Raw genomic sequence first — 56,409 nt, forward strand, 5'->3', positions numbered from 1 at the left:
GAACAGCACCACGAACATGACCGGCTGGATGAGACCGAAGATGACCATCTCCGGGATGCGCATCATCCGCAGCAGGTTGCGCTTGGCGATGGTCAGCGAGTCCGACACGGACTGCCCGATGCCGCCGCCCGCGCGGGGCGCGCGGGTGGCGGGCGCGGAACCGGTGGTGGTGCTCACTTGGCGTTCTCCTTCCGGCCTGCGGCCTTCGCGGCGGACCCGGTGCCCTCGCCGTCCGGGCCGGCGCCGGCCTCCTCGGCGTCGTCCGCCGAGTGGCCGGTCAGCGAGATGAACACGTCGTCCAGGGTCGGGCGGCGCAGGCCCACGTCGTCGATCTCCACGCCGCGGGCGTCCAGCTCCCGGATGGCCTCGGCCAGGAGTTTGGCGCCGCCGACGACCGGGACGGTCAGCCTGCGGGTGTGCTCCTCCACCGCGACCGCGCCCCTGCCCAGGCCCCGCAGGACCTCCTCGGCGGTGCGGATGTCGTCGCGCTCGTGCACGACGACCTCGATGCGCTCGCCGCCGATACGGGCCTTGAGCTCGTCGGAGGTGCCGCGGGCGATGACGCGGCCGTGGTCGACCACGGCGATGTCGTGCGCGAGGCGGTCGGCCTCCTCCAGGTACTGGGTGGTCAGCAGCAGCGTGGTGCCGCCGGCGACAAGCTCCTCGATGACCTCCCACAGCGCCTGGCGGTTGCGCGGGTCCAGACCGGTGGTCGGCTCGTCCATGAACATCACGGGCGGGCTGACGACCAGCGCGGCGGCGAGGTCGAGACGGCGGCGCATGCCGCCGGAGTACGTCTTGGCGGTCCGGTCGGCGGCGTCGGCGAGGTTGAACCGCTCCAGCAGCTCGGCGGCCCGCCGCTTGGCGTCGCGCGCGGACATCTGGTAGAGGCGGGCGACCATCTGGAGGTTCTCACGGCCGGTCAGATACTCGTCGACGGCGGCGAACTGCCCGGACAGGCCGATGGAGCGGCGCACCTCCTGGGGCTGCTCGAGCACGTCGATGCCCGCCACGACCGCGCGGCCGCTGTCGGGCCGCAGCAGTGTGGTCAGCACCCGTACGGTGGTGGTCTTCCCGGCGCCGTTGGGTCCGAGCAGGCCCAGCACGGTGCCTTCGGGGACGTCGAGGTCGACACCGTCCAGAGCCCTGACGTCGCCGAAGGTCTTGACCAGCCCCTCGGCGTGGATGGCACCTGGCATGGAGGTCTCCCATGGGTGTGGGTGGTCGGAAAAGGAAGGAAAAGCCGATAACGCCGATAACGCGGGGAACGCCGAGAACGGCGAAAACCGCGGGAACCGCGCGAAAGCGGCCGCTCCGCACCGAATGCGACGGCACGCGCGGATGCGCGCGGACACACCGGGAGCGCGGCGCGGGTCAGCACTATGCAGCAACGCGATATAACGCGTCAAAAGGTTTACGGCGTGTCCCGCGGACGTGTTCCGCCGACGCGCCGGGCCGGCGTCCCCGTACGCCTCAGCCCGTCACCGTGTAACCGGCCCTGACCAGCGAGGCCTTCACCTCGGCACAGTGCTGCGGACCCTTGGTCTCCAGATGCAGGTCCACCTCCACTTCCGTCAGCCCGAGCCGGGGATCGGTCCGCACATGGCTGACGTCCAGGACGTTGGCGTCCGCCACCGACAGCTCCGCCAGGAGCGCCGCCAGCGCCCCCGGACGGTCGGTCAGCCGCAGCCGCAGCGACAGATAGCGGCCCGCCGCCGCCATGCCGTGCCGCAGCGTGCGCTGCAGCACCAGGGGGTCGACGTTGCCGCCGGAGAGCACGGCCACCACCGGCCCCTCGAAGGCGTCCGGAGCGGACAGCAGCGCCGCCACCGGGCTGGCGCCGGCCGGCTCGACGACGAGCTTGGCCCGCTCCAGGCAGAGCAGCAGCGCGCTGGAGATCGCGTCCTCGCTCACGGTGCGGACCTCGTCGACCATCCTGCCGATGATCTCGAACGGCACGTCCCCGGGCCGCCCGACCATGATCCCGTCGGCCATCGTCGAGACCGACTCCAGGGTCACCGGGCGCCCGGCGGCCAGCGAGGGCGGATAGGCGGCGGCCCCCTCGGCCTGCACCCCGACCACGCGCACGTCCGGCCGCAGCGACTTCACCGCCAGCGCCACCCCGGCCGCCAGCCCACCGCCACCGATGCCGACGACGACCGTGCGGACCTCCGGGCACTGCTCCAGGATCTCCAGCCCGACCGTGCCCTGGCCGGCGACGATGTCGGGGTGGTCGAAGGGGTGGATGAAGACAGCTCCGGTCTCGGCCGCGTACTCCTGCGCCGCCCGCAGCGTCTCGTCCACCACCTGCCCGTGCAGCCGCACCCGGGCGCCGTAGTCACGGGTCGCCGCCACCTTCGGCAGCGCCGCGCCCACCGGCATGAAGACCGTCGACCGGACCCCCAGCAGGGAGGCGGCCAGGGCGACGCCCTGGGCGTGGTTGCCCGCGGAGGCCGCGACGACCCCGTGGGCGCGCTCCTCGGCGGACATCGCGGCTATCCGCACATACGCGCCGCGGACCTTGAAGGACCCGGTGCGCTGGAGGTTCTCGCACTTGAGGTGGACGGGGGAGCCGACCAGTTCACCGAGGTGGCGGCTGCCCTCCAGCGCGGTCGTCCGGGCCACCCCGGAGAGCGTCTTCTGGGCGGCGCGTACGTCGTCGAGGGTGAGTGCCGGCGCGTCGTCGCGGCCGGTGTGCTGGACAGTGCTGGCGACCATGCCGCCAGTCTGGCAGCCCGGCCCGCGGGCGGCTCGCGGGGACTCCGGCCGCCTCCCGGGCCCCCGCGGAGCCCGGGCGGGGGCCGCGCACCGCTGCCCGCCGGGGAGCCGCTCATTCGTACGCTGCCGGTACGGGGCGGGCACGGGACGCGTACTCTGTGGCACACCCTCAGCCCGTCGTACCCCGTATTCACGAAGAAGCGAGCAACCGGCCATGCCCACGCACCCGGACATGACGACCGCCCACCCCCACGACGAAACGAGCGGAGAGAGCGTGCAGGCCAGCATGCCCCCCACCGCAGGCCGCCCGGACCCCGACCAGGCCCGGACCGGCTCCGCCCCCCTCCTCGACCTCGACGCCCTGCAGCACCAGGTGGCCCTCTTCGCGCGCCGCGCGGAGCAGACCCGGCTCGGCGGCGTCGGCCAGGCCCGCAACTCCATGGACCGCGCCGCCTACCTGCTGCTCAACCGGCTGGACCGGGACGGGCCCACGGGCGTCAAGGCGCTCGCCGCGGGCATGGGGATCGACTCCTCGACCGTGACCCGCCAGGTGGCCCCGCTGGTGGAGTCCGGCCTGGTCAAACGCACCTCCCACCCCGACGACGGCCGCGCCGTGGTCCTCCAGCTCTCCCCGCGCGGCGCCGCGCGGCTGGAGCAGGTGCGCGCCTCGCGGCGCGAGCTGATGGAAGTGCTGACGCGGGAGTGGAGCGAGGAGGAGCGGACGGTCTTCTGCGAACTGCTCACCCGCTTCAACCAGGCCCTCTCCGACTTCCAGGCGGAAGGCTCCTGACCGCTCGCCGGCCCTTTTCGCACGAGGCCCGTCCCCGGCGAGACCCCCGGGGGCGGGCCACGGGGAGCGGGCCCCGGTGACGCGGCCGCGACGCGGCGTTCGCCCCGGGGGGACGGGCAGGGGCAGGATGGGGGCATGGTCAACCGACTCGCCGCCGAGACGTCCCCCTACCTCCTCCAGCACGCGGACAACCCCGTCGACTGGTGGCCCTGGTCGCCGGAGGCGTTCGAGGAGGCGAGGCGGCGCGATGTGCCGGTGCTGCTCAGCGTCGGCTACAGCTCCTGCCACTGGTGCCACGTGATGGCGCACGAGTCCTTCGAGGACGGGGCCACCGCCGAGTACCTCAACGCCCACTACGTGTCCGTCAAGGTGGACCGCGAGGAGCGCCCGGACGTCGACGCCGTCTACATGGAGGCGGTCCAGGCCGCCACCGGGCAGGGCGGCTGGCCCATGACCGTCTTCCTGACGCCGGACGGCGAACCGTTCTACTTCGGCACCTACTTCCCGCCCGAGCCCCGGCACGGGATGCCCTCCTTCCGCCAGGTACTGGAAGGGGTGCGCGCCGCCTGGACCGACCGGCGCGAGGAGGTCGCCGAGGTGGCCGGGCGGATCGTGGAGGATCTGGCGGGTCGGAGCATCGGCTACGGCGGCGGGGACGCCCCGCGCCCGCCCCGGCCGGAGGAACTGGGCTCCGCGCTGCTCGCGCTGACCCGCGAGTTCGACGCGCGGCACGGCGGCTTCGGCGGCGCGCCGAAGTTCCCGCCGTCGATGGTGCTGGAGTTCCTGCTGCGCCACCACGCCCGCACCGGCTCCGAGGGCGCGCTGCAGATGGTGAAGGCGACCTGCGAGGCGATGGCGCGCGGCGGCCTCTACGACCAGCTCGGCGGAGGCTTCGCCCGCTACTCGGTGGACGCCGCGTGGACGGTGCCCCACTTCGAGAAGATGCTCTACGACAACGCGCTGCTGTGCCGGGTGTACGCGCACCTGTGGCGCGCCACCGGCAGCGAGCGGGCGCGGCGGGTCGCGCTGGGGACGGCCGACTTCATGGTCCGTGAACTGCGCACCCCCCAAGGAGCCTTCGCCTCCGCGCTGGACGCCGACAGCGACGACGGCACCGGGCGGCACCGGGAGGGCGCGTACTACGTCTGGACGCCCGCCGAGCTGCGCGAGGTCCTCGGAGAGGAGGACGCGGGGCTGGCCGCCGCCCACTTCGGAGTGACGCAGGAGGGCACCTTCGAGGAGGGTGCCTCCGTCCTGCGGCTCCCGGACACCGACGGCCCCGTGGACGCCGGACGGATCGAGTCGGTGCGCCGCGGGCTGCTGGACGCCCGGTCCGCGCGTCCGCGTCCCGGCCGGGACGACAAGGCCGTCGCCGCCTGGAACGGGCTGGCGATCGCCGCGCTCGCCGAGACCGGCGCCTACTTCGACCGCCCCGATCTGGTGGAGGCGGCCACCGCCGCCGCCGACCTGCTGGTCGCCGTCCACCTCGACACGGGCGGACGTCTGGCGCGCACCTCCCGCGACGGCGCCGCGGGCTCCGGCGCCGGGGTGCTGGAGGACTACGGCGACGTGGCCGAGGGCTTCCTCGCCCTGTACTCGGTGACCGGCGAGAGCTGCTGGCTGGAGCTGGCCGGCACCCTGCTGGAGACCGTGCTGACGCGCTTCGCCGCCGCCGACGGCACCCTGTACGACACCGCCGACGACGCCGAGCGGCTCATCCGCCGCCCCCAGGACCCCACCGACAACGCCGCGCCCTCGGGCTGGACGGCCGCCGCCGCGGCCCTGCTGTCGTACGCCGCCCACACCGGCTCCTCCCGCCACCGCGAGGCCGCCGAGCGGGCGCTGGGCGTGGTGACGGCGCTGGCCCCGCGTGTGCCGCGCTTCATCGGCTGGGGGCTGGCCGCCGCCGAGGCGGCGCTGGACGGGCCGCGCGAGATCGCGGTGGTCGGCCCGGCGGGCGATCCGGCCACCGCCGCGCTGCACCGCACGGCCCTGCTGGCCACCGCGCCCGGGGCGGTGGTGGCCGTGGGCGAGCCCTCGGCGGACGGCGGCCGGGGCACGGGCGGTGGCGCGGACGAGGAGACGCCCGCGCTGCTGCGCGGCCGGCCGCTGCTGGACGGCCGCCCGGCCGCGTACGTCTGCCGGCACTTCGCGTGCGACGCCCCCACGGCCGATCCGGAGCGGCTGGCGCGGACGGTGGGGGCGCCCGCCGGGGCGTGAGGTGGTGCGGGCGGGCGGCGGTTTCCCGCCGCCCGCCATGCCTTCCGCCGCACCGCCCGTGCGTCACCCGCGCACCGCCCGTGCGTCACCCACGTGGGGAAAAACACGGAGCGCCCGGCCCGGGGTGTCCGTACAGTGGCGGACATGCAGGTGATCCAGTCGACGAAACTCGCCAATGTCTGCTACGAGATCCGGGGCCCGGTTCTCGAGGAGGCCATGCGGCTGGAGGCGGCGGGTCACCGCATCCTCAAGCTCAACACCGGCAATCCCGCGCCCTTCGGCTTCGAGTGCCCGCCGGAGATCCTCGAGGACATGCTGCGCAACGTCGGGTCGGCGCACGGCTACGGCGACGCCAAGGGGCTGCTGGCGGCCCGGCGCGCGGTGATGCAGTACTACCAGACCAAGGGCATCGAGCTGGACGTCGAGGACGTCTACATCGGCAACGGCGTCTCCGAGCTGATCCAGATGTCGATGCAGGCCCTGCTGGACGACGGCGACGAGGTGCTGGTGCCGGCGCCGGACTACCCGCTGTGGACGGCCTCGGTCTCGCTGTCGGGTGGCACGGCCGTGCACTACCGCTGCGACGAGCAGTCCGACTGGATGCCGGATCTGGCCGACATCGAGAGCAAGGTGACCGACCGCACCAAGGCGATCGTCATCATCAACCCGAACAACCCCACCGGCGCCGTCTACGGCGAGGAGGTGCTGCGCGGCCTGACGGACATCGCACGCCGCCACGGCCTGATCGTCTACTCCGACGAGATCTACGACAAGATCCTCTACGACGGAGCCACCCACACCCCCACCGCCGCCGTCGCCCCCGACCTGCTGACCGTCACCTTCAACGGTCTGTCCAAGTCCTACCGGGTGGCCGGGTACCGCTGCGGGTGGATGGCCGTCTGCGGGCCGAAGACGCACGCCGCCAGCTACATAGAGGGTCTGACGATCCTGGCGAACATGCGGCTGTGCGCCAACATGCCGTCCCAGTACGCGGTGGCCACCGCGCTGGGCGGGCGGCAGTCGATCAACGATCTGGTGCTGCCGGGCGGGCGGCTGCTGGCTCAGCGCGACACCGCGTACGAGCTGCTGACGTCCATCCCGGGCGTGACGTGTGTGAAGCCGAAGGGGGCGCTGTACCTCTTCCCGCGGCTGGACCCCCAGGTCTACAAGATCAAGGACGACCGGCAGATGGTCCTCGACCTGCTGCGGGCGGAGAAGATCATGGTCGTCCACGGTACGGGCTTCAACTGGCCCGAGCCGGACCACTTCCGCATCGTCACGCTGCCTCCGGCGCAGGATCTGGCGGACGCGGTGCAGCGGATCGGGAAGTTCCTGGACGGCTACGGCCAGCACTGAGGCAGCACCGGGGCGGCTCCGGCAGGGGGCCGAGAAGCCGCCCGCGCCCGGTGGGCGGTACGGGGTGACCGGAGTCCGGACGGACGGGAAAGGCCTGGCGGGAGCGGGTGAGGGCGCTCGGAAAGTCTCTGCATCCGCGACAACTTTAGACAGAGTCCAAGTTAAGATGGCCTCCTGCATCAGCCAGGAGGCCATCCCATGTACGAACCGATTCGCACGCCGTCGGTCCACACCATGGCCGATCCGGCCAGGACCGAGGGGCCCCTCCCGCGCCGCTCCCGCGAGGAGGAGCTGGACAACAGGCTCGCCGGCCACCTCACCGCGCTGCTGACCGTGACCGACGAACTCCGTGCCCACACCCCGGACGCGGAGCTGGACGACGCCGCGCGGCGGCTCGACGCCCAGGTCACCCGGTTGTGCGCGGGACGCGCCCCGCTGCGGGCCGAGCCGTCCGCCGCCGGGGCCGACACCTCCCGCGTCGCGGCCCTCCACCAGCGGGCCCACACGCTCGCCGGGCAGGCGCTGGTCGTGGCCACCTCCCGCTCGGACGCGGCGGCCGCGACCCTGGCCGCCGAGCGGATGGAGGCCCACGCCCGGGCGCTCGGCCTGGCCGAGGTCGGCTGACCGGCGCCGGCCGGGGGCGGTAAGTCCACGGAGTCCGCGGGCCCCGTCCCGGCATCCTGTGCCGGGACGGGGCCCGCGGACTCTCGTGTGGCGGCCCGGCCGGTCGGCCGACCGCTCAGCCCAGGCGCTCGACCAGGGCGTGGTACTCGTCCCACATCTCCTTCGGGGTGTGGTCGCCGAAGGTGTTCAGGTGCTCGGGGATGAGAGCGGCCTCCTCGCGCCAGACCTTCTCGTCCACCTTCAGCAGGAACTCCAGGTCCGCCTCGGGCAGCGCCAGGCCGTCGGTGTCCAGGGCGCTCTTGGCCGGGACGACGCCGATGGGCGTCTCGACACCCTCCGCCTCGCCGTTCAGGCGGCCGACGATCCACTTGAGCACCCGGCTGTTCTCGCCGAAGCCCGGCCACACGAACCGGCCGCCGTCGTCCTTGCGGAACCAGTTGACGTAGTAGATCCTCGGCAGCTTCGCCGGGTCCGCCTTGGCGCCGACCTCCAGCCAGTGGCCCATGTAGTCGCCCATGTTGTAGCCGCAGAACGGCAGCATGGCGAACGGGTCGCGGCGCAGCTCGCCGACCCTGCCCTCGGCCGCGGCGGTCTTCTCCGAGGCCACGTTGGCGCCGAGGAAGACACCGTGCTGCCAGTCGAAGGACTCCGTCACCAGCGGCACCGCGCTGGCGCGGCGTCCGCCGAAGAGGATCGCCGAGATCGGCACGCCCCTGGGGTCCTCCCACTCCGGCGCGATGATCGGGCACTGCGAGGCGGGCACGGTGAAGCGGGCGTTGGGGTGCGCGGCCGGGGTGTCGGAGGAGGGCGTCCAGTCGTCGCCCCGCCAGTCGGTCAGGTGGGCCGGGGGCTCCTCGGTCATGCCCTCCCACCACACGTCGCCGTCGTCGGTGAGCGCGACGTTGGTGAAGATCGCGTTGCCCCACAGGGTCTTCATCGCGTTGGCGTTGGTGTGCTCGCCGGTGCCGGGCGCCACGCCGAAGAAGCCGGCCTCGGGGTTGATCGCGTAGAGGCGGCCGTCCTCGCCGAAGCGCATCCAGGCGATGTCGTCGCCGATCGTCTCGACCGTCCAGCCCGGGATCGTCGGCTCCAGCATCGCCAGGTTGGTCTTGCCGCAGGCGCTGGGGAAGGCGGCGGCGACGTACTTGGGCTCGCCCGCCCGTCGCCCACCACCACCCTTGGACGAGGACCTTCGGTTCGCCCCCTCGTCGGGCGGCGTCAGCTTGAGGATCAGCATGTGCTCGGCGAGCCAGCCCTCGTCGCGCGCCATCACCGAGGCGATGCGCAGCGCGTAGCACTTCTTTCCCAGCAGCGCGTTGCCGCCGTAGCCCGAGCCGTAGGACCAGATCTCACGGGTCTCGGGGAAGTGGGAGATGTACTTGGTGGAGTTGCACGGCCAGGGGACGTCCTCCTGGCCCGGCTCGAGCGGGGCGCCGACGGTGTGGACGGCCCTGACGAACCTCCCGTCCTCGCCCAGCTCCTCCAGCACGGCGCTGCCCATGCGGGTCATCGTCCGCATGGAGACGGCCACGTACGCGGAGTCGGTGATCTCCACGCCCAGCGCGGAGAGCGGGGAGCCCAGCGGGCCCATGCAGAAGGGGACGACGTACATCGTCCGGCCGCGCATCGAGCCGCGGAAGATCCCGCCCTCGCCACCGGACCCGGTGAAGACCTCTCGCATCCTCGCGGGGTCCATCCAGTGGTTGGTGGGACCCGCGTCCTCCTCCTTCTCGGAGCAGATGAAGGTGCGGTCCTCCACGCGCGCCACGTCGGAGGGGTCGGAGGCGGCGTAGTAGGAGTTGGGGCGCTTGACCGGGTCGAGCTTGGTGAAGGTGCCCTTGGCGACCAGCTCCTCGCAGAGCCTGTCGTACTCCGCCTCCGAGCCGTCGCACCAGACGACGCGGTCGGGCTGGGTGAGGGCCGCGATCTCGTCGACCCAGGCGATCAGCTCCTGGTGACGGGTGGGGGTGGTGTTGCCGGGAGCCGCAGTACTGCGCGCCACAATCGCTCCAGATGTCGAGGGTTTCGTGCCGGATACCGCACGTGTATCCGTTTTGTTCATCCGTACTTCAGACTCGGCCCCGTGGGGGCTGCGACCCGGATGCTGCGGCGTTGCTCATCCGGTGCCGACCACGCTCATTTGATATTCCGCCTTCGGGGCGATTCTGTCCAGACGGCCGTATGGTGAGCATGGCCACGCGGCGGTGAAACCTACGGTCACGTAGGTACGATGAGACGTATGACCGCCGCAGTGCCCGAATCCCCAAGGACTCTGCCCGCCGAGGACCGCGACGGCCGTGGGGACCGCCAGGACCACGGGGCCGAGAGGTCCGCTCACTCCGTCCACCCCGTCAAGCCCCGTCTGCGGGGCTGGCTGCACGCCGGGATGTTCCCGGCCGTGCTGATCTCGGGGATCTTCCTGACCGCCCTGGCGCAGACCCCGCGCGGCCGCCTGGCCTGCGCGGTCTACACGCTGACCGCCTGTCTGCTGTTCGGCGTAAGCGCCCTGTACCACCGCGGGAACTGGGGCCCGCGCGCCAACGCGGTGCTCCGCCGCCTCGACCACGCGAACATCTTCCTGATCATCGCGGGCACCTACACGCCCCTGACGCTCCTGCTCGTCCCCGGAGGCCGCGGCCAGTTGCTGCTGTGGGGCATCTGGGCCGCCGCCGTCGCGGGCATCGCCTTCCGCGTCTTCTGGGTCGGCGCGCCGCGCTGGCTCTACACCCCCTGCTACATCGCGATGGGCTGGGCCGCGGTGTTCTTCCTGCCCGACTTCCTGCGCGCGGGCGGCGTCGCCGTCCTGGTGTGCGTGGTCGTCGGCGGCCTCCTCTACAGCGTGGGCGGGCTCGTCTACGGCATCAAGCGGCCGAACCCCTCACCGCGCTGGTTCGGCTTCCACGAGGTCTTCCACTCCCTCACCCTGGCCGCCTTCGCCGTCCACTACGTGGGGATCTCCCTGGTGGCCTACAACGCGGCCTGACACACGGCCGGTTCTCCGGTGCCGTTCCCCGGCCCCGGCCGGGGGTCAGCCGCCGCGCCGCACCGAGCGGCCGGCGAGCACACCGGTGCGGCGGCCGTCCTCGACGGCGAACCGGCCGCCGACCAGCACATGGGGGATGCCCCGCGGCGGGGTGCGCGGTGCCTCGAACGTCGCCCCCGCCGCCACCGTCTCCGGATCGAACAGCACCAGATCGGCGTGGTACCCCTCGCGCACCAGCCCCCGGTCCGGCAGCCGCAGCCGGGCGGCCGGCCGCCCGGTCAGATGAGCCACGCACTCCTCCAGCGACAGCACGCCCAGCTCGCGCACATAGCGGCCCAGGTAGTGCGGGAAGGTGCCCCACGCCCGCGGATGGGGCCGACCGCCGACGAGGATGCCGTCGCTGCCACCGGTGTGGGCGCGGTGCCGCATGATCGCCCGCACGTTCTCCTCGTGCCCGACGTGCTGGAGGACGGTGGTGCCCAGCCGGTCCTGAAGCAGCAGCCGCCGCGCCACCGCGAACGGCTCCTCGCCGCGCACGGCCGCCGACCGCGCGACCGTACGGCCCACGTACCCGGCCAGAGTGGCGTCCGCCACCCCGGAGACCTCCACGGTGTCCCAGTCGACCGGCACCCCGTGGCAGCCGTCCGAGCCCTCGGCCTCCATGGCGTACCGGATCCGGGCGCAGGCGGCCGGGTCCCGCAGCCGGGCCAGGGTCGCCTCGGGGCCGCCCTCGGCCGCCCAGCTCGGCAGCAGCGCGGCCAGGGTGGTGCAGCCGGGCAGGTAGGGATAGCTGTCCAGCGTCAGGTCCACGCCCCCGTCCAGGGCCGCGTCCAGCAGGGCCAGCAGCTCGGGGGCGCGGCCGGCGTTGACGGAGAAGTTCACGGTGGCGTGCGCCAGGTGCAGGGCGCACCCCGAGGCGCGGGAGACCTCGATCATCTGCGCGTACGCCTCCAGCGCGCCGACGCCGTAGGAGCGGTGGTGGGGGCAGTGGTAGCCGCCGTAGGAGGCCACCACCCGGCACAGCTCGGTCAGCTCGGAGTCCGGGGCGTACATCCCGGGGGTGTAGGTCAGGCCGGAGGACATCCCCACCGCGCCCTGCTCCAGGCCCTCGGCCACCAGGCGCCGCATCCTGCCCAGCTCCTCCTCGGTGGCGGGCCGGTCCTCCCAGCCGACCACCATCGCCCGCACCGTGCCGTGGGGGACGAGGTAGGCGGCGTTGACGGCGGTGCCGCGGTCGAGCCGGTCCAGGTACTCCCCGACGGTCCGCCAGTCGAAGCCGACGTCCGAGCCGTCCCCGTTCCAGCCGGTGATCGCCTGCCGCACCCGCGCCAGGGTTCGGTCGTCCACCGGCGCGTACGACAGGCCGTCCTGCCCGAGCACCTCCAGCGTCACGCCCTGGGCCACCTTGGCGGTGTGGGCGGGGTCGCGCAGCAGCGCCAGGTCGCTGTGGGCGTGCATGTCGATGAAGCCGGGCGCGAGGACGAGGCCGTCCGCCTCCAGCACGCGCCGCGCGCCGGGGCGCGGTCCGGGATCCCCCTCGCGGTGGACCACGGCGATCCGGCCGCCGTCGACACCGACGTCGGCCCGGCGGGCGGGGGCTGGGGTGCCGTCGGCGACGCGCGCGCCGCGCAGGACGAGTTCCACGGCGGACTCCGGTTCCGTTCGGGGACAGGGACAGGGACAGGGGCGGGGGAGGGGATCAGAAGAAGGTGCGGACGAAGTCGGTGACGGTGCCGTCGTCCTCGGCGACCGGGATGAGCTGCCACCGGTCGAAGACCGTGCACGGATGCGACAGGCCCAGCGCCACCCAGTCGCCCACCTCCAGCTCCGCGTCCGGCGCGAGGCGGAGGAACGCGTGCTGGTCGGCCAGCTTCACCACCTCCATCCCCTCCGCGCCCCGCTCGGCGCCGCCGGCGCTGCGGACGGCCACCGGCTGGGGCAGGCCCAGGTCGTAGGAGGCGTCGCGCTTGCCCGCGTTGAGGAACGCCAGACGCGGCTCGGGCCGGGAGACCACCTGCGCCCACAGCCGGAACGCCGGCAGCAGCGAGCCCTGCCCGGGGACGCGGTTGAACGGGGTCGCGCGGCGGTAGTGGCCGTCGTCGTGCGAGACGTACGCGCCCGAGCGCAGCAGCCTCAGCACCGGGCGCGACAGCTTCGGCACGCGTCCGAAGGCCTCGGCCACCACGTCGAACCAGGCGCTGCCGCCCGCGCTCACCACGATCTCCTCCTCCGGGCCCAGGGCGGCGAAGTGGCCCGCCGCGTCCAGGGCGGCGGCCAGCGCGACCAGATCCTCCAGCCAGGCCCGCACCCGCGCGGCGTCGGCGTCCGGCACCTCGCCCTCGTAACCGGCGACACCGGCCAGCCGCAGCGAGGCCGCCTCGGCCACCGCCCGCGCCACCCGGGCCGCCTCCTCGGCGGTGCGCACACCGGTACGGCCGCCCGCCACGCCCAGTTCGACGACGACGTCCAGGGGGCGGGGGGCGGAGCAGGCGCCGAGGACGGGGGCCAGGGCGGCGTCCATCAGCTCCACGCCGCGCACCGAGTCCACGTAGCAGACGATCTCCGCCTCCGGATCCGCCGCGAGCTCGGCGGCGATCCAGCGCAGCGCGGCGGCGTCCACCACCTCGTTGGCCAGGAAGATCCGGCGCACCCCGAAGGCCCGGCACACGCGCGCCTGGGAGGGCACCGCGACCGTGATGCCCCAGGCGCCGTGGTCGAGCTGGCGCCGGAACAGCCGCGGGGACATCGAGGTCTTGCCGTGCGGGGCGAAGGCGAGGCCGTGCCGGGCGGCGAAGGCACCCAGCTGCCGCAGATTGTGCTCCAGCGCCCCGGCGGCCAGCGTCAGCACCGGGGTGGTGAAGCCGCCGGTGAACAGCGGGCGCCGCTGGTCCGCCAGTTCGCCCACGGTCAGTCCGGCCGCGTCCGGGGGCAGCCCCTTGAAGCGGTGGTCGACGACCTCGTCGGCGAGACGGGCGACGGGGTCCGCGGGCCCGGGCCCGCCGGTGTGCCGGGGGTTTCCGGGCTGCCGGATGTGCTCGGGGTGCCCCGGGCGGTCGGGGTGCTCGGCGTGCTCGGCGTGCTCGTCGGCCATGGTGAACTCCGGACTCCGGGGCGAACCCCGGGAGGGTGATTGCGATATGTGCAACACTTATTGCGCATAGTGCTCGTTGCTGTCTAGCATCCCCGCGAACGCCCGGTCAACGGACGGCCGGGACGGAAGAGGGGGAGGGGAGGGCGACCGTGACAGTGCCTCCCGTGGCCCCCGCGCCTTCCGAGGCATCCGGCACCCGCGCCGGGGCCGCCTTCGACGTGGTCTGCCTGGGGGAGACCATGGCGGCCTTCCGGCCCGCCGGCCCCGGCCGGCTCGCAGACTCCCCGGTCTTCGTCCGCGGCGTCGGCGGCGCCGAGTCCAACACCGCCTGCCTGCTCGCCCGCGCCGGGCACCGGGTCCGCTGGATCGGGCGCGTGGGCACGGACGGCTTCGGCGACCACGTACTGGCCGAGATCGCCGCACACGGCGTGGACGTCTCCGCGGCGCGCCGTGACCCCGACCGCCCCACCGGCGTCTACTTCCGCACCGGCGGCGAGCGCTCCACCACCGGCGAGCGGCCCGCCGACCCGGCCCTGGCCGAGGTGCTCTACCACCGCGCCGGATCGGCCGCCTCCGCGATGTCCCCGGACACCGTCGACCGCGCCGCCGCCGAATCCGGCCGTATCCTCCACCTCAGCGGCATCACGGCGGCCCTGTCCGACGGCTGCCTGGCGCTGCTGTACGAGCTGACCGGGCCCAGGCCCGGGCGGCCGCTGCTCTCCTTCGACGTCAACTACCGGGTGGGGCTGTGGAAGGGCCGGGATCCGGCCGTCCTGCTCGACCTCGCCCGCCGCTGCGACCTGGTCTTCACCGGCACGGACGAGGCGCGGGCCGCCTGGGGCACGGCGGACCCGGCCGCCCTGCGCGAACTGCTGCCGGAACCGTCCGTGCTCGTCGTCAAGGACGGCGGGCGGGGCGCGACGGCCCACACCGCGGCGGGTACCCATCATGTGCCCGCCCTGTCGGTGGAGACGGCCGACCCCGTCGGTGCCGGGGACGCCTTCGCCGCAGGATTCCTCTCCGCCACCCTGCGCGGACTGCCCCCGCGGGCGCGGCTGCGGCACGGCCATCTGGCCGCCGCCGCCGCGCTCACCTGCCCGGGCGACCTCGCCGAGCCGCCCGGCCGGGCCCTGGCCGACCGGCTGGCCGCGCTCGACGACACCGCCTGGGGCGGACTGCGGCTCACCCCCGGCTGGACCACACGGAAGGCGTGAGACAGATGAGCCAGACCGTCGACCGGGCGCTGAGCATCCTCCCCCTGCTCGCGCGCGGACCGGCAGGCCTCGAACAGGTCGCCCGGCACCTGGACGTCCACAAGTCCACCGCCCTGCGGCTGCTGCGCACCCTGCACGAGCACGGCATGGTCCACCGCCAGGCCGACCAGCGCTACCGCCTGGGGGCGCGGCTGATCGCGCTGGCCCAGGAGGCCGTGGAGAACATCGACGTGCGCGCCGTCGCCCACCCGTACCTGACCGAGCTGAACGAGGCGTGCGGGCACACCGTCCACCTGGCGGTGCGGCAGGAGGACGAGGTCCTCTACATCGACAAGGTCGAGAGCCGCTACCCGGTGCGGATGTACTCGCGCATCGGCAGACCGGTGGCGGTCACCGTCGCCGCGGTCGCCAAGGTCATCCTCGCCGACCTGCCCGAGGCCGAGCGGCGCGCGCTCGCCGAACGCCTGGACTACCCCCGCCACACCCCCCGCTCCACGCCCGGACCGGACGCCTTCCTGAAGGAGCTGGCCCGGGTGCGCGAGCAGGGCTGGGCCACCGACCTGGGCGGTCACGAGGAGACGGTCAACTGCGTCGCGGCCCCCGTGCGCGGCGCGGACGGCCGGGTCGCCGCCGCGCTGTCGGTCTCCGCGCCCGCCGCCGTCGCGGGCGCCGACGAACTCATGCGCCTGCTGCCCCTGGTGCGGCGCACGGCCGACGCCGTCAGCGCCGAGTACTCGGGCAGACCGCCCGCCCCCTGATCCCGTGAGACCCCGCCCCACCGGAAGGAAGACCGTGAGCGACACTCCCGCGAAGACCCCTGCCGATGCCCCGGCCGGCACCCAGGCCGGCACTTCTGCCAAGACCGCGTTCACCCCGCCGTCCCACACCGCCCCGCCCGCCCGCTTCTCGCACGGCGTGCGCAAGGGGAACATCCTCCAGGTGGCCGGACAGGTCGGCTTCCTGCCGGCCGTCCCCGGGCAGCCGCCCACCCCGGCGGGACCGGGCCTGCGCGAGCAGACCCTCCAGACCCTCGCCAACGTGGAGGCGGTCCTGAGGGAGGGCGGGGCGAGCTGGGAGGACGTGGTGATGGTCCGTGTCTACCTCACCGACACCGGCCACTTCGCCGAGTTCAACGAGATCTACGACGAGTACCTCGCCGGTACGGCGGGTCTCACCGGTCCCCCGGCGGCACGGACGACCGTCTACGTCGGCCTGCCCGCCGGGCTGCTGGTCGAGATCGACGCCATGGCCGTCCTGGACTGACGCCCGGGCGGCCTCCGGGGGCTCGCCCGGGCTCCCGCGCGCCCGCGCGTGCCGGTACGCCCTCTTGTGCCGTCCGGCGGTGCGCTGTTGTATGCGCCACGCCGGTTGCGGGGACGAGAGCGGAGGGCGTACATGGCCAGTACGGGCGAGAAGGGCGCGGCGGACGGAGCGGACGGCACGGGTGCGGCGGAACGGCCCGGAAGCGGGGCGGAGGCCGTCGCGGAGACCGCCGCGGCCCCGGCCGAACGGAAGGCGAGCTGGCGGCTGGTCGGCCCCGGCATCGTGGTGGCGGCCACCGGCGTCGGCGCCGGAGACCTGGTGGCCACCCTCGTCGCCGGCAGCAGGTTCGGCTACACCCTGCTGTGGGCGGCCGTCGTCGGCTGTCTGGTGAAGATCGCGCTGGCGGAGGCGACCGGCCGCTGGCACCTGGCCACCGGCCGGACGATCTTCGACGGCTGGCGCGGCCTGGGCGCGTGGACCACCGTCTACTTCGCGGTCTACGTCACGGTCTGGGGCTTCGTCTACGGCGCCGCCGCCATGTCCTCCAGCGCGCTGCCGCTGGTCGCGCTCTTCCCCGGCTTCCTGGAACTGAGGACGTGGGCGATCCTGTGCGGGCTGGCGGGGCTGGCGTTCGTCTGGTTCAACCGCTACGCGATCGTCGAGAAGATCATGATGGTCTTCGTCGGCGTGATGTTCGTGGTCGTCCTCTACGTCGCGGTCCGCGTCACCCCGCACCTCGGTGACGCCGTCGCCGGGCTGCTGCCGGTGCTGCCGGACGGCTCGCTGCTCTACACCCTCGGCCTGGTCGGCGGCGTCGGCGGGACGATCACCATGGCCGCGTACGGCTACTGGGTCAACGCCAAGGGGTGGACCGACAGCGGCTGGATGCGGATGATGCGGCTGGACAACCGGGTCGCGTACCTGACCACCGGCGTCTTCGTGGTGGCGATGCTGATCGTCGGCGCCGAGCTGCTGCACGCCGCCGGCACCGCCGTCGGCTCCGGCGACCAGGGGCTGCTGGACCTGGGCCGGATCCTGGAGGAACGCTTCGGGGCCGTCACCGCCAAGCTCTTCCTGGTCGGCTTCCTCGCCGCCTCCTTCTCCTCTCTCGTGGGCGTCTGGCACGGCGTCAGCCTGCTGTTCGCCGACTTCGTGGAGCGTACGCGCGCGGCACGGGCGCAGGGCACCGGCGGAGAGCCCCCCGTCCTGGAGGTCGCGCGCGGGCAGCGCGAGCGCTCCGGGCCGTTCCGCGGCTACCTGCTGTGGCTGACGTTCCCGCCGATGGGCCTGCTGTGGCTGGACAAGCCCTTCGGGCTGGTCATCGTCTACGGCGTGCTGGGCGCCTTCTTCATGCCCTTCCTCGCCGGGACCCTGCTGTGGCTGCTCAACTCCGGCCGCACTCCGCGTCAGTGGCGCAACGGGCCGCTGAGCAACGCGATGCTGGCGGCCGCCGGGCTGCTCTTCGTCGTGCTGTGCGTCCAGCAGGTGCGCGAACTGCTCTGGTGACCGCCCCGCCGGTCGCCCGTACGGGAACGGCGCGGGTCCCGGTCCGCGGTGGACGCGGACCGGGACCCTTCCTCGCCGTGCCGGTGTTCCGACGCCGGTGCTACGGCAGCGCGTGGACGTGCGGGCCGACGGTGTCCGACCACCGGTTGCCGTTGAGCGCGTCCCAGTTGGTGGACCAGGTCATGGCGCCGCGGATGCCCGGGTAGGTCCGCGCGGGCTTGAACGAGCCGCAGTTCACTCCCCTGGCCAGGCAGTCCAGGGCGGCGTTCACCACGGAGGGGTCCACGTAGCCGGAGCCCGCGCCGCGTGTGGACGCGGGGGTGCCCAGGCCGACCTGGGAGGGGTCGAGGCCGCCTTCGAGCTGGATGCAGGCGAGCGCGGTGAGGAAGTCCACCGAGCCCTGCGAGTACACCTTGTTGTCGCAGCCCATCATCGAACCGCTGTTGTAGTACTGCATGTTGACGACCGTGAGGATGTCCTTCACGTTCAGCGCCAGCTTGAAGTACTCCGTGGACGTGGACTGCATGTCGATGGTCTGCGGGGCCATCGTGAGCACCATGGAGGGCCCGGCCTTCGCCGACAGCGAGCGCAGAGCCTGCGTCAGCCAGGTGGAGTTGATGCCGTGCTCCAGGTCGATGTCCACGCCGTCGAAGCCGTACTCCCGCATCAGGCGGTGGGTGCTGTCGGCGAAGCGCGTGGCGGAGGCGGAGTCGTTGACGATGACGTTGCCCTTCTCACCGCCCACCGAGATGATCACCTTCTTCCCGGCGGCCTGCTTGGCGGCGATGTCGTTCTTGAACTCCTGGACGGAGGAGTAGCCGAGCGCAGGGTCGAGGTTGAAGGTGATCTCGCCCGTCCTGGCCGTGGAGTCGGCGAAGGAGACGGCGATGATGTCGTACTGGTCCTGCACCTCGCGCAGCTTCTGCACCCGCGCGCCGTTGTCGAAGTTCTGCCAGTAGCCGGTCAGCGCGTGCTTGGGGACGCCGGTGCCGGGGTTGCCGCCGTCGTCGCCCCCGGGGCGGGTGGTGGCGGTGACGGGGGCGGACTTGGCCGACTCGCCGGCGCCGTTGACGGCGCTGACGCGGAACTCGTAGGAGGTGGCGGCCGCCAGGCCGGTGACGGTGGCCGAGGTGCCCTGCACCGACAGCGCCTTGGTCCCGTTCCGGTAGACGGTGTAGCCGGTGGCGCCGTCGACGGCGTTCCAGTTCAGGGTGACCGAGGAGGAGGTGGTGGCGCCGACGGCGGGTGTGCCGGGCGTGGCCGGGGGCTGGGGGTCGGGGTCGGGTTCGCCCGGGCCGTCGCCGGGGCCGGTGAGGGAGACGTCGTCCACGTGGTAGGCGCTCTGGCCGTACCAGCCGTGGGTGTGGACGGTGACCGAGGTGGTGTTCGGGCCGGTGGTGAAGGAGGTGCGCAGCTGCTGCCAGCCGGAGGTGCCGGGGGTCCAGGTGGAGACGTCGGTGGTGCCGGTGCCGGATGCGCCGAGGTAGACGTAGGAGCCCTGTACCCAGGCGCTCAGTTCGTACTTCGAGTCCGGCCGTACGGTCACGGTCTGGGTGCACTTGGCGTTGTCGCTGCCGGCGGGGGTGGCCTTCAGCGCGGCGGTGCCGCCGTGGACGGGGGAGGAGACGGTCGTGCCGCTGCCGGCGGAGCAGGTCCAGCCGTTCAGGCCGGACTCGAAGCCGGCGTTGCGCACCAGGTTCGGCTCGGCGGCCCCGGCGCTGCCCGAGAGCCCGCCGAACGCCACCGCGCCGAGGGCGACCGCCCCGGCGCCGAGGGCCGCGGTGATCCTGCTGCGGGCGCGCGCGGTACGGCGTGCGCCGGGCGCCGCGTCTCTCCCGCCGTCCGTGGTGTCTGTTCGCGTCCTGCGTTCCACTGCTGCCTCCGTGCGTAGGGGGTGAGCGCGCGTGGGGGACGGTGGCCACCGTGCTGAGCCGGAAGAATGGTTCAGACCAATGAGGATGTCAAGGGGGGCGGCATCCGGAGCGGGAGAGCCTACGGGGCGAGCGGGCCGGGGGCCGGCCCGGCGTGAACTTTGGGCCCCGGGTGGGTCCTTGGGCCCATGAAGTCCGCTGTGACGGGTGCATATGGTGTGCCCGGCATATCAAAGGACGATCAGAGGGGCGCCGCGGATGCGTGGGACAGGGGGGCCGTCGTGGGCCGGTGAGGCACACGGGCGGACGACACGTGAGAGCGGAGGAGGCTTCGCACTCGTACGCGCCTGGTCCGTCGGGTTCGTGGTGCTGCTGATCACCGAGTATCTGCAGGTCACCTACGTCTACGAGGTCTTCGCCACCACCGAACGCCTCGAATCCTTCGGCGGCCGGCTGCTGCTGGTGCACCTGCCGAACGCGGTGTGCATCGCGCTCGCCGCATGGGCGGCCGGGCGAGTGCACCGGGAGCCCTTCCGGCACTCGCCCGTACGGCACGCCCTCGCGGTCTTCACGATCCCGGTCTTCGCGCAGGTGATCACCGTCGTCCTGCACTGGGACCGGGCGTCGGTGGAGGGCCTTCTGATGTCCTGTGCCGTCATGGTGGTCGGCGCCTTCACCGGTTACGCCGCCGATCGGCTGCAGGAGGGGGAGCGATGAGGGGGAGACGGGCCGCAGAGGCGGCCGGAAGAGGAGCGGGGGGCGGCCGCGGGGCGGTCGCGGCGGACACGGGCGCGACGACCCTGGAGTACGTCGGTGCGGTGCTGCTCGCCGCGGCCGTCGTCCTGGCGCTGGTCGCGACCGGGGTCGCCGGTTCCGTGGGGGACAGGTTCCGCTGCTCCATCATGTCCCTCTGGGGCGGCGGGAGCTGTTCCTCCGGCAACGAGGGGGCGGAGAAACCGGCGAACGACGCCGACTACGAGCCCCCGCTGTGCACCATCTCGACCGTCACCGACACCGCCGGCAGCAAGGCGAAGATCGGCTGGTTCGAGTGGGGCAACGAGTACGGCTTCCAGGACAAGGTCCACCAGGCGAACTACGACGTCAACGGGGACGGGAAGGTCGACGGGGACGACCAGCTGATCTACACCACCTTCACCAACTCCGCCTCGGCCGGTGTCACGATCGGCGCGGGCGGCGAGATCGAGGGGCTGGGGGAGGGACAGGTCGACCTCGGGGCCGGAGTCAAGGTCAACAACGGCGACACCTGGGTGTTCAAGAGCCGGGAGGAGGCCGAGGCGTTCCGCGAGGACCTCGAGGACCTCAAGATGTACGAGACGCGGCGCACCTCCCCCGGAGGGTCGCAGGCGGCCGTCGGCGACAGCATCCTGGCGATCTTCGGCAAGGGACCGCTGGTCGAGGAGCAGAAGCTCCGCGACCGGATCGAGGAGAAGCTCGGCGACCGGCATATCAGCCACGGCTCCATCGGCTCGTACGGCGAGGTCAACGGCGGCCTGTCGCTCGACGCCGGCTCCAGCGGCCGGCTCTCGGCCAAGCTCGGCGGCAACGCGAAGATCAGCAGTGATGTGCTCTTCACCAAGGACGACTACCGGGGCACCGAGTCCTACACCTACTCCGTGAAGGCGGAGGGCGAGTGGGGCACCGGCGTCGGAGTGGGCGGATACGAGAAGGGCCAGCACCAGCAGGCCAACCGTTCCGCGACGGTGACCGTCACCCGGGACCAGAAGACCGGCGAACTCGTCCGCATCGACTTCACCCAGACCACCGAGACCGGGGCCAGCGGCACGAGCGAGGGCGCGGGCGGGGACAACGGCAAGAGCGGCAAGGACGCCCGCGGCGGCAGCGTCGGGAGTACCGACAACTCGGGCGCCAGCAACATCGACGTCTACACCAACACCCTGACCTTCCCGAAGGGGGAGAAGGGCGACGCCGACCGGGCCGTCGCGCAGGCGTGGCTGGACGGCAACGGCGACGGCAACGCGCCCCTGGAGTACATGCTGTCGAACAACGCGCCGACCTCCAGGCCCGGCTCGGACGACCCCTTCGGGCAGCTCCTGTTCGACAAGGGGAGGTCCAGCAAGACCACGTACGATGGCATGGCCGACGCGCAGGAGTACGGATTCGAGCTGAACCTGGGGCTGTCCGTGGGCCTCTCCGTCTCCATGGAGAACAAGGCCGAGACACTGGCGGACGCCGAGTTCCTGGGCGCGCCCCGGGGCGACAGGCGCGAGTACGTGCCGTACAGCTACTGCGCACAGTGAGGACGGGCGGGGCGATGCAAGAGCGGTTCGCGACCAGTGAGGAAACCCGGGGGATGAGCTGGAGGCCGAGGCGTGGTCTGTGCACGGCGGCGGTCGGTCTGGCCGGTGTGCTGCTGACCGGCTGCGGTGGCGGTGGTGAGGCGGCCCGGGTCCCCGAGGGCTGGGGCACGCTGAAGACCGAGCGGCTGACCGTCGCCTATCCGCAGGGGTTCGAGGAGACGGCCCCGCAGGACGGCGGCCCGTACGAGGTCGCCCGGGCCACTCTGACCGAGAAGGGGCGCATGACGGCCTCGATGACGGTCGAGTTCGACTTCGGGAAGGGCCTGAACGACGCGGACATGGCCGCGGGCGGAGCCAAGGCCCGCATCCAGCTGGGAGCGACCCCGGTGAAGACCACCGAGATCGAGGTGGCCGGCCCCCAGGGGCGTGAGGAGGCCCGCCGCATCGACTACTCCTTCACCTTCCGGGGCAAGGAGGGCGGGCCGCCCAAGGGCACCGAGATGGACGGGGTGATGCTGGCCGGCGTGGACACCGAGCAGCGGCCCTACCTGATCACGGTGAACTCCGTCAAGGGCACCCTGTCCGAGCGGGATGTCGCGGACATCGCCGGCAGTGTCGAGTTGAAGTAGGCGTCCGGGAGGGGGCGGGATGGAAGCGGTCTTCCTGATCGCCGGTACGGCGGCGGCGGCCGTGTGCCTGCTGTGCCTGCGCAGGATCGCGGTGGTGCTGTGGCTGGTGGCGCGCGGGGAGCGGGCCCGGGGGTGGTGCGCGCGGCGCCGGATGGCCGCGTGGGGAGCGGGCACGGACGGTGTCCGCGGCCACCGTCCGGAGTTCGTCTTCGCCTTCCGGACCCCGGACGGGGAGACGGTGGAGTTCAGGGACCGGCCGGGCGCCCTCGGGTACGAGGAGGGCGCGCCGGTCGGGGTCCGCTACGATCCGGCCCGCCCCCGCCGGCGGGCGACCGTCGCGGGCGGCGGCACCTGGGGACCGCTGTACGTACCGGCCCTGGTCGCCGCGCCCACCGGGCTTCTCGCCGTGGTGCTCCTGCGCGCCCTGGCACTCCACAACGGTCTCGGATGAGAGGGACGATCACATGACGGCTTCGGCGGTCCTCGCCTTCCTGCCGCCCTCGCGGTTCGACGACGAACTCAGCCCCGGCCTCTTCGGCCTGTTCGTCCTCGTCCTGCTCCTCATATGCCTCCTGCGGGGCGTTCGCGCGGCACGGGAGGGCAGGGCCCTCACGCTGGTGTTCTGGGCCGTCGTCGCCGCGGCCGCGGCGGCCGCGGGGGCGTACGCGTACGAACTCCTCTAGGGAAACGGGTTTTCCCGGTACGGGGGCATCGCCTTCCGGGAGCGGAGGGCCGGGGCGCAACGGTGTTCTCCATTGTGCGGGGCGTCGATAAGATGAGAGCGCGATTGGGCTGCACAGTTGACAACCTGCGGTTACAGGAGTTTGCGGCCGAAGCGAACGGGGATCTTGAAGTGTCGACAGCGATCGCGGTCACCAGTGCCGATCTGGTACTCCCGCCGACGGATCAGCAGACGCCCACCGCGGCGCTCCTCGAGTCGCCGGACAGCCAGTCGCTGGAGGAGGCCGTCACCGACATGCGGCTCCTGCTGGAGCAGCGGGGATACGTCGTGGCCGTCTGCTCCACAGGGCTCCGGCCGGCCTTCGAGCAGCGGCTGCGCACCGTTCGCTCGATCCTGGAGAGCGACAGGATCGCCCTCCTGCAGTCGGACCTTCCCCCGCTCGGCCTGGCCGTACTCGTCCGCCAACTGCGGCAGTTGTCCGTCTGCGGCTTCAGCGCGGGCGTCGTCGCGTCGGCCGCCCGCCTGCTCTCCCACTACATCCACGCCGGTGCGCTGCTCAACTCGGTCGCCAGACTCGACCGGGTCCCGGTGAGCCTGAGGACACACGCGAAGTCATGGGTGCCGGGATCGCAGTTCGGGGTGGTCGCCACTCCCGAGGCGCAGTTGGTCAAGGTCGGCAGCGGTTCCCTGACCGGGCCGCCCTTCGCCACACACCTGCTGGTCGCCAAGGGGCAGTTGCAGTCCGACTGGGTCACCGGCACGCTCGCCTCCGAGTGGAAGGCCCAGGCCGTCCACGAAGCCGGGCTGCCCGCCGACTCCCCCCGCTGGTGGGGCACCGGCAAACTGATCGAGTTCGCGGCCTACCTCCCCGACATCTCGATCCTCTATCAGCTTGTCTCGTCCGTGCGGCGCGAGCAGTGCCACTGGTGTGCAATGGAGTTCATAGGCGACCGCTGCGGCTTCTGCACCGCCCCGCTTCCGTCGCAGCAGAACCAGAACCAGGCCTCCGGTGTCCTGAACCAGGGGTCTTCCTGACACATGCGAGTCCAGAGGTGCTCGCGCGGCCCGTCCCACCCACCGTTCCTCTCCACACCCCTTACGAGGTTGTCCGGCTCATGAACTCCCGCCAGCGCCGCGGCGTCATACTCCTGCTCCTCTCCGTCCTCTGCGCCTTCATCGCGTTCGCGGGCGTCCTCTCCGTGATCAGCGATGTGAACTCCAAGGTCGGACCGGAGATTTCGGCCTACCAGGTGAAGAGCGACATCGCTCCCTACAGCAGGCTCAGCGAGAAGCAGTTCGAGAAGGTGTCGATGCCCAAGCGCTGGCTCTCGGAGAACGCGGTGACCGACCTTTCCGAGATCGACGGGAAGATAGCGGTCACGCGACTGCGCGAGGGGTCCCTGCTGCAGAGCGACATGATCGTGGAGCGGCCGGGGCTGGAGGCCGGCGAGCAGGAGATCGCCATCATGATCGACGCGGCCACCGGTGTGGCCGGCAAGATCACGCCCGGCTCCAAGGTCAACATCTTCGCCACCTTCCCGGGCGACCAGGGGGGAACTCCGGCCCAGTCGAAGATCATCGTGGCCAACGCGAAGGTCCTGGACGTGGGCCGGCTGACCCCGCTGGACTCCAGGGACGGCGACGGTCCCCGCTCCAGCGAGGCCGTCCCCATCACCTTCGCGCTCAAGACCCTGGACGCCCAGCGCGTCGCCTATGCCGAGTCGTTCGCGCAGAACGTCCGTCTCGCGCTGATCGCCCCGGGCAGCGACACCTCTCTCCGCCCGGGGGAGCGCACCTACGAAATCGGCAAGGACAAGTGAGACCGGATGGTCACCAGGATTCTCCCGGCCGTCGGTGACGCCGACGCCGCCCGATCCATCACCACCCTGCTCAGCCAGCTTCCCGACGCGGAACCGGCGATGCCGGTCGGAGACTCCACCCAGCTGATCGACGCCCTCGCCCGCCTCGCGGGCGAATCACTCGACGAGCTGCCCGAGGTCGTGCTCGTCCACGAGCGGATCGGACCGGTGCCGGCGCTCGAACTGATCCGGGAGGTCTCGCTCCGTTTCCCGGCGGTCGGGGTGGTCCTCATCACGGCGGACGCCACCCCGGGGCTGTTCTCCGCGGCCATGGACTCGGGCGCCCGGGGCCTGGTGGCACTGCCGCTCAGCTACGAGGAACTCGCCAACCGGGTGCAGGCCGCGGCCCAGTGGGCGAGCGGGGTCCGCCGTCACCTGAGTTCCGGAGGCGACTCCCCGGCCGGCCCCGGCGGTGTGATCGTCACCGTCTCGGGGGCCAAGGGAGGGGTCGGCACTACCGTGATCGCGACCCAGCTCGCCCTGGCCGCCCAGGCCTCCGGCCAGAGCACCGCACTGGTCGACCTGGACCTGCAGACGGGCGACATCGCCTCCTACCTGGACGTGCAGTTCCGCCGCTCCGTCGCGGACCTCGCGGCGATCCAGGACATCACCCCCCGGGTGCTGCAGGACGTCGTCTTCAGCCATGAGACGGGCGTCTCCCTGCTGCTGGCGCCGAGCGAGGGGGAAAGAGGCGAGGAGGTCTCGGACCGGTCGGTCCGCCAGACGCTCAACTCGCTGCGCTCGCGGCACGCGGTGGTGGTCGTCGACTGCGGCTCGCAGATGAGCACGGCCAACGCGGCGGCCGTGGAGATGGCGGACACCGCGCTGCTGGTCACCACGCCGGACGTGGTCTCGGTGCGTGCGACCAAGCGACTGGTGCGGATGTGGACCCGGCTCCAGATCCGCAAGGCGGAGGAGACGCTCACGGTCGTCAACCGCTACACCCGGACCGCGGAGATCCAGCCGCCGCTGATCCAGAAGATCACGGGCACCCAGGTCACCGGCCTCACCGTCCCCGCCAACTTCAAGGAGCTCCAGGGAGCGGTCGACGCGGGCCGGATGCACGAACTGGACGCCAAGTCCACCGTGAAACAGGCACTGTGGGGACTGGCGGGAGAGCTGGCCCTGGTGAAGGCTGCCCAAGGGCCGGCCAAGCAGGGCAAGTTCCGGATGGACCGGGGAGCGGTCGGCGTGCGGCGCCGGCGTCCCCGGAGCGACGACGCGGACGACGGTCAGCCGAGGAAGAACTCGTAGAGCCAGGGGGCGAATCGCCATTATGAGAATCCGGGGGACAGGCCGGGGCGGTGGCACCGGCGGCCTGCCGCCGCGTGACGACCGGGGGCAGGTGGCGGTCGAGTTCGCGAGCATGGCGCCGATCATCCTGGTGACGCTCGTGCTGCTCTGGCAGGCCGCACTGGTCGGCTACGCCTTCTCGCTGGCGGGCAACGCGGCCGACAAGGCGGTGCGGGCCGGGGCGACGACCGACACATGGCGGCAGAGCCGGAACCAGGCGTGCGACAGGGCGGGGCGCGAGGACCTGCCGGAGAACTGGACGGCGACGATCCGCTGCCACGAGGACGGCGACATGGTCGAGGCCGTCGTGAGGATCAAGGTGCCGGTGCTCTTCCCCGGCGGGGTCGACTTCCCCCTGTGGATATCGGGCAGGACCGCCGCGGCGAAGGAGAGCTGAAGCGTGCCGAACCGCTTTCGCGAAGAGAACGGGACCAGACGCCGCGAGCGCGGCCAGGTGGCCATCGAGTACGTGGGGGTGCTGTCCCTGCTGCTGCTGGTGGGCCTCCTCGTGATCCAGCTGGGGCTGGCGGTCTTCGCCGTCCAGCAGGTCGGTACGGCCTCCCGCGCGGCCGCCCGTATCGCCTCGTACGACGACGCGGACCGCGACTACCAGCGGGCCGGCCGTGACGCCATGAGCACCTGGCTGGCCGACGAGGCGGTCTTCCGGCGCGCGGTCCGGGGCGACGAGGTGAGGGTGACGGCCAGGGTGCCGATCCCCTCACTCATCCCCGGGCTGCTGGGCGGGCTGAACGCCGAGAGGAGCGCCACGATGCCGCTGGACTGACCCCCACCGGTCCCGGTCACCGCGCGATCCGCACCGCCGTACACGAGCAGCAGGGAGATGGACGATATGGGCTTGCGAGCACGTCTCAACAGCTCCGAGCCGTCGGAGAAGGGCCACGACGAGGAGAGCCGTCTCGTAGCGGTCTACCGCGCCAAACTGCTGGAAGAGATAGACCTGGCCGAGATGTCCGCCCTCCAGGCGTCCGACCGCAGGATCCGCCTGGAGAGGGTCCTGGGGCACATCATCAGCCGTGAGGGTCCGGTCCTGTCCACGGTGGAGCGGGCCCAGCTCATCCGCCGGGTCGTGGACGAGGCCCTCGGCCTGGGCATCCTGGAACCGCTGCTCGAGGACGCCTCCGTCAGCGAGATCATGGTGAACGGCCCGGACCAGGTGTTCGTGGAGCGAGGCGGCCGGCTGGAACTGCTGCCCATGCGCTTCACCTCGAACGAGCAGCTGATGCAGACGATCGAGCGCATCGTCTCCACGGTCAACCGCCGTGTGGACGAGGCCAATCCGATGGTCGACGCACGTCTCCCCTCCGGGGAGCGCGTCAACGTCATCATCCCGCCGCTCTCCCTCACCGGCCCGATCCTCACCATCCGGCGCTTCCCCCGCGCCTTCACGCTCCAGGAGATGATCGGCCTCGGTTCACTGGACGAGCAGATGGTGCTGCTGCTCTCGGGGCTGGTGCGCGCCAGGTTCAACATCATCGTCTCCGGTGCCACCGGCACCGGCAAGACGACGCTCCTGAACGCCCTGTCCGGGCTGATCCCCGACGGGGAGCGCATCATCACCATCGAGGACTCCGCCGAACTCCAGCTCCAGCAGTCCCACGTCATCACCCTGGAGAGCCGGCCCGCCAACGTCGAGGGCAAGGGGCGGATCAGCATCCGCGACCTGGTGCGCAACTCGCTGCGCATGCGGCCGGACCGCATCATCGTCGGTGAGGTCCGGGGCGGCGAGACGCTCGACATGCTCCAGGCCATGTCCACCGGCCACGACGGCTCCCTGGCCACCGTCCACGCCAACAGCGCCGAGGACGCGCTGATGCGCCTGCAGACCCTGGCGTCGATGTCGGAGGTCGAGATCCCGTTCGCGGCGATCAAGGACCAGATCAACAGCGCCCTCGACGTCATCGTGCAGCTGACCCGGCACGCCGACGGCTCCCGCCGCATCACCGAGATCGCCGTCGTCGACTCCAAGGGCCGTGAGGACTACCGGATCGTCTCGGTGTGCCGTTTCAACGCCCGGCCGGTGTCCGGTGACGGTCGTGTCCACGGCGAATTCGAATACCATTCGCTGCCCCGGCGGATCGCCGACCGCCTGTACATGAGGGGCGAGCCGATCCCCGCCGCCTTCGGCGTGGCCCAGTCGGACGACCAGCTGGTCGTCCGCGAGTCCGCCTCCTGAACGTCCCCCGGTCCGCCGCTTTCCGAGAAGGTCCCGTCCGATATGGCCAACCTCCCCCTCCTGACGACAGGCGTCACACTGCTGGCCTGCGTGCTCGCCGTCGCGGGCGTGCACGTGTCCGCCAAGGGAAAGGCCCAGCAGCAGTATCTGGTCCAGAGGATGTCCCAGACGGGGCAGATACCCGTCGTCGGGCGGAACCGCCGCTTCCAGGGCGTCGACCGGCGGCTGCGCAGGACCGAACTGGGCAGGCGCATCGAACGCAAGCTCAACACCACCGGGCTCGACCTGACCCCCGGCGAGTACCTCGTCTACGTGCTCGCCTCCCTGCTCGCCGTCTACTTCGTCGTCGGCGCGGTCTTCGCCTCCTTCTTCGGCCTGCTCGCGGCCCTCATCGGTCTCTGGGGCGGCAACGCCTTCCTCAACTACCAGATCCGCAAGCGCACCGAGGCCTTCATCAACCAGCTCCCGGAACTGACCCGGGTCCTCGCCAACGCCACCCAGGCGGGTCTGGCACTGCGCACCGCCATCGGGATGGCGGCCGAGGAGCTGGACGATCCGGCCGGTGAGGAGCTCAAGAGGGTGGCGGACCAGCTGGCGGTCGGCCGGCCCCTGGAGGACGCACTGAACGAGCTGGCCGAGCGGCTGCCCTCACGTGAACTGACCGTGCTCGTCTCCACCCTGATCCTGTCCAACCGGGCGGGTGGCACGATCGTCTCCTCGCTGCGCAACCTCACCGAGACGCTGGAGGAGCGCAAGGAGACCCGCCGCGAGGTCACCACACTGCTGTCCCAGGTGAAGGTCACCGCCGTCGCCGTTCCCGTCCTCGGCTTCGGTTTCCTGCTGATCCTCAACGGGATGCGGGCCGGGGCCCTGGACGACATGACCGGCGCCTTCGCCGGGAAGGTCGCCGTCATCGTCGCCTCCTGCCTCTACGGCCTCGGCTTCTTCCTCATCAACCGTCTCACCCGCGTCCGTATCTGAGGCCACGGAAGCCGAAGGGAGGAACACACCATGGATCTTCTGCTCGCCGCCGCCGTAGGAATCGCCGTCTACGGCGCCATCCACGGCATACGTCTCTACCGCGAGGAGGCCAGGCTCCCCGCCGACCTCGCCGTGGCCCTGGAGGTGGGCGCCTCGCGCACCACCGCCGCCGGATCCGCCATCGACCGGCTGGGCATGAGGTACGCCCCGCGGGTGCTGCGCCTGATGGGCCCCAAACGGGTCGACAAGGTGCGCCGCAAGCTGGACCTGGCCGGAAACCCCGGCGGCCTGACGGTCGACCGGTACGCGGCCCGCCTCGCGGTGTACGGCGGGCTCGGCTCGCTGACCAGCCTGAGCATGCTGATGAACGGCCAGATCATGCTGGCGGTGCTCTTCCTGGTCTACGGCTTCTTCTGGACCGACGTCACCATCCGGTCCGCCATCGGCCGGCGCCGGGACGACATCGAGCGCACCCTCCCCGACTTCCTGGACGTCCTCGCCGTCGTGGTGTCCGCGGGCCTCGGCTTCCGGCAGGCACTGGAACGGGTGTCGGAGAAGTACGAGGGCCCCTGGTCCGACGAACTGCGCATCACACTGCGCCAGATGGACATGGGCGTGAGCCGCCGGGAGGCGTTCGAGCAACTGCGCAGGCGGAACGAGTCGGAGCAGGTCTCCATGTTCGTCTCCGCCCTCCAGCAGGGAGAGGAACTCGGCGCCCCGATCGTCGACACCCTCATCCAGATCGCCAACGACATGCGCCGCACCGACGCGCAGAACGCCCGGCGCAAGGCCGCCAAGGCCGTCCCCAAGTCCACGCTCATCGTCACCAGCTTCATGCTGCCCGGAACGATGCTCCTCATCGGAGTCGGCTTCTACTACGCCTCCGGCATCGACTTCAACGACCTGCTCGGAGGCTGAGCGGGCGGCAGGGCGGCGGACCGGAGGCAGGGGCGAAGGGACCCGGAAGGAGGTGCGGAAGGAGGTGCGAAGGGAGTTGATCTCGCGGATGCTGCCGGGGGCGGGAGCCGGGACGATACCGGCCGGCGGCCCGCACCGGCGTGTGAGCGGCACCGCACCGACACTGCCGATCCAGGTGAGCGCGCTGTCCGCCCTCTGCCGCCAGCTCTTCGGCTTCCGGCTGGCCATGACCGCGCTCGCCACGCCCTTCGCGCTCAGCGGGGTCAGGGGGAGCCCGGGAGCCTGGCTCGTCGGTTCCGCCGTACTCGTCACCGTCATGGTGTCGTACCTGCTGCTGCGGGACTGGGAGCGCTTCGGGCCGGTGCTGCTCAGACACCCCTCACTGCTCGGCGCCGACATGCTCTTCGGCGCGATGCTCCTCTTCACCGCCTCCCCCAACTCCACCCTCGCCTACGTCACCATCTGCACCCCCCTGCTGGCCGGCCTGGTGTACGGCTGGCGTGGCGCCGCCGTCTTCGCGGCACTCCAGTCGCTGCTGCTCGCTGCCGCGTGCGCGGTCGACGCCAGGGTCGAGATGGACGCCTCGATCCTGCTGATCACGGGGCTCTGCGTACTGGCCGGTGCGGCCGGCAGCTCCCTGAGAGGACTCCTCCTCGGCTTCGGCGTGGCCTCCCAGGCACTGGTCGAGACCCGGGCCCGCCTCGCCGTCAGCGAGGCGGTGGAGCAGGAGCGCTCCCGGCTCGCCCGGGAGATGCACGACTCGGTGGCCAAGACCCTGCACGGACTCGCCCTGGCCGCCGACGGACTCGCCCGGTCGGCCGACCGCCCGGACCCCGGAGTGGTCAAGGAACAGGCGGAGCTGGTTTCCCGTGCCGCCCGGCGCGCCGCCGCGGAATCCCGTGAACTGCTGTCGGACCTGCGCCGGGAGTCCGGCCTGGACGGCGGCACCGACATGGCGGGCGAACTCGCCTCCCGGGTGAAGGACTTCGAGCGACGCCACGGCCTGCGCGCCACGTACCGCCCCCTGGGCACGGCCTCGTTGCCGCCGGTCCCGCACGCGGTGGCCAGGCAACTGCTCTCCATCGTCTCCGAGGCGATGGAGAACGCCCAGCGGCACGCGGCCCCCGGCCGTGTGGACGTGTCGGCGGGCATCGTGGACGGTGTCCTGCGGATGAGCGTGTACGACGACGGGCGGGGCCTGCCCCCGGGCACCACCCTCGAAGACCTCAGGCGGGCGGGCCACTTCGGCCTGGTCGGCATGGTCGAGCGCGCGGCCTCCATCGGAGCCCGCATCCGCATCGGCAAGGGGCGGGCGAAGGGGACCGAGGTACGTCTGGAACTGCCCGTCGCCGCGCTGGGCACACACCCGGCCCCGCGGGAGGGCGAGCCGGGAGCCGGGCCCGCCGGGGCGTTCGGCGGCGCGCGGCCGCTCTCCGCGCTACCGGCCCGGCCCGGCACACCGGGCCGGGCGAGGGAGGCCGACCGGTGACATCCGTACACAGGCCGTACCCGCGGCCTCGCCCGTGGAGGGCCCCGGTCCCCTCGGACAGGCCCCGTACTCCCAGAAAGGAGGCCGTACACGTTGGATGACGACACCTTCCGTGCGCCCGAGCGGTGGCCGGCGCACCGGCCGGCCCCACAGCACCCGCCGAACCCGCCCGCCGGCACCCCGCACCCCGTCCGGACGGGGGCGGAGCCCGCCGGGGCACCGGCCTTTCCGGTTCCCGCCGCCGGGCCCGGAGAACCGCTGAGGGTGGTCGTGGCGGACGACAACCCCGTGGTGCGGGCGGGGCTGGGAGTCCTGCTCTCCGGCCGGGACGACCTGCGGGTCGTGGCGGAGGCGGCCGACGGACACCAGGCGTACGAGGCCGTGACGCTGCACCGTCCCGACGTGGTGCTGCTCGATGTGCGGATGCCGGGCGTGGACGGCATCTCCATACTCCCGTACCTCGCGCGCATCGCCCCCGTGATGATGCTGACGTACAGCAGGGAGGCCGAGATCGTCCACGAGGCCCTGCGTCTGGGAGCGGTCGGCTACCTCGTCCACGGCGAGTTCACGGCGGACCAGCTCGTCACCGCGGTGCGGGACATCAAGGACGGACGCTCCCACTTCACACCGACGGCCTCCAGCGCGCTGCTGGAAACTTTGCGGGAGGGATCGGCCGGTGGGGCGGGGCCGCTGCCGGACGGCCTGGGGACGGCCTTCGAGGACCGGGGCGGACCGTCAACGCAGCTGAGCACGTTCTCTGCAACCGCACACGGGACACATGGGGAGACCCTTCAGGTGCCGCCCCAGAGGTCGCAAAACACCTATACACGGCAGGAGTCGCAGGAGCGGCGCACCGGTAATGAATCTTTGCTTACGCAACAACAGGTGGGATATGCTTCCCCCGCTCCCGGAGCCGTGGAGGTGCTTGACCGACTGAGTCAGCGGGAGGTGGAGGTGATGGACCTGATCGCGTCGGGGATGACCAACCAGCAGATCGCCGCCACCTGCTTCATCAGCCAGAAGACGGTCAAGAACCACATAAACCGGATCTTTTCAAAGCTGAACGCCGGAAGCCGGGGCGAGGCCATCGCCATCTGGCACGGTGTCGCACGAGGGGGGTCGGCCGACCGTGGCTGAGCGAGCCGTGAACGATGTGGAAGCCCCGCCCGGGCCGGGCGCGGCAGCGTCCCGTCCGGAGGCGGCGGGGGCCCAATCCCCGCTCTGGGCCCGTAGTTGGGCCCTGGGGCCCATGTGCGCGGGGGGTGTGCCGCCGTATGTTTCCCATGTCGCCAGCGAGACCGGCCGGGAGAGCGCCGGAAACGCGAGCGGCTCGGAGACTTCGCACGCCACGCGGCCGGACGGACGCCGGTCGGCCGAAACGGGAGGGGAACACCATGATGAAGGACACCGCGCTCAAGGCCGCCGCCAACGCCAAGGTCTACGTCGGTCACTGGGCCAACACGCGCGCCGAGAAGATGCGGGCTCGCGGGGACAAGGGCCAGGGCGCGATCGAGTACGTGGGCATCACCATCCTGGTCGTGGCGATCGTCGTCGCGCTGATGAACACCAAGATGGGCGAGACGATTTCGTCCAAGTTCACCGAGAAGATCAACGAGGTTCTGAACAACGGCGGCTGATGCGAGGCGTCTATCGCGAGGAGGGGCAGGCCGCACCGCTGTACATCACAGCGGTGGTCGGTCTGCTCTTCCTCGCGTTCGCGTTCTTCGCGTTCGGTCAGGCCGATGTGAACCGAAACGGCGCGCAGACGGCGGCGGACGCCGCCGCTCTGGCGGCCGCCAAGGACTCCAGGAACCAGCTCAGGGACGGCTTCCTGGAGAACATCCTCGACGGCGACTACCTGGACGACCTCGTCAACGGGAACGCTCCCGGGACGAGGAGCGGGTGTGACGCCGCCAGGCGCTTCGCCGGTCTGAACGAGGCCAGGACGGACGCCGGCGGATTCTCCTGCCGGCCGCTTCCGGGAAGCCGTTGGGGTTTCACGGTCGAGGTGGAGTCCCGGGAATCGATGGGGGAGAGCATCATCCCCGGCACGGACGGCAAGCACGCGAAGGCGACGGCCACGGCCGTCGTCGAGCCGCGCTGCCGGTTCAAACCCAGCGATGACGAGGGCGGGGGCGGTGACGAGCCCGACGAGGGCGAGGAGCGCAAACCGTCCCCGGGCAGGATCGACTGCGACGGCAGGGACTGGGTCATCGACCCGGAGAACCTGGACTTCCTTCCGGATATGGCAGACCTCTTCAGCGTCCGGCTGTCCGAGAGCTGACCGCGAACGAGCGCAAAGGAAAACATCTCATGGGAACTTGGAAAACTGGGAAGCTGCGCCGGTCCGGGGTGGCGGCCCTGCTGGCCGCGGCGTTGACCGTTTCCGCCGCGGCCTGTGGTGGCGACGAAAGCGCGAAGGAGAAGGACGGGAGCCCGTCGGCATCGAGTGAGAACCAGGGCGGGGAGAAGGGCGGCGAGGGCGAAGGCAAGACCCTGCCGGACACCAGCAAGGTGATCGCGACACTCGAGGGCGACAAGGGCATCGAGATGATCGTCCACGAGGTGAAGCGAGACGGGGGTGGCTTTCTGACTGTAAGCGGTCAGTTCAAGAACACCAGCTCTCAGGGGTACTCGATTCCTGTTACGTGGAGTGGTCCGGAGAAGGCCGTGGCGGCGACCCAGCGTTCCATAGCGGCTATGACACTGGTGGACTCGAAGGAGAAGAAGCGCTACTACGTCTTGCGAGACACTGACAACCGGCCGCTCACCACCACCTCCTTCGAGCCCTATATCAAGCCCGACGCGAGCCTCCCCTTCTTCGCCCAGTTCCCGGCGCCCCCCTCGGACACCACCGAGGTCAGTCTCCAGTTCCCCGGCTTCCCCAACGCACCGATTGAGATCTCCTGATGAGTGCCGTCAACTCCCGCCGCGGGCGGCCCCGCAGGGGCGCGGTCGCGGTCGCTCTCACCGGAATCCTCGCGTTCGGTATGGCCGAGGCCCCGTACGCAGCCGCGGACGAGGACGACCCGTACCCGTCGGCATCGGCCTCCGTTCCCGTCGAGGTCGATGCCGCCGACCCGGATCTGAAACTCGCCGAGGGGGCCACACTCGCCGAACCCAAGGTTCTCGACATCAAGTCCGTCGTCGAGGACCTCGACGGTGAGGAGCGCCGCGAGGACACCAACGAGGACATCAAGCTCGCGCTGCAGTCCGAGGTCCTCTTCGGCAAGGACAGTGCGGTTCTGAGCAGCGAGGCGAAGTCCCGTATCGCCGAGGTGGCCGCCGAGGTCAAGGAGCACGGGGCGACCAAGGTCCGGATCTTCGGCTTCACCGACAACCTCGGTTCCTCCGCGCACGGCGACGTGCTCTCCCGGAAGCGTGCCAACGCGGTGCACAAGATGCTGGCCAAGGATCTCGACTCGTCCGTCACCTACGAGGTCCGCGGTTACGGCGAGCAGTACCCGATCGCCGACAACAGCACCGAGGAAGGCCGCAAGAAGAACCGCCGTGTGGAGATCTCCTTCCCGCGCGGCGGGGAGTAGCCCCCGAACCGACGCCCACCGCGAGCCGGTTGGAGCGGACACCGTCCGCTCCAACCGGCTCGCGGTGAGGGCCGCCCGGCCCGAGCGACGGAAACGGGAGGCGCCGCGTCAGGCCTCGACGCGCAGCCGGGCCCCCGGGCGTATGCCCCACCGCTCCATCGCCCCGGCCTCCGTCTCCAGCACATGGCGGGAACGCAACCGGGGCGAACCGAGCCGTCCCGGCTTCATCGTCCGTACGGCGATGACGTTCAGCCCTTTGTCCAGGTAGGCCACGTCGATCGTGAAGCGCATTCCGAAGGTGTGCACGCTCGCGCAGGGGGTGAGCAGTATCGCCCCCTCGACACCGTTCCGGCCGAGCAGGCCCCGGGCACGGGTCCGGTAGGAAGCCGCGATCTCCAGGGGGATCGCCTCCCCGTCCCGCCCCGCCACCGTCAACCTGCCCGTGCCGTTCCGCCATTTCGCCATGGCCCCCGACCGTAGCGGAAGCCGTGGACCGTCAGGTGGGCGGAGACGGCGGTGCGTCCGCTCCCGGAGAGACAGTGCCCGGCCGACCGGAGGCCCGGAGCCTGGAAGTGGGCCCCTGGGCCCATGACCGGCCGACCGCTCGGTTCTAGAGTCGGCCGCGTGTACGCCACTCTGATCACCGCCGCCGCCCTGTGGGGTCTCCTGACGGGGCTCCTCGTTCCGCGCGCCGCGTACCGGTTGTCCGTCGAGCCGGGAAAGCCGTGGCGGGCCGCCTGTACGGCGGGGCACCCCTTCGCGGGTCCCGCGCGCGGATGGCTCGGCGGCGCACGGTGCGCGACCTGCGCGGTGACCGTACCGGTGGGCGCCGGCGACCGGACCGGCGGCCGGGCCGACGACCGGACCGGGGACCTCGCGCCGTCCCCCGGTGTGCCCGCCGTCACGGCGCTCGCCTGCGCGTCGCTCGCCGCGGCCACCGGCTTCCGCCCGGAACTCGCCGTATGGCTGCTGTTCACACCGGTCGCGGTCCTGCTGGCCGTCGTGGACCGCAGGGTCCACCGGCTGCCCGACCACCTGACACTGCCCCTCGCCGCCGCGGTGACCGTACTGCTGGGTGCCGCCGCACTGGTGCCCGCGCACGCCGGGGCATGGTCCACCGCGCTGCTCGGGGGCCTCCTTCTCGGCGGTTTCTACTTCGTGCTCTTCCTGATCAACCCCGATGGGATGGGTTTCGGCGATGTGAAGCTGGCGCTCTCCCTCGGCGTCGTGCTCGGCTGGTACGGGTGGGACATCCTCTTCGCCGGGGCGTTCGGCGGTCTCCTGTTCGGCGCGGTCTACGGGATCGGACTGATGGTGCTGAGAGGCGCGAGCCGCGGGAGCGCGATCCCGTTCGGGCCGTTCATGGTGGCGGGGGCCCTCGTGGGTCTGCTGGCGGGGGGACTGACCGTGTGAACCGGGTCGCGGCTGCGCGCGGCGCGGCGCGACAGGGGCTATGGTGGAAACCCCCCCTCGGGCCGGTCCGTACCCCCCCCACGGACCGGCCCGCTTCGCGTCCGGCCCCTCCCGGTCCGCCCCACCCCCGCCCCAGCCGCGGCGGCCCCCGGCCCTCGCTAGCCCTCGCTGCTGAGGGCCCAGATGTTCGCGCCGGGTGCCGAGACCGCGTAGGTGTCGATCTCCGCCAGCTCCTCCTCGGTCAGCTCCGGGCTGCGCACCGCCGCCACGTTCGCCTCCAGCTGCGCCACGCTGCTCGCGCCGATCAGCGCCGACGTCATCCGCGGATCCCGCAGCACCCAGCTCAGCGCGAGCTGGGCCAGGGTCTGGCCGCGCCGCTCGGCGATGGCGGCCAGGGCGCGCAGCCGTCCGACGACCTCCTCGGTCAGCAGGCCCGGGTCCAGGGAGGTGCCCCGGGCCGCGCGGGAGTCCTCCGGGACGCCGCCCAGGTACTTGTCGGTGAGCAGCCCCTGGGCCAGCGGGGCGAAGGAGATGCAGCCCATGCCCTCCGCCTCCAGCGTGTCCAGCAGGCGGTCGTCCTCCGTCCAGCGGTTGATCATGGAGTAGGACGGCTGGTGGATCAGCGGCCGCACCCCCATCTCGCGCAGGATCCGCGCCGCCTCGCGCGTACGCCGCGCGCTGTAGGAGGAGAGGCCCACGTACAGCGCCTTGCCCTGGTGGACGGCGGACGCCAGCGCGCCCATCGTCTCCTCCAGCGGGGTCTCGGGGTCGTAGCGGTGCGAGTAGAAGACGTCGACGTACTCCAGGCCCATGCGCCTGAGCGAGGCGTCCAGGGAGGACAGCAGGTACTTGCGCGAACCCCACTCGCCGTACGGCCCGGGGCGCATCAGGTAGCCCGCCTTGGTGGAGATCACCAGCTCGTCGCGGTAGGGGCGGAAGTCACGGGCGAGCAGGCGGCCGAAGCCGGCCTCGGCCGCTCCGGGCGGCGGGCCGTAGTTGTTGGCCAGGTCGAAGTGGGTGACACCCAGGTCGAAGGCGCGGCGCAGGATCGCCCGCTGGACCTCCAGCGGCCGGTCGTCGCCGAAGTTGTGCCACAGGCCGAGCGAGATCTCCGGGAGCAGCAGTCCGCTGCGTCCGGAGCGGCGGTAGCGCATGGTGCCGTAGCGGGAGCCGTCCGGACGGTAGGGGGGTGTGTCGTTCATGCGCCCTGCCTATCACTGTCTTATCGCCGTTCTGTGACATTCCCGGCTCGTGCGGCCGTACGGCGTGGCAGTAAGGTGCTGAGGACCTGTCCGTCCGGTTCTTCGCGGCCCGCCCCGGCCGGGCGCGAGCCGCGGTATCCCCCACATCCCTCCCGGGTCCGCCCGGGCGAGAGCGCATTGGCGGGGGAGAGGGCCGCAGGGCGCCGCGGGCCGTTCCGCGAGGACGCGACCGGACAGGATCTGGCGCTCGGGATCCGCATGGAGGGGCTGAACAAACCGATGCTGCAATCTTCCCGGGGACGCACCCGGTATCCCCGGTGGCTGCGCCGCCTGGTCTACAGGCTCTACGCCCACCGGGTGGAAGGGCGTCTCGACCACGAGCAGGTGCCCAAGCACATCGGCGTCATCCTCGACGGCAACCGCCGCTGGGCGCGCGCCTCCGGCGGCACGACCGAGCAGGGCCACCAGGCGGGGGCCGAGAAGATCCGCGAGATGCTGGGCTGGTGCGCCGAGACGGACGTCGAGGTGGTCACCCTGTGGCTGCTGTCCACGGACAACCTCAGCCGGCCGGCCGAGGAGCTCAGGCCGCTGCTGGGCATCATCGAGGACGCGGTGCGCGACCTGGCCTCGGACGGCCGCTGGCGGGTGCACCACGTCGGCACGCCGGACCTGCTGCCCGACCACACCCAGCGCGTGCTGAAGGACGCGGAGGAGAGCACCCGGGGCAACCCGGGGATCCTCGTCAACGTCGCCGTCGGCTACGGCGGCCGGCAGGAGATCGTGGACGCGGTGCGCTCCCTGCTCGCCGACCGGGCCGCGCGGGGCGCGACCCTGGAGGAGCTCGCGGAGGACCTCGCCCTGGAGGACATCGCCGAGCACCTGTACACGCGCGGGCAGCCCGACCCGGACCTGGTGATCCGCACCAGCGGCGAGCAGCGGCTGTCGGGCTTCATGCTCTGGCAGAGCGCCCACTCCGAGTACTACTTCTGCGACGTGTTCTGGCCCGCCTTCCGGAAGGTGGACTTCCTGCGCGCCCTGCGCGACTACGCGGCCCGCCACCGCCGCTACGGCTCCTGACGGACGCGGTACCCGGCCGCGGCCGGTGTCCCCCGAAAGGAGGACACCGGCCGTTCATCGCACCGTAGGCATATGCCGGGGCATGGCGGCGGCCCCGGCAGGGAATATCCCCTCCAGGCCGGCTCCCGGCGCAGGGAGGCGGCCCCGGGAGGCCCCTTGCACACCACGGACGACCGTGCGGGCAGACGCACGCGAGGACGCGGCGGAGGGCCGGTGCCCGGCCCGTGTACGGGACCGGAACCCGGCCTCATCCCCCGCGACGCCGTCGCACCCCGACCTCTTCCGAGGGGGTAGGTCCATCCGTGGTGACCAGCACCAAGCGCCGGGAAGACCGGCGCACCTACGTCATCGACACCAGCGTCCTGCTCGCCGACCCGGCGGCCATGACCCGCTTCGACGAGCACGAGGTCGTGCTCCCGGTGGTCGTGGTCACGGAGTTGGAGGCCAAGCGCCACCATCCGGAGCTGGGCTACTTCGCCCGCCAGGCCCTCAGACGGCTGGACGAGTACCGCGTACTGCACGGGCGGCTGGACGCCCCGATCCCGATCGGCGAGCTGGGCGGCACGCTCAGGGTCGAGCTCAACCACTCGGATCCGGCGGTGCTGCCCTCCACCATGCGCGGGGACCACGGCCGGCCGCTCGACAACGACTCGCGCATCCTGGCGGTGGCCAGGAACCTCCAGGCCGAGGGGTACGACGTCACGGTCGTCTCCAAGGACCTGCCGCTGCGCATCAAGGCCTCCTCCGTCGGCCTGCTGGCCGAGGAGTACCGGGCCGAGCTGGCCGTCACCGAGTCCGGCTGGACGGGGATGACCGAACTCGCCCTGGCGGCCGAGGACGTGGACGAACTCTTCGCCGCGGAGAGCGTGTACGTGCCCGAGGCGGCCGAACTGCCCGTGCACACCGGCCTGGTCCTGCAGTCCGAGCGCGGCAGGGCCCTGGGCAGGGTCACGCCCGAGGGGCGGGTCAGGCTGGTGCGCGGTGACAGCGAGGCGTTCGGCATCCACGGGCGCAGTGCCGAGCAGCGCATCGCGCTGGACCTGCTGCTCGACCCGCAGGTCGGCATCGTCTCGATGGGCGGCCGGGCCGGCACCGGCAAGTCCGCGCTGGCGCTGTGCGCCGGACTGGAGGCCGTGCTGGAGAGGCGGCAGCACAGCAAGGTGATGGTGTTCCGGCCGCTGTACGCGGTCGGCGGCCAGGACCTGGGCTATCTGCCGGGCACCGCCGACGAGAAGATGAACCCCTGGGCGCAGGCGGTCTTCGACACCCTCTCGGCGGTGACGACACGTGAGGTGGTCGAGGAGATCACGGCCCGCGGCATGCTGGAGGTGCTGCCGCTCACGCACATCCGCGGCCGTTCCCTGCACGACGCCTTCGTGATCGTCGACGAGGCCCAGTCGCTGGAGCGGAACGTACTGCTGACGGTCCTCTCCAGGATCGGGCAGGGCTCCCGGGTCGTCCTCACCCACGACGTCGCCCAGCGCGACAACCTGCGCGTGGGGCGGTACGACGGGGTGGCCGCGGTGGTCGAACGGCTCAAGGGCCACCCGCTCTTCGCGCACATCACCCTCACCCGGTCCGAGCGGTCGCCGATCGCGGCGCTGGTGACCGAAATGCTGGAGGACGGCCGGATCTGAGGCGTTCTGCGAACGGCCCCGCGCGGCGAAGCGCAGCAGCCTAGCCGTGCGGGGCTTTTCGCGCGCCCTTTTCCGTCCAACCGGTCGGCGAAACGGAATGTGAGCTTTCCCACGTGTCACAGAATTGCATCCACGGTTCCGTCTCCGGCAGTGTGTGGGTCCTGTCAGGCCCCGCATACGGCACACGAACACCGTCCGCACCATCCGGCGCGGACCCACAAGTCAACAGCAGCGCGCCGTATGCCGCCCGAAGCACCACGCGGCCCCTCCCCTGTGGGAAGGGCCCGGCCGGGCCAGCGCCTCCCGTGGCCAGTACGTGGGGAGGCCCGAGTCAGGGGCACGATTGCGCCCGCGGGGTCACCTGAGCGGGCAGTGTGGAAGGAAACCGTGTGACTCGGATCTCGGTCCGGGGGTTCGCCGTGGCGTCCGCCACCGCGGTCACCACCGTCGGCGCCGTCGTCGGTGTGGCCTCGGGCAGTGAGCAGGGAACGACCGAACCGGTCGAGGCCACTGCCGCTGACGCGACGCTCCTCGCCGACATACCCGCAGGCCAGCAGGCCCAGACCGCTTCCCTCACACAGCAGGCGGACAACGCGGTCGCCGCGGCCGACGCCGCGGCGAAGAAGGCCGCCGAGGAGGCGGCCCGCAAACAGGCGGCCAAGGACGCCCAGGCCAAGAGGGAGGCGGCCGAGAAGGCCGCCAAGGCCGCCGAGGAGGCGAAGAAGCGGGAGGAGGCCCGGCAGCAGGCCGCCAGCCGCTCCGCGGAGCGCACCGACTTCGCGGTGCAGAGCTCCTACACCGTCGCCGAGGTCAAGGCGATGGCCCAGCAGATCGTGGGCGCGGGCCAGTTCCAGTGCTTCTCCAACATCGTCGAGCGCGAGAGCGGCTGGAACTACAAGGCCCAGAACCCGTCCTCCGGCGCGTACGGCCTCGTCCAGGCACTGCCCGGCTCCAAGATGGCCTCGGCCGGGGCCGACTGGCAGACCAACCCGGCCACCCAGATCAAGTGGGGCCTGAACTACATGAACGACCGCTACGGCAGCCCCTGCGGCGCCTGGGAGTTCTGGCAGGCCAACCACTGGTACTGAGCCGGTACCGAAGTCCTCGCGCGGAGCCGCCCCGGCTCCCGCCCCGAACCCCCCGCCCCCCGGCGGGGGGTTTGGCATGTCGGCAAAGGAGCAACCCTTTACCCCAACAGCGTCGTCCCCATATGGGACGGGCCGATGCGGCGGGCACGCCGGATCGGGGCGGAACCGGCCATACTGGGTCCGGTCGAACAGAACACCGGGGGCGAAGGAAGCGGCATGTCGGGACTTCGAAGTCTTAAGGCGGGGGTGTCGCGTGCCGCCACCCGGCTGTCCGAGCGGCTGGCACGCGCCGAGGAGAAGGACGGCCCCGACGGGCCGGTGCCGCCCCCACCCCCCGCCGGCCCGCCGCCGGGCGACTCGGCCCCCGCCCCCCTCCAGTCGCCCCCGGCCGCGGCCATGGTGCCGTGGGGGGTGAGGGTGGCGGCCGAGGCCGGGTGGCGGCTGCTGGTCCTGGCCGGGGTCATCTACGTCCTGATGAAGGTGATCAGCGCCATCAGCCTGGTCGTCCTCGCCTTCACCATCGGCCTGCTGCTGACCGCGCTGCTCCAGCCGACGGCCGCCAGGCTGCGGCGGCTGGGGATAGGGCGCGGACTGTCCGCCGCGATCACCTTCGTGACGGGCGTGGCGATGCTGGGCCTGGTGGGCTGGTTCGTGGTCTGGCAGGTCCTGGAGAACCTCGACGATCTCACCAGGCAGGTCCAGGAGGGTATCGACGAGCTGAAGACCTGGCTGCTCAACAGCCCCTTCCACGTCACCGAGGCGCAGATCAACAACATCGCCGACGGCCTCAACGACTGGCTCGGCAGCAACAGCCAGGAGATCACCAGCGCGGGGCTCCAGGGCGTGACCGTGGTCCTGGAGTTCTTCTCCGGCGCGGTGCTGGCGATGTTCGTGACGATCTTCCTGCTCTACGACGGCCGGAACGTGTGGAACTGGTCGCTGAACTTCGCGCCCCGGGCCGCCCGCGACGCCGTGGCGGGCGCCGGGCCCAGGGCGTGGATGACGCTCACCAGCTATGTGCGCGGCACGGTGCTGGTGGCCTTCATCGACGGTTTCTTCATCGGCATCGGGCTGTACTTCCTGGACGTGCCGATGGCCGTGCCGCTGGCCGTGTTCATCTTCCTGTTCTCCTTCGTCCCCATCGTCGGTGCGGTGGTCTCCGGAGCGCTGGCGGTGGTCGTGGCGTTCGTGGCCAACGGCGTGGTCTCCGCCCTGCTCGTCCTGGCGGTCGTGCTGGCCGTGCAGCAACTGGAGGGGCATGTGCTCCAGCCGCTCATCCTCGGCCGGCTGGTGCGGGTGCACCCCCTGGGCGTGGTGCTGGCGGTGACCGGGGGCAGTCTGATCGCGGGCATCCCCGGCGCGGTGACGGCGGTGCCGCTGGTGGCGGTGCTCAAGTCCGTCGTCGTCTCCATGAAGTCGTACGCGGCGGCCCATGCGGTGCCGGCCGGAACCGCCGAACCGTCGTCCGCCGTGCCGCCGCCGGCCGTCGAGGCGCCCAGGTCGCCCAAGTCGCCCGGGACCGAGCCGCCTTCGAGCCCGGGGGAGGGCGGGGAGCGGTAGATCGCGCCGGGCGCACGGTTCCCACGCCCGGGTGCCGCCGTAGGGCGGCGCCCGGGTGTTTTCGCACCTTGCTCTTCCGTGTGGTGCGGCACCGCGATAAAGTGCTATCACTTTGATAGAGATCAGCTTCATGGAGACGGGGGACCGCCATGTCCGTTGAGACCGAGCGGGCCGCACAGGCCGCGCAGGCCGAGCAGGCCGCCGGAGAACTTCCCGAGATGCCCGCCCCGCAGGTGCGCGAGAGGCCCGCGCACTCCGTCCCCGGCGGACTCGCCCTGCTGCTGGGCCTGCTGGGCCTGCTGGCCGGGGCCGGCGCCGTGGTGGGAGGCGCGCTGCTCGTCGAGGACGGCGTGCGCGGCCTCGGGGTGACGCTGGTCGTCGCGGGGGTGCTGCTGATGATCGGCTCGGTCTTCGCCATGGCCGGCCTCAACATGGTCGCGCCGGGGGAGGCCCGGGTCGTCCAGCTCTTCGGGCGCTACACCGGCACCATCCGCAAGGACGGCCTGCGCTGGGTGAACCCGCTGACCACCCGCAAGAAGGTCTCCACCCGGGTGCGCAACCACGAGACGGCGATCCTCAAGGTCAACGACGCCTACGGCAACCCGGTCGAGCTGGCGGCCGTCGTCGTCTGGCAGGTGGAGGACACCGCCCAGGCCACCTTCGAGGTGGACGACTTCGTGGAGTTCGTCTCCACCCAGACCGAGGCGGCCGTGCGGCACATCGCCATCGAGTACCCCTACGACGCCTACGACGAGGACGGCCTGTCGCTGCGCGGCAACGCCGAGGAGGTCACCGAGAAGCTCGCCGTCGAACTGACCGCCCGGGTGCGGGCGGCGGGCGTGCGGATCGTCGAGTCGCGCTTCACGCACCTGGCGTACGCCCCCGAGATCGCCGCCGCGATGCTCCAGCGCCAGCAGGCGGGCGCCGTGGTCGCGGCACGCCGGACCATCGTGGAGGGGGCCTGCGGCATGGTCGAGGACGCCGTGGAGCGGATCGCCTCCCAGGACTTCGTCGAGCTGGACGAGGAGCGCAAGGCCGCCATGGTGAGCAATCTGCTGGTGGTGCTCTGCGGCGATCGCTCCCCGCAGCCGGTCCTCAACACGGGGTCGCTCTACCAGTGAGCGCCCGGCCGGAGGGGCCGCCGGAGGGCGGCGGCCCCGAGCAGGAGCGGCCGCGGCGGCCCCGGCGCGAACGCCGGCAGATGCTGCTGCGGCTGGACCCCGCCGTCCACGACGCGCTCGCGAAGTGGGCGGCGGACGAGCTGCGCAGCACCAACGCCCAGGTCGACCACCTGCTGCGCAAGGCCCTGGCCGAGGCGGGGCGCATGCCCCGCGAGGCCCGTCCCCACCCGCGCCGGGGCCGCCCGCCGCGCTCGGAGGAGTAGTCCGAACCGCCTGTTTCAGCCCGCCCCCGCTCCCGCCCTCGCTCCGCCGGACCCGGACCCGGACCCGGAAACGGCACGGGCGGGGGCCCGCGAACCGGCGTATGCGCCACGTGTATACATCGTGTGTATACACGTGGTGTACAGTTCTCGGCATGTCCATCGGCCACACCCTGCTCGGGCTCCTCGAATCCGGGCCCCGCCACGGCTACGACCTCAAGCGCGCCTTCGACGAGCGCTTCGGCCACGACCGCCCGCTCCACTACGGGCAGGTCTACTCGACCATGTCCCGGCTGCTGAAGAACGGCCTGGTGGAGGTCGAGGGCGTCGAGCCCGGAGAAGGTCCCGAGCGCAAGCGCTACGCCATCACCGACGCCGGGATCACCGACGTCGCCGGATGGCTCGGCCGGCCCGAGAAGCCCGAGCCGTACCTCCAGTCCACCCTCTACACCAAGGTCGTCCTCGCCCTGCTGACCGGGCGCGACGCGGGGGAGCTGCTGGACGTCCAGCGCGCCGAACACCTGCGCCTGATGCGGGAGCTGACGCAGCGCAAGAAGAACGGCGACCTGGCCGACCAGCTCATCTGCGACCACGCACTGTTCCACCTCGAAGCCGATCTGCGCTGGCTGGAGCTGACCGCCGCGCGCCTCGACCAACTCGCCCGGGAGGTACGCGGATGACCACCGCCGACCCGCTGCTGAACGCCGCCGGACTGCGCAAGTCCTACGGCCCCACCCCCGCCCTGGACGGAGCGGACTTCTCCGTCCGCCCCGGTGAGGTCGTCGCGGTGATGGGCCCCTCCGGTTCCGGCAAGTCCACCCTGCTGCACTGTCTGGCCGGGATCATCCGGCCCGACTCCGGCACCGTCCACTACCGGGAACGCGAGCTGTCGGCCATGTCCGACGCCGAGCGCAGCGCCCTGCGCCGCTCGGAGTTCGGCTTCATCTTCCAGTTCGGCCAGCTCGTGCCCGAACTGACCTGCACCGAGAACGTCGCCCTGCCGCTGCGGCTGACCGGCATGGGCCGCAGGGAGGCCGAGAAGCGGGCCTCCGGGTGGCTGGAGCGGCTGGAGGTGGACGATGTGCGCCACCACCGCCCCGGGCAGGTCTCCGGAGGTCAGGGGCAGCGCGTCGCCGTAGCCCGGGCCCTGGTCACCGGGCCGCGCGTGGTCTTCGCCGACGAACCGACCGGCGCGCTGGACTCCCTCAACGGCGAGCGGGTGATGCAGCTGCTGACCGACGCCGCGCGGGACACCGGCGCGGCGGTCGTACTGGTCACCCACGAGGCCCGGGTCGCCGCGTACTCCGACCGCGAGATCGTCGTCCGTGACGGCAGGGTGCGCGACATGGCGGGCGCCCTGTGAGCGCACTGGACTCCAGAACGCCGCAGGCGTCCCCCGGTCCGGAGCCCGCCCCCGGGCCCGTCCCGGAGCCCGCACGGCCCGCCGGCCCGTCGGGCGCGGCCCGCTGGGCGGCCGACCTGGCGATGGGCGTCCGCTTCGCGCTGGCCGGGGGCCGCGAGGGCTGGGTGCGCACCGTGCTCACGGCCGTCGGTGTCGGCCTCGGCGTCGCCGTGCTGATGGTCGCGGCCTCCGTGCCGAACATGCTGGGGGCCCGCGAGGCACGCGGGGAGGCCCGGGAGAACTTCGGTTTCGGACAGGTCGAGCGTTCCGACCGCAGCGCTCTCTACACCTGGAGCGACACCGAGTTCCGCGGCGATGGCGTCCGCGGCCGGTACATCGAGCCGGAGGGGGGCAACCCGCCGGTCCCGCCGGGCGTGGAGCGGCTGCCCGCTCCCGGCGAGATGGTCGTCTCACCGGCGCTGGGGGAGTTGCTCGCCTCCCCGGAGGGCGAGCTCCTCAGGGAGCGGCTCCCCCACCGGATCACCGGCACCATCGGTGACGAGGGACTGCTCGGCCCGAAGGAACTCACCTTCCTGGCGGGCAGTGACACCCTCTCCCAGTCCGGGAGCGGCGTGGCGCGGGTCGACCGGTTCGACGAGGTGGGCGAACCGGAGCCGCTGGACGCGGTACTGCTGCTGCTGGTGGTCGTCATCTGTGTGGTGCTGCTGTTCCCGGTCTGGGTCTTCATCGCCACCTCGGTTCGCTTCGGCGGCGAACGCCGGGACCGCCGGCTGGCCGCGCTGCGCCTGGTCGGCGCCGACAGCCGGATGGTGCGGCGGATCGCGGCCGGCGAGTCGCTGGTCGGCGCGCTCCTCGGACTCGCCGTCGGCGCCGCGCTGTTCCTGCCGGTGCGCGGGCTCATCGGACGGGCGGAGATCTTCGACATCAGCGTCTTCCCCGCCGACGTACGTCCCAGCGCCCTGCTGACCGCACTGATCGCGGTGGCCGTGCCCGTCTCCGCCGTCGCCGTCGCCCTGTTCGCGCTGCGCGGGGTCGCCATCGAACCGCTCGGCGTCGTGCGCGACGCGGGCGTCCGCAGGCGTCGGCTGTGGTGGCGGCTGGTGCCGCCCGGAGTCGGACTGGTGCTGCTCCTGCCCCTGATCGGCGGGATCGACGCGGAGCGGGGGACGATCGACACCTACCGGATCGCCGCGGGCATCGTGCTGCTGCTGACCGGGGTCACGGCCGTGCTGCCCTGGCTGGTGGAGTGGGCCGTCAACCGGATGCGCGGCGGCCCCCTGTCCGTCCAGCTCGCCGTACGCCGCCTCCAGCTCGACAGCGGGCCCGGAGCCCGGGCGGTCAGCGGCATCACCGTCGCGGTCGCCGGAGCCATCGCCGTCCAGATGCTGTTCGGCGGGGTCGAGGGCGACTACACGCACTCCACCGGGCACGACACCTCCCGCGCGGATCTGGTGATCATGCGGGATCTCCGTGCCGGCGGTGAGGCCGCCGAGCTGACCGGGGTGCTGGAGCGGACCCGCGGTGTGGGCCGGGTGCTGGGTACCGCCGGCGTGCGCGTACCGGAGGCCGGTGCCGAGCCCGACGGGGAAACCCCCTGGACGAGCATCACCGTCGCCGACTGCGCCGCCCTGGAGCAGCTGGCCGAGATCGCCTCCTGCGAGGACGGGGACGTCTTCCTCGCGTCACCGGCCATGGCCGGGGCGGAGGAGCCCGGCGCGCGCCCCGGCGCACGCTTCGACCTCAACGCCCCGGTCTACTCGGAGGAGGAGGAGAGGTACGTGCGGACGGGGAAGGCCCTGCCCTGGTCCGTCCCCCGCGACGCCTCCGAGGTCAAGCCGCGGGAGGGCGTCATGGGCATGTACATCGGGGGAGTCCTCGCCACCCCCGGGGCGCTCGACCTCACCCGGGCGACGGGCGTACGGGCCGAGTTCTCCGTCAAACTCGACCCGGCCGTGCCGGACGCGGCCGAGCACGTCCGCAACGCGGTGGAGACCGGCTCCCCCCAGACCCAGGTCATGAGGGTGAGCGCGACCGAGCAGTCGAGCAGGTTCGCCGCCGTCCAGCGGGCGCTGTACGCCGGGGCGGCCGGAGTGATGCTGCTGATCGGCGCCAGCATGGTCGTCTCCACCCTGGAGCAGTTGCGCGAGCGCAGGAAGCTGCTGTCGGTGCTGGTCGCCTTCGGCACCCGGCGCTCCACGCTGGGCTGGTCGGTGCTGTGGCAGACGGCGCTGCCCGTGGCGCTCGGCCTGTTCCTGGCGGCCGCGGGCGGGATCGGGCTGGGCGCGGTGCTGCTGAAGCTGGTCTCCGTGCCGGTCGCCGTCCACTGGACGAGCCTGGGGGCCATGACGGGCATCGGCGCCGGGGTGGTGCTGCTGGTGACCCTCCTCAGCCTGCCGCCGCTGTGGCGGATGATGCGCCCGGACGGGCTGCGCACGGAGTGACCGCCCGCGCGCGGCACCGGGCGTGAGCCCGCCGCACACCGCCCGTACGGCCCGGACAGGGGGAGGGCCGTACGGGCGGTGCGCGCGTGTGCGTACCCGGCCGGCGGAGCGGGAACGGGGCGTCAGCGGCGCAGGTCCCGCAGGCGCTTGCCGCGCTTCGCCCTCGCCTCGACCCCTCCGAAGACCGCCGCGCCGCGCACCACGACCACCGGGGCGTCCGGATCCTCCGACTCCCTGGCCTCCACGTCGTAGCCGCCCATGATCCCGCTGCCCGAGCCGCGCAGGGTCACGTTCTCCGGGACCCTGATCTCGATGCCGCCGAAGACGGCCGTGGCGTTGACGACGAGTTCCCGCCGCTCGAACAGCGCCTCGGTCAGGTCGATCTCGACCCCGCCGAACAGCGCGAAGGCGTTGGTCCTGGCCCCCACCCGCCGGCGCCCCTTGCGCGAGGCCCCGCCGAAGACCGCGATCACGTTGTCGCCGTCCCCGCCGGACGCCGGGCGGGGACGGTCGGTACGGGGAGCCGCCTCCAGCCCGGCCGGCAGGTCGCGGACCAGTGGCCGCAGCTCGCCCATCGTCCTGGCCCGGTACACCGCGTCGACCCGCTCCGCGTGCTCCTCGGCGTCCAGCCGCCCCTGGGCCAGCGCCTCGCGCAGGATCTCCGCCACCCGGTCGCGGTCGGCGTCGGAGGCGCGTACGTCCGCCGGGGACGCGGCGGGGGGCCGCGCCGCGGGCTGCTTGCGCAGGGAGGTCTTCTCGTCCACACCACCACCCTAGCGAACGCGATACATCGCGAACAGTGCTGCGTCGGCCGGGGTTCGGCCGGGGTTCGGCCGAACCCCGTTCGAGACCCGGCCGGACCCCGGCCCGTCGGCTGAGCCGCACCTCACACCACCGCCACCCGTTTGGGGGTCATACCCTGTGAGGCGCCACCGTCGAGAGGAAGAGACCGTCCATGCCTGCCGACCCCCGCCCGTCCGACGCGGTCGCCTCCAGCCCGGCCTCCGAGGAGTTCGACTACACCGAGCTCCTCCCCCTGGGCGAGGACACCACCCCCTACCGCCTGGTCACAGCCGAGGGCGTCAGCACCTTCGAGGCGGGCGGACGCACTTTCCTGAAGGTCGAGCCGGAGGCGCTGCGCAAGCTCGCGGCCGAGGCGATGCACGACATCTCCCACTACCTGCGCCCGGCCCACCTGGCCCAGCTCCGCCGCATCCTGGACGACCCCGAGGCGTCCCCCAACGACCGCTTCGTGGCGCTGGACCTGCTGAAGAACGCCAACATCGCCGCCGCGGGCGTCCTGCCGATGTGCCAGGACACCGGCACCGCGATCGTGATGGGCAAGCGCGGCCAGAACGTGCTGACCGAGGGCGACGACGAAAAAGCCCTGTCCGGCGGCGTCTTCGACGCCTACCACCAGCTCAACCTGCGCTACTCCCAGATGGCCCCGCTGACCATGTGGGAGGAGAGGAACACCGGCACCAACCTCCCGGCCCAGATCGAGCTGTACGCCGCCGACGGCGACGCCTACAAGTTCCTGTTCATGGCCAAGGGCGGCGGCAGCGCCAACAAGTCCTTCCTCTACCAGGAGACCAAGGCCGTCCTGAACGAGGGCGCCATGATGCGCTTCCTGGAGGAGAAGATCCGCTCCCTGGGCACGGCCGCCTGCCCGCCGTACCACCTGGCGATCGTCGTCGGCGGAACCTCGGCCGAGTACGCGCTCAAGACCGCCAAGTACGCCTCCGCCCACTACCTGGACTCCCTGCCGACCGAGGGCTCCCCGGCCGGCCACGGCTTCCGCGATCTCGAGCTGGAGGAGAAGGTCTTCGAGCTCACCCAGAAGCTGGGCATCGGCGCCCAGTTCGGCGGCAAGTACTTCTGCCACGACGTGCGCGTGGTCCGTCTGCCCCGCCACGGCGCCTCCTGCCCGGTGGCCATCGCAGTCTCCTGCTCCGCCGACCGCCAGGCGCTGGCGAAGATCACCGCCGAGGGCGTCTTCCTGGAGGAGCTGGAGAGGGACCCGGCGCGCTTCCTGCCCGACACCACCGACGCCGACCTCGACTCGGACGTGGTGCGGATCGACCTCAACCGGCCGATGGACGAGATCCGCGCCGAGCTGTCCAAGTACCCGGTCAAGACCCGGCTGTCCCTGAGCGGCCCGCTGGTCGTCGCCCGCGACATCGCACACGCCAAGATCAAGGAGCGGCTGGACGCGGGCGAGGAGATGCCGGCCTACCTGCGCGACCACGCCGTGTACTACGCGGGCCCGGCCAAGACCCCCGAAGGCTACGCCTCCGGTTCCTTCGGCCCGACCACCGCAGGCCGCATGGACGCCTACGTCGAGCAGTTCCAGGCCGCGGGCGGCTCCTTCGTGATGCTGGCCAAGGGCAACCGCAGCAAGCAGGTCACCGACGCCTGCGCGAAGCACGGCGGCTTCTACCTCGGCTCCATCGGCGGCCCGGCCGCGCGCCTGGCCCAGGACTGCATCAGGAAGGTGGAGGTCCTGGAGTACGAGGAGCTGGGCATGGAGGCGGTCTGGCGGATCGAGGTCGAGGACTTCCCCGCCTTCGTCGTCGTCGACGACAAGGGCAACGACTTCTTCACCGACCCGGGCCCGGCCCAGCCCTTCGTCACCTCCATCCCGGTGCGCTCCGCCGACTGACCGGCCCGGTCCGGTTAGATTCGTCCCCATGACCGGGACGAGCGACGACAAGCGGCAATACCGGATCGAGCACGACTCCATGGGTGAGGTGCGGGTGCCGGCCCATGCCAGATGGCGGGCACAGACGCAGCGCGCCGTGGAGAACTTCCCCCTGTCGGGCCGGCGCCTGGAACGAGCGCACATCCAGGCGCTGGCCCGGATCAAGGCCGCCGCGGCCCGGGTCAACGCCGAACTCGGCGTCCTGGACGCGGGTCTGGCCCGGGCCGTCGAACAGGCCGCCGAGGAGGTCGCCGAGGGCCGCTGGGACGACCACTTCCCCGTGGACGTCTTCCAGACCGGTTCCGGCACCTCCTCCAACATGAACATGAACGAGGTGCTGGCCACCCTCGCGAGCGAGCGGCTGGGCGCGCCGGTGCACCCCAACGACCACGTCAACGCCAGCCAGTCCTCCAACGACGTCTTCCCCTCCTCCATCCACATCGCGGCCACCGCCGCCGTCACCGGCGACCTGATCCCCGCGCTGGAGCACCTGGCAGGGGCGCTGGAGCGCAAGGCGGAGGAGTTCGCCGAGGTCGTCAAGGCCGGCCGCACCCATCTGATGGACGCCACGCCCGTCACGCTCGGCCAGGAGTTCGGCGGCTACGCGGCGCAGGTGCGCTACGGGGTGGAGCGGCTGCGAGCCTGCCTGCCGCGCCTGGCCGAGCTGCCGCTGGGCGGCACCGCGGTGGGCACCGGCATCAACACCCCGCCGGGCTTCTCCGCGGCCGTCATCGCCGAGATCGCCCGCGACACCGGGCTGCCGCTGACCGAGGCCCGCGACCACTTCGAGGCCCAGGGCGCCCGGGACGCCCTGGTGGAGACCTCCGGGCAGCTGCGCACCATCGCCGTGAGCCTGACCAAGATCTGCAACGATCTGCGCTGGATGTCCTCCGGCCCGCGCACCGGGCTGGCCGAGATCCGCCTGCCCGACCTCCAGCCCGGCTCCTCGATCATGCCCGGCAAGGTCAACCCGGTGGTTCCCGAGGCGGTCCTGATGGTCGCCGCGCAGGTCATGGGCAACGACGCCACGGTCGCGGTGGCCGGCGCGTCGGGCAACTTCGAGCTGAACGTCATGCTCCCCGTCATCGCCCGGAACCTGCTGGAGTCGGTCCGGCTGCTGGCGAACTCCTCCCGGCTGCTGGCCGACCGCACGGTCGACGGTATCGAGGCCGACGCCGAGCGGGCCCGCGAGTACGCCGAGTCCTCCCCGTCCGTGGTGACCCCGCTCAACCGCTACATCGGCTACGAGGAGGCCGCGAAGGTCGCCAAGCGGTCCCTGGCCGAGCGCAGGACCATCCGCGAGGTGGTCCTGGAGGCCGGCTACGTCGAGCGCGGCGAGCTCACCCTGGAGCAGCTCGACCAGGCCCTGGACGTGCTGCGCATGACCCGTCCCTGATCCGCCCGGGCCCGCTCCCGACCCGTGCCGCCCCCGCCCCCGGCCCGCGGCGCGGAGCCGGGGGCCGGGCCCGGATCCTGGGCCCGGCCCCCGGCGCGGGCCTAAGATCCGTGCATGACGGCGGACACGGCGGATCACACACACGCGGCGGGCGGCACCCGCTGGAGGGCCGGCGAGCACATCCTGTGGCGGTACCGGGCCAACGGCGGCGACGCCCTGCACATCTGCCGCCCGGTGACCGTCGTCCGCGACACCCCCGAACTGCTCGCCGTGTGGATGGCGCCGGGGACCGTCTGCGTCAAGCCGGAGCTCGCCGACGGCACGCCCGTGCACCGCGAGCCGCTCGCCACCCGCTACACCAAGCCGCGCCGGACGGTGCGGTCGCGGTGGTTCGGCACCGGGGTCCTCAAGCTCGCGCGGGCCGGCGAGCCCTGGTCGGTGTGGCTGTTCTGGGACCGCGGCTGGCGGTTCCGGAACTGGTACGTCAACCTGGAGGAGCCCCTGCGCCGCTGGGCGGGCGGTGTGGACTCCGAGGACCACTTCCTGGACATCACCGTCCACCCCGACCGCACCTGGCAGTGGCGGGACGAGGACGAGTTCGAGCAGGCGCAGCGCGCCGGCCTGATGGACGCCGCCCAGGCCGAGCGCGTACGGGCCGCCGGGCGGCGCGCGGTGGAGGTGGTGCGCGACTGGGGCAGCCCCTTCGGCGACGGATGGGAGGACTGGCGGCCCGATCCCGCCTGGCGGACTCCGCCGCTGCCGCGCGACTGGGACCGCGAACCCGTACGGATCGGATGAAAGGGCTGGTGGGGTGGCCGCGCGTCTCGCATGATGGCTGAGGACGTTCCGCATTCCCTTGCTGCGCCCCCGGGCGCCGAAAGTAGGATCACCCCCGGACCCGGCGGAAAGCCCATCACAGCGAACTCCCTTTCCGTCAAAGGGATTTGGCGCACCGCCGCGAGAGGAGCCCCAGCGTGAACGACACGGAAGGCCATCAGGTGTACACGGGCTACGACAGAGCGGCCATCGACCGCGCCGGACAGGCCGAGGCGTTCGACGCGATCGGCGACCGCTACGACGACGTCTTCCCCCACAAGGAGGGGCAGCTGGGCGCCGGCGCCTGGCTGGCGAAGGAGCTGCCCGCCGGTTCGCGGGTGCTCGACGTCGGCTGCGGCACCGGGGTCCCCACCGCCCGGCAGCTCGCCGACGCGGGCCACCGGGTCACCGGCATCGACATCTCACCCGGCATGATCGAGCTGGCCCGGGCCAACGTCCCCGGCGCCGACTTCCGCCTGATGGACCTCGCCGACCTGGAGCACGCAGGTCTGGAGCCCTTCGACGGCGCCGCCGCCTTCTTCTCGCTGCTGATGCTGCCGCGCAAGGAGATCCCCGTCGCCCTGCGGATGCTGCACGGCCGGCTGCGCCCCGGCGGGCTGCTGGCGCTCGGCATGGTCGAGGCGGACGTGGACGACTTCGCCATCCCGTTCCTGGGCCACACGATCCGGGTATCCGGTTACCTGCGGGAGGAGCTGCGCCAGGTGGTGGCCGACGCGGGCTTCGAGATCGACGGGGAGGAGACGTTCGCGTACGCGCCGGCCAGTACGGACGTCTCCCCCGAGATACAGGTCTTCCTCAACTGCCGACGCCCCTGAGTCCTCAAGCGCTGGGCCCGCCCGATGCACGGCGCGGCCCCGGACGGATGGAAACCCAACGCGTGACGGAGTATCCGACCCCCCGACAGTCCGCTGCCCGGCCGATGGGCGGCGGTGCTCGTACGGCCGCGCCCGCGCCGGAGAGAACGGCCGGGCGCGCCGACGCCGCGCACGCCGCGCTTCCCGATCCCCGGGACGAGCCGGGCGCGTCGGATCTGGCGGCCGCCGCACCCCGGGACGCCCCCGCCCCGCCACAGGCGCCCGCACCGGCCGCCGGGGGGTGCCCGCACACCGGCCACGCCCGGCCCGCGGGCGGCGACGAGCCGGCCGGCCGCAGCCGTCCCGCCGCGCCGGAGCCCGCCGACCCGGCCGCCGGGCCGACGGCGGGGCACCCCGGCACGGACGAGTCGGAGGAGCCGGACGAGCGGGCCGAGCGGGAGCGGCGCGGAGGCGACCGGCTGCGCTTCGTGGGGGCCGCCACCCGGCGGATCGCCCGCGGCGTGGACCTGGACGAGACCGTGCTCGGGCTGTGCCGTGCCAGCGTCCCGGCGTTCTCGGACGCGATCCTGGTCTATCTGCGTGATCCGCTGCCGGTGGGGGACGAGCGCCCCACCGGGCCCTTCCTGCTGCGGCTGCGCCGCACCGACCGGCTGCCCGACTACGCTGCCCCGGCCTCCGCCGAGGCCGACCCCTCCGACACCGGGGAGTTCCCGCTGCCCCTGCTCACCGCCGCGCCGGAGGGCGCGGCGAGCGGAACGCCGGAGCTGATCGAGGTGCGCGGCGGCCCGCTGGCCGAGGTGCTGCGCGGGGTGCGCCCGGTCTTCGGCGACGCGCCCACCGTCCGCGAGGCGCTGCCCGAGCTGCTCGGCCCCGCCCGCGAGATCCCGGCCGGACGCCGGGCGATCCTCGCCCCGCTGCGCGGGCGCCGCCGGGTCATCGGCGCGGCCGTGTTCCTGCGCCGCCCCGACCGGGCCGCGTTCGAGGGCGACGACCTGCTGGTGGCCGCGCAGCTGGCCACGCACACCGCGCTGGGCGTGGACAAGGCGGTGCTCTACGGGCGCGAGGCGTACATCGCCGACGAGCTCCAGCGCACCATGCTCCCCGACGAGCTGCCCCAGCCCACCGGGGTGACGCTGGCCAGCCGCTACCTCCCGGCGGCCGAGACCGCCCGGGTGGGCGGCGACTGGTACGACGCGATACCGCTGCCCGGCGGCCGGGTGGCCCTGGTCGTCGGAGACGTCATGGGCCACTCCATGACCTCCGCGGCGATCATGGGCCAGCTGCGCACCACCGCCCAGACCCTGGCCGGGCTCGACCTGCCGCCGCAGGAGGTGCTGCACCACCTCGACGAGCAGGCCCAGCGCCTGGGCAGCGACCGGATGGCGACCTGCCTGTACGCCGTCTACGACCCGGTCGCCCACCGGATCGTGGTGGCCAACGCCGGGCACCCGCCGCCGGTGATGCTGCACCGCGACGGCCACGCCGAGGTGCTGCGCGTCCCGGCCGGGGCGCCCATCGGGGTGGGCGGCGTGGACTTCGAGGCGGTGGAGCTGGACGCCCCGGCCGGCGCCACGCTGCTGCTCTACACCGACGGCCTGGTGGAGTCCCGTCACCGGGACGTGTGGACCGGCATCGAGCAGCTGCGCGAGAAGCTCACCGACACCGCGGGGCTGACCCGCCCCGACACCCCGCCGCCGCTGGAACCGCTGTGCGACGAGGTGCTGGACATCCTCGGTCCCGGCGACCGGGACGACGACATCGCGCTGCTGGCCGCCCGCTTCGACGGCATCCCGCCCAGCGACGTGGCCTACTGGTACCTCGACCCCCGTGCCCAGACCGCGCGGCAGGCCCGCCGCCTGGCGCGGCGCGCGCTGGAGCGCTGGGACCTGGCGGATCTGTCGGACTCGGTGGAACTGCTGGTCAGCGAGGTGGTGACCAATGCCGTCCGCTACGCCGAGCGGCCCATCACGCTGCGGCTGCTGCGCACCGACAC

The 56,409-nt window shown here is 72.3% G+C and carries 53 protein-coding genes (2 of these 53 running past the window's edge); 43 read left to right on the forward strand and 10 right to left on the reverse strand.

The genetic code is table 11. From position 1 onward, the window contains the following. From ACW69E_RS14720 to ilvA, 3 genes are all read right to left on the reverse strand, one after another. A protein-coding gene (locus tag ACW69E_RS14720; protein WP_457498678.1) for an ABC transporter permease crosses the window boundary here: on the reverse strand, positions 1-177 show its start. Its footprint begins 684 nt before the window's first position; 177 of the gene's 861 nt are visible here — the first part of the coding sequence; the start codon lies at positions 175-177; its stop codon lies off the left edge, out of view. Beyond that, positions 174-1,199 (reverse strand): ATP-binding cassette domain-containing protein, encoded by a 1,026-nt coding sequence (locus ACW69E_RS14725; RefSeq protein WP_457498679.1) that lies wholly within the window; start codon positions 1,197-1,199, stop codon positions 174-176. Before ACW69E_RS14725 ends, ACW69E_RS14720 begins: the two co-directional genes overlap by 4 nt. Before the next feature lie 274 nt (positions 1,200-1,473). Continuing rightward, a complete protein-coding gene (ilvA, locus tag ACW69E_RS14730) occupies positions 1,474-2,718 on the reverse strand; it encodes a threonine ammonia-lyase (RefSeq protein ID WP_457498680.1) in 1,245 nt (414 codons plus the stop codon). Between the two features lie 286 nt (positions 2,719-3,004). On the opposite strand from ilvA, the gene ACW69E_RS14735 reads away from it, so the two are divergent. The 4 genes from ACW69E_RS14735 to ACW69E_RS14750 all read left to right on the forward strand — a co-directional run bounded on the left by ACW69E_RS14735 (position 3,005) and on the right by ACW69E_RS14750 (position 7,708). Beyond that, the gene (locus ACW69E_RS14735) at positions 3,005-3,508 is read left to right on the forward strand and encodes a MarR family winged helix-turn-helix transcriptional regulator (RefSeq protein ID WP_457498767.1); all 504 of its coding nucleotides are present in this window, start codon (positions 3,005-3,007) and stop codon (positions 3,506-3,508) included. A gap of 135 nt (positions 3,509-3,643) precedes the next feature. Next, positions 3,644-5,728: a thioredoxin domain-containing protein gene (locus tag ACW69E_RS14740; protein ID WP_457498681.1), complete on the forward strand. Its 2,085-nt coding sequence runs from the start codon at positions 3,644-3,646 to the stop codon at positions 5,726-5,728. Between the two features lie 144 nt (positions 5,729-5,872). After that, on the forward strand, positions 5,873-7,084 hold the full coding sequence (locus ACW69E_RS14745) for a pyridoxal phosphate-dependent aminotransferase (protein WP_457498682.1): 1,212 nt from the start codon (positions 5,873-5,875) through the stop codon (positions 7,082-7,084). Positions 7,085-7,282: 198 nt separating this feature from the next. Next, on the forward strand, positions 7,283-7,708 hold the full coding sequence (locus ACW69E_RS14750; RefSeq protein ID WP_457498683.1) for an SCO4983 family protein: 426 nt from the start codon (positions 7,283-7,285) through the stop codon (positions 7,706-7,708). A 115-nt stretch (positions 7,709-7,823) separates the two neighbouring features. Here ACW69E_RS14750 and ACW69E_RS14755 read toward each other — a convergent pair whose 3' ends face one another. Next, a complete protein-coding gene (locus ACW69E_RS14755) occupies positions 7,824-9,710 on the reverse strand; it encodes a phosphoenolpyruvate carboxykinase (GTP) (RefSeq protein WP_457498684.1) in 1,887 nt (628 codons plus the stop codon). 237 nt (positions 9,711-9,947) lie between these two features. Between ACW69E_RS14755 and trhA the strand changes: the two genes are divergently transcribed. Next, entirely contained in the window at positions 9,948-10,691 is a 744-nt protein-coding gene (trhA, locus tag ACW69E_RS14760; RefSeq protein ID WP_457498685.1) for a PAQR family membrane homeostasis protein TrhA, read from the forward strand. Positions 10,692-10,736: 45 nt separating this feature from the next. Here trhA and ACW69E_RS14765 read toward each other — a convergent pair whose 3' ends face one another. Both ACW69E_RS14765 and ACW69E_RS14770 read right to left on the reverse strand, forming a co-directional pair. Further along, entirely contained in the window at positions 10,737-12,335 is a 1,599-nt protein-coding gene (locus ACW69E_RS14765) for an N-acyl-D-amino-acid deacylase family protein (protein WP_457498686.1), read from the reverse strand. A 55-nt stretch (positions 12,336-12,390) separates the two neighbouring features. After that, a complete protein-coding gene (locus ACW69E_RS14770; protein ID WP_457498687.1) occupies positions 12,391-13,782 on the reverse strand; it encodes an amino acid deaminase in 1,392 nt (463 codons plus the stop codon). 239 nt (positions 13,783-14,021) lie between these two features. On the opposite strand from ACW69E_RS14770, the gene ACW69E_RS14775 reads away from it, so the two are divergent. From ACW69E_RS14775 to ACW69E_RS14790, 4 genes are all read left to right on the forward strand, one after another. Then, on the forward strand, positions 14,022-14,996 hold the full coding sequence (locus ACW69E_RS14775) for a sugar kinase (RefSeq protein WP_457498768.1): 975 nt from the start codon (positions 14,022-14,024) through the stop codon (positions 14,994-14,996). Between the two features lie 5 nt (positions 14,997-15,001). Then, positions 15,002-15,754, forward strand: coding sequence for an IclR family transcriptional regulator (locus ACW69E_RS14780; protein WP_457498688.1), 753 nt, complete (start codon positions 15,002-15,004; stop codon positions 15,752-15,754). Between the two features lie 34 nt (positions 15,755-15,788). Further along, positions 15,789-16,259 (forward strand): RidA family protein, encoded by a 471-nt coding sequence (locus ACW69E_RS14785; protein WP_457498689.1) that lies wholly within the window; start codon positions 15,789-15,791, stop codon positions 16,257-16,259. 132 nt (positions 16,260-16,391) lie between these two features. Beyond that, positions 16,392-17,765 carry an Nramp family divalent metal transporter gene (locus ACW69E_RS14790; protein ID WP_457498690.1) on the forward strand — a complete coding sequence of 458 codons (1,374 nt, stop codon included), beginning with the start codon at positions 16,392-16,394 and terminating at the stop codon, positions 17,763-17,765. A 100-nt stretch (positions 17,766-17,865) separates the two neighbouring features. Here the strand turns inward: ACW69E_RS14790 and ACW69E_RS14795 are convergent, their stop codons facing one another. Then, positions 17,866-19,551, reverse strand: a complete 1,686-nt coding sequence (locus ACW69E_RS14795; protein ID WP_457498769.1) for a chitinase — start codon at positions 19,549-19,551, stop codon at positions 17,866-17,868. Between the two features lie 343 nt (positions 19,552-19,894). Here ACW69E_RS14795 and ACW69E_RS14800 point away from each other — a divergent pair, with 343 nt between their 5' ends. From ACW69E_RS14800 to ACW69E_RS14890, 19 genes are all read left to right on the forward strand, one after another. After that, entirely contained in the window at positions 19,895-20,353 is a 459-nt protein-coding gene (locus tag ACW69E_RS14800; protein ID WP_457498691.1) for a hypothetical protein, read from the forward strand. Beyond that, a complete protein-coding gene (locus tag ACW69E_RS14805; RefSeq protein ID WP_457498692.1) occupies positions 20,350-21,915 on the forward strand; it encodes a hypothetical protein in 1,566 nt (521 codons plus the stop codon). The genes ACW69E_RS14800 and ACW69E_RS14805 overlap by 4 nt, the downstream gene beginning before the upstream one ends. Before the next feature lie 53 nt (positions 21,916-21,968). Continuing rightward, positions 21,969-22,544: a hypothetical protein gene (locus ACW69E_RS14810; protein WP_457498693.1), complete on the forward strand. Its 576-nt coding sequence runs from the start codon at positions 21,969-21,971 to the stop codon at positions 22,542-22,544. Between the two features lie 19 nt (positions 22,545-22,563). Next, positions 22,564-22,995, forward strand: coding sequence for a DUF3592 domain-containing protein (locus tag ACW69E_RS14815; protein WP_457498694.1), 432 nt, complete (start codon positions 22,564-22,566; stop codon positions 22,993-22,995). A gap of 13 nt (positions 22,996-23,008) precedes the next feature. Next, a complete protein-coding gene (locus ACW69E_RS14820; RefSeq protein ID WP_457498695.1) occupies positions 23,009-23,227 on the forward strand; it encodes a hypothetical protein in 219 nt (72 codons plus the stop codon). Between the two features lie 170 nt (positions 23,228-23,397). Continuing rightward, the gene (locus ACW69E_RS14825) at positions 23,398-24,261 is read left to right on the forward strand and encodes a hypothetical protein (RefSeq protein ID WP_457498696.1); all 864 of its coding nucleotides are present in this window, start codon (positions 23,398-23,400) and stop codon (positions 24,259-24,261) included. Between the two features lie 80 nt (positions 24,262-24,341). Continuing rightward, positions 24,342-25,046, forward strand: coding sequence for a Flp pilus assembly protein CpaB (gene cpaB, locus ACW69E_RS14830; RefSeq protein ID WP_457498697.1), 705 nt, complete (start codon positions 24,342-24,344; stop codon positions 25,044-25,046). 6 nt (positions 25,047-25,052) lie between these two features. Continuing rightward, entirely contained in the window at positions 25,053-26,339 is a 1,287-nt protein-coding gene (locus ACW69E_RS14835) for an AAA family ATPase (RefSeq protein ID WP_457498698.1), read from the forward strand. Positions 26,340-26,361: 22 nt separating this feature from the next. Then, entirely contained in the window at positions 26,362-26,775 is a 414-nt protein-coding gene (locus ACW69E_RS14840) for a TadE/TadG family type IV pilus assembly protein (protein WP_457498699.1), read from the forward strand. A 3-nt stretch (positions 26,776-26,778) separates the two neighbouring features. Next, positions 26,779-27,162: a TadE/TadG family type IV pilus assembly protein gene (locus ACW69E_RS14845; protein WP_457498700.1), complete on the forward strand. Its 384-nt coding sequence runs from the start codon at positions 26,779-26,781 to the stop codon at positions 27,160-27,162. 66 nt (positions 27,163-27,228) lie between these two features. Continuing rightward, a complete protein-coding gene (locus tag ACW69E_RS14850; RefSeq protein ID WP_457498701.1) occupies positions 27,229-28,572 on the forward strand; it encodes a CpaF family protein in 1,344 nt (447 codons plus the stop codon). A gap of 42 nt (positions 28,573-28,614) precedes the next feature. After that, the gene (locus ACW69E_RS14855; RefSeq protein ID WP_457498702.1) at positions 28,615-29,553 is read left to right on the forward strand and encodes a type II secretion system F family protein; all 939 of its coding nucleotides are present in this window, start codon (positions 28,615-28,617) and stop codon (positions 29,551-29,553) included. Positions 29,554-29,583: 30 nt separating this feature from the next. After that, positions 29,584-30,471: a DUF5936 domain-containing protein gene (locus ACW69E_RS14860; protein WP_457498703.1), complete on the forward strand. Its 888-nt coding sequence runs from the start codon at positions 29,584-29,586 to the stop codon at positions 30,469-30,471. 88 nt (positions 30,472-30,559) lie between these two features. Beyond that, a complete protein-coding gene (locus ACW69E_RS14865; RefSeq protein ID WP_457498770.1) occupies positions 30,560-31,960 on the forward strand; it encodes a sensor histidine kinase in 1,401 nt (466 codons plus the stop codon). 93 nt (positions 31,961-32,053) lie between these two features. Next, positions 32,054-33,097 carry a response regulator gene (locus tag ACW69E_RS14870; RefSeq protein ID WP_457498704.1) on the forward strand — a complete coding sequence of 348 codons (1,044 nt, stop codon included), beginning with the start codon at positions 32,054-32,056 and terminating at the stop codon, positions 33,095-33,097. Positions 33,098-33,354: 257 nt separating this feature from the next. Next, positions 33,355-33,597 carry a hypothetical protein gene (locus tag ACW69E_RS14875; RefSeq protein WP_457498705.1) on the forward strand — a complete coding sequence of 81 codons (243 nt, stop codon included), beginning with the start codon at positions 33,355-33,357 and terminating at the stop codon, positions 33,595-33,597. Further along, the gene (locus ACW69E_RS14880; RefSeq protein ID WP_457498706.1) at positions 33,597-34,244 is read left to right on the forward strand and encodes a pilus assembly protein TadG-related protein; all 648 of its coding nucleotides are present in this window, start codon (positions 33,597-33,599) and stop codon (positions 34,242-34,244) included. The genes ACW69E_RS14875 and ACW69E_RS14880 overlap by 1 nt, the downstream gene beginning before the upstream one ends. Positions 34,245-34,273: 29 nt before the next feature. After that, the gene (locus ACW69E_RS14885) at positions 34,274-34,870 is read left to right on the forward strand and encodes a hypothetical protein (protein WP_457498707.1); all 597 of its coding nucleotides are present in this window, start codon (positions 34,274-34,276) and stop codon (positions 34,868-34,870) included. Then, positions 34,870-35,505 carry an OmpA family protein gene (locus ACW69E_RS14890; protein ID WP_457498708.1) on the forward strand — a complete coding sequence of 212 codons (636 nt, stop codon included), beginning with the start codon at positions 34,870-34,872 and terminating at the stop codon, positions 35,503-35,505. The genes ACW69E_RS14885 and ACW69E_RS14890 overlap by 1 nt, the downstream gene beginning before the upstream one ends. Positions 35,506-35,613: 108 nt before the next feature. On the opposite strand, the gene ACW69E_RS14895 is transcribed toward ACW69E_RS14890, so the two are convergent. After that, positions 35,614-35,970, reverse strand: coding sequence for a DUF192 domain-containing protein (locus ACW69E_RS14895; protein ID WP_457498709.1), 357 nt, complete (start codon positions 35,968-35,970; stop codon positions 35,614-35,616). A gap of 159 nt (positions 35,971-36,129) precedes the next feature. Here ACW69E_RS14895 and ACW69E_RS14900 point away from each other — a divergent pair, with 159 nt between their 5' ends. Beyond that, positions 36,130-36,918 carry a prepilin peptidase gene (locus tag ACW69E_RS14900; protein ID WP_457498710.1) on the forward strand — a complete coding sequence of 263 codons (789 nt, stop codon included), beginning with the start codon at positions 36,130-36,132 and terminating at the stop codon, positions 36,916-36,918. 158 nt (positions 36,919-37,076) lie between these two features. On the opposite strand, the gene mgrA is transcribed toward ACW69E_RS14900, so the two are convergent. Next, on the reverse strand, positions 37,077-38,120 hold the full coding sequence (gene mgrA / locus ACW69E_RS14905; protein WP_457498711.1) for an L-glyceraldehyde 3-phosphate reductase: 1,044 nt from the start codon (positions 38,118-38,120) through the stop codon (positions 37,077-37,079). 279 nt (positions 38,121-38,399) lie between these two features. Here mgrA and ACW69E_RS14910 point away from each other — a divergent pair, with 279 nt between their 5' ends. The 9 genes from ACW69E_RS14910 (at position 38,400) to ACW69E_RS14950 (ending at position 48,667) form a co-directional block, all read left to right on the forward strand. After that, positions 38,400-39,197: an isoprenyl transferase gene (locus ACW69E_RS14910; RefSeq protein ID WP_457498712.1), complete on the forward strand. Its 798-nt coding sequence runs from the start codon at positions 38,400-38,402 to the stop codon at positions 39,195-39,197. A 302-nt stretch (positions 39,198-39,499) separates the two neighbouring features. Next, the gene (locus ACW69E_RS14915; protein WP_457498713.1) at positions 39,500-40,834 is read left to right on the forward strand and encodes a PhoH family protein; all 1,335 of its coding nucleotides are present in this window, start codon (positions 39,500-39,502) and stop codon (positions 40,832-40,834) included. A gap of 389 nt (positions 40,835-41,223) precedes the next feature. Continuing rightward, complete coding sequence (locus tag ACW69E_RS14920) at positions 41,224-41,922, forward strand: aggregation-promoting factor C-terminal-like domain-containing protein (protein ID WP_457498714.1); 699 nt, start codon at positions 41,224-41,226, stop codon at positions 41,920-41,922. A gap of 216 nt (positions 41,923-42,138) precedes the next feature. Further along, on the forward strand, positions 42,139-43,482 hold the full coding sequence (locus ACW69E_RS14925) for an AI-2E family transporter (RefSeq protein WP_457498715.1): 1,344 nt from the start codon (positions 42,139-42,141) through the stop codon (positions 43,480-43,482). 149 nt (positions 43,483-43,631) lie between these two features. After that, positions 43,632-44,603, forward strand: coding sequence for an SPFH domain-containing protein (locus ACW69E_RS14930; RefSeq protein WP_457498716.1), 972 nt, complete (start codon positions 43,632-43,634; stop codon positions 44,601-44,603). Next, positions 44,600-44,866, forward strand: coding sequence for a hypothetical protein (locus ACW69E_RS14935; protein WP_457498717.1), 267 nt, complete (start codon positions 44,600-44,602; stop codon positions 44,864-44,866). The genes ACW69E_RS14930 and ACW69E_RS14935 overlap by 4 nt, the downstream gene beginning before the upstream one ends. A gap of 152 nt (positions 44,867-45,018) precedes the next feature. Further along, entirely contained in the window at positions 45,019-45,543 is a 525-nt protein-coding gene (locus tag ACW69E_RS14940) for a PadR family transcriptional regulator (RefSeq protein WP_457498718.1), read from the forward strand. Continuing rightward, positions 45,540-46,226 carry an ABC transporter ATP-binding protein gene (locus ACW69E_RS14945; RefSeq protein WP_457498719.1) on the forward strand — a complete coding sequence of 229 codons (687 nt, stop codon included), beginning with the start codon at positions 45,540-45,542 and terminating at the stop codon, positions 46,224-46,226. The genes ACW69E_RS14940 and ACW69E_RS14945 overlap by 4 nt, the downstream gene beginning before the upstream one ends. Continuing rightward, positions 46,223-48,667: an FtsX-like permease family protein gene (locus tag ACW69E_RS14950; protein ID WP_457498720.1), complete on the forward strand. Its 2,445-nt coding sequence runs from the start codon at positions 46,223-46,225 to the stop codon at positions 48,665-48,667. Before ACW69E_RS14945 ends, ACW69E_RS14950 begins: the two co-directional genes overlap by 4 nt. Before the next feature lie 122 nt (positions 48,668-48,789). Here ACW69E_RS14950 and ACW69E_RS14955 read toward each other — a convergent pair whose 3' ends face one another. Continuing rightward, positions 48,790-49,431, reverse strand: coding sequence for a DUF1707 SHOCT-like domain-containing protein (locus tag ACW69E_RS14955; RefSeq protein WP_457498721.1), 642 nt, complete (start codon positions 49,429-49,431; stop codon positions 48,790-48,792). A 191-nt stretch (positions 49,432-49,622) separates the two neighbouring features. Between ACW69E_RS14955 and ACW69E_RS14960 the strand changes: the two genes are divergently transcribed. The 5 genes from ACW69E_RS14960 to ACW69E_RS14980 all read left to right on the forward strand — a co-directional run. Further along, positions 49,623-51,329 carry a fumarate hydratase gene (locus ACW69E_RS14960; RefSeq protein ID WP_457498722.1) on the forward strand — a complete coding sequence of 569 codons (1,707 nt, stop codon included), beginning with the start codon at positions 49,623-49,625 and terminating at the stop codon, positions 51,327-51,329. 28 nt (positions 51,330-51,357) lie between these two features. After that, on the forward strand, positions 51,358-52,764 hold the full coding sequence (locus ACW69E_RS14965) for a class II fumarate hydratase (protein WP_457498723.1): 1,407 nt from the start codon (positions 51,358-51,360) through the stop codon (positions 52,762-52,764). 114 nt (positions 52,765-52,878) lie between these two features. Beyond that, the gene (fomD, locus tag ACW69E_RS14970) at positions 52,879-53,562 is read left to right on the forward strand and encodes a cytidylyl-2-hydroxypropylphosphonate hydrolase (RefSeq protein ID WP_457498724.1); all 684 of its coding nucleotides are present in this window, start codon (positions 52,879-52,881) and stop codon (positions 53,560-53,562) included. A 176-nt stretch (positions 53,563-53,738) separates the two neighbouring features. Then, on the forward strand, positions 53,739-54,416 hold the full coding sequence (locus ACW69E_RS14975; RefSeq protein ID WP_457498725.1) for a class I SAM-dependent methyltransferase: 678 nt from the start codon (positions 53,739-53,741) through the stop codon (positions 54,414-54,416). Positions 54,417-54,463: 47 nt separating this feature from the next. After that, positions 54,464-56,409, forward strand: the 5' portion of a protein-coding gene (locus ACW69E_RS14980; RefSeq protein WP_457498726.1) for a SpoIIE family protein phosphatase. 172 nt of this gene lie beyond the right edge of the window; only the first 1,946 of its 2,118 coding nucleotides appear in the window; the start codon lies at positions 54,464-54,466; its stop codon lies off the right edge, out of view.

This window comes from Streptomyces sp. SS8, from assembly GCF_054072955.1.

Excerpts from the sequence above, each read along its gene's own strand:
- ACW69E_RS14815 (WP_457498694.1), top strand. The coding sequence starts at position 22,564 with ATGGAAGCGGTCTTCCTGATCGCCGGTACGGCGGCGGCGGCCGTGTGC.
- ACW69E_RS14775 (WP_457498768.1), top strand. The coding sequence starts at position 14,022 with ATGGCGGCCTTCCGGCCCGCCGGCCCCGGCCGGCTCGCAGACTCCCCG.
- ACW69E_RS14880 (WP_457498706.1), top strand. The coding sequence starts at position 33,597 with ATGCGAGGCGTCTATCGCGAGGAGGGGCAGGCCGCACCGCTGTACATC.
- ACW69E_RS14860 (WP_457498703.1), top strand. The coding sequence starts at position 29,584 with ATGGATCTTCTGCTCGCCGCCGCCGTAGGAATCGCCGTCTACGGCGCC.
- ACW69E_RS14725 (WP_457498679.1), bottom strand. The coding sequence starts at position 1,199 with ATGCCAGGTGCCATCCACGCCGAGGGGCTGGTCAAGACCTTCGGCGAC.
- ACW69E_RS14960 (WP_457498722.1), top strand. The coding sequence starts at position 49,623 with ATGCCTGCCGACCCCCGCCCGTCCGACGCGGTCGCCTCCAGCCCGGCC.
- ACW69E_RS14790 (WP_457498690.1), top strand. The coding sequence starts at position 16,392 with ATGGCCAGTACGGGCGAGAAGGGCGCGGCGGACGGAGCGGACGGCACG.
- ACW69E_RS14965 (WP_457498723.1), top strand. The coding sequence starts at position 51,358 with ATGACCGGGACGAGCGACGACAAGCGGCAATACCGGATCGAGCACGAC.
- ACW69E_RS14780 (WP_457498688.1), top strand. The coding sequence starts at position 15,002 with ATGAGCCAGACCGTCGACCGGGCGCTGAGCATCCTCCCCCTGCTCGCG.
- ACW69E_RS14865 (WP_457498770.1), top strand. The coding sequence starts at position 30,560 with ATGCTGCCGGGGGCGGGAGCCGGGACGATACCGGCCGGCGGCCCGCAC.
- ACW69E_RS14855 (WP_457498702.1), top strand. The coding sequence starts at position 28,615 with ATGGCCAACCTCCCCCTCCTGACGACAGGCGTCACACTGCTGGCCTGC.
- ACW69E_RS14810 (WP_457498693.1), top strand. The coding sequence starts at position 21,969 with ATGAGCTGGAGGCCGAGGCGTGGTCTGTGCACGGCGGCGGTCGGTCTG.
- ACW69E_RS14740 (WP_457498681.1), top strand. The coding sequence starts at position 3,644 with ATGGTCAACCGACTCGCCGCCGAGACGTCCCCCTACCTCCTCCAGCAC.
- ACW69E_RS14930 (WP_457498716.1), top strand. The coding sequence starts at position 43,632 with ATGTCCGTTGAGACCGAGCGGGCCGCACAGGCCGCGCAGGCCGAGCAG.
- ACW69E_RS14770 (WP_457498687.1), bottom strand. The coding sequence starts at position 13,782 with ATGGCCGACGAGCACGCCGAGCACGCCGAGCACCCCGACCGCCCGGGG.
- ACW69E_RS14820 (WP_457498695.1), top strand. The coding sequence starts at position 23,009 with ATGACGGCTTCGGCGGTCCTCGCCTTCCTGCCGCCCTCGCGGTTCGAC.
- ACW69E_RS14840 (WP_457498699.1), top strand. The coding sequence starts at position 26,362 with ATGAGAATCCGGGGGACAGGCCGGGGCGGTGGCACCGGCGGCCTGCCG.
- ACW69E_RS14735 (WP_457498767.1), top strand. The coding sequence starts at position 3,005 with ATGCCCCCCACCGCAGGCCGCCCGGACCCCGACCAGGCCCGGACCGGC.
- ilvA (WP_457498680.1), bottom strand. The coding sequence starts at position 2,718 with ATGGTCGCCAGCACTGTCCAGCACACCGGCCGCGACGACGCGCCGGCA.
- ACW69E_RS14940 (WP_457498718.1), top strand. The coding sequence starts at position 45,019 with ATGTCCATCGGCCACACCCTGCTCGGGCTCCTCGAATCCGGGCCCCGC.
- ACW69E_RS14925 (WP_457498715.1), top strand. The coding sequence starts at position 42,139 with ATGTCGGGACTTCGAAGTCTTAAGGCGGGGGTGTCGCGTGCCGCCACC.
- ACW69E_RS14835 (WP_457498698.1), top strand. The coding sequence starts at position 25,053 with ATGGTCACCAGGATTCTCCCGGCCGTCGGTGACGCCGACGCCGCCCGA.
- ACW69E_RS14875 (WP_457498705.1), top strand. The coding sequence starts at position 33,355 with ATGATGAAGGACACCGCGCTCAAGGCCGCCGCCAACGCCAAGGTCTAC.
- fomD (WP_457498724.1), top strand. The coding sequence starts at position 52,879 with ATGACGGCGGACACGGCGGATCACACACACGCGGCGGGCGGCACCCGC.
- ACW69E_RS14895 (WP_457498709.1), bottom strand. The coding sequence starts at position 35,970 with ATGGCGAAATGGCGGAACGGCACGGGCAGGTTGACGGTGGCGGGGCGG.
- ACW69E_RS14885 (WP_457498707.1), top strand. The coding sequence starts at position 34,274 with ATGGGAACTTGGAAAACTGGGAAGCTGCGCCGGTCCGGGGTGGCGGCC.
- ACW69E_RS14910 (WP_457498712.1), top strand. The coding sequence starts at position 38,400 with ATGCTGCAATCTTCCCGGGGACGCACCCGGTATCCCCGGTGGCTGCGC.
- ACW69E_RS14945 (WP_457498719.1), top strand. The coding sequence starts at position 45,540 with ATGACCACCGCCGACCCGCTGCTGAACGCCGCCGGACTGCGCAAGTCC.
- ACW69E_RS14890 (WP_457498708.1), top strand. The coding sequence starts at position 34,870 with ATGAGTGCCGTCAACTCCCGCCGCGGGCGGCCCCGCAGGGGCGCGGTC.
- ACW69E_RS14850 (WP_457498701.1), top strand. The coding sequence starts at position 27,229 with ATGGGCTTGCGAGCACGTCTCAACAGCTCCGAGCCGTCGGAGAAGGGC.
- ACW69E_RS14805 (WP_457498692.1), top strand. The coding sequence starts at position 20,350 with ATGAGGGGGAGACGGGCCGCAGAGGCGGCCGGAAGAGGAGCGGGGGGC.
- mgrA (WP_457498711.1), bottom strand. The coding sequence starts at position 38,120 with ATGAACGACACACCCCCCTACCGTCCGGACGGCTCCCGCTACGGCACC.
- ACW69E_RS14745 (WP_457498682.1), top strand. The coding sequence starts at position 5,873 with ATGCAGGTGATCCAGTCGACGAAACTCGCCAATGTCTGCTACGAGATC.
- ACW69E_RS14750 (WP_457498683.1), top strand. The coding sequence starts at position 7,283 with ATGTACGAACCGATTCGCACGCCGTCGGTCCACACCATGGCCGATCCG.
- ACW69E_RS14800 (WP_457498691.1), top strand. The coding sequence starts at position 19,895 with ATGCGTGGGACAGGGGGGCCGTCGTGGGCCGGTGAGGCACACGGGCGG.
- trhA (WP_457498685.1), top strand. The coding sequence starts at position 9,948 with ATGACCGCCGCAGTGCCCGAATCCCCAAGGACTCTGCCCGCCGAGGAC.
- cpaB (WP_457498697.1), top strand. The coding sequence starts at position 24,342 with ATGAACTCCCGCCAGCGCCGCGGCGTCATACTCCTGCTCCTCTCCGTC.